Below are 56,962 nucleotides of genomic sequence, written 5' to 3' on the forward strand. Positions count from 1 at the left end.
TCGCCACCCGCTACGACAAACGAGCCCGTCACTACAAAGCCCTCGTCACCCTCGCCTGCCTACGACTCTGGCTCCCACAATGACATTGCGGACAGGCCCTAGTGCTCTGACCGCATAGGTTCACCGGGTTGGCGGTGGCCCGGTCCGGACCGGTTGGACGTGGGCAGACATCCAACCGTGCGGGGAGGCGTGGTGGCGGAGCCGGTCAGAGAGAGACGCGATGGTGACCTACTCCTCCATCTCCCCGGGCGACATACGAGTGATCTTCTGTCCCTCCGCGGTCTCGACCAGGGTCAACGCGCCGATCCAGTTGCCGTCCTCGGGATACTCCCAGTTGGCCGCGTCACAGAGCAGTGCCTGAAGCTGGTCACGAGGCACCAGCTCGCCGGGCTGGAATCCTTCCTGCCCGGCAGGGGAAGTCCACGGCGCGACCCTGCGCACCTCGATCCAGTCGCGGTCGACGAGACCGAGCAAGACCTGCGCCAGTTCGCTGACCGGCGAGGACTGATCGGCTTCTTCGAGATCACCCCAGACGCCGGGCAGGATATCGATCTCATAGGAATTGATCAGGAAGGCCCTCTCCGACTCAGTCAGGGTCTCCCACTTCTGCTTGCTCACGCGGTCATCGTCGCAGAGACCGGGACACAATCAGCCCCACACCGGACCAAACGACCCAGCCAACACGGCCCTCTCCCGGCCTCCCGATCCCGGTGAACCTACCCGGTCACAGCACCAGGGTGCTGAGCGATTTCCGCGTTCGCTCCACGCCCACGGCGTCTCGCCAGGGGCTATGACGCCGTCCTGGTCAGCGACGCCCACACGACGGTGGACCTGACGTCCATGGGTGCGCCCGGGCCGCAGCAGGTCATCGCGCACACGAACCTGTACTGGTCACACCACAACGCGCCCGGACGGACGGCCGGTACGGTCGAGACCAAGGGCGTGGAGTTCGGCGCCACGTCCTGAGTCGGGCAGCACCGGCCGTACGAGGGACCGGCGCATCTCGTCTCCTCCCGGCGGAGAAGCCCGCGCCACGGCTGCCCTTCAGGGATGCGCCGGAAACACAGCCGTAGCGGTCCCGGTCGGAAACACGCGCGCGTTGTTGATGTACAGGTGCAACGACCCGTCGTCCGGGCACCGCAGAGCCAACGAGAGTCCGCAGATCCTGCGGTCGGTGGTGAGGACGACCGCGACGGCGGCTTCGAACACGTTATGTCCGTCCGCGCACCGAACGAGTTCGGGCGGATTCCCCGGACCGCACAGGGATGGGGGAAGCGGGGCTCCCGAAGGCTCGAGCCGCCAGGGGTACTGCCCGGGAAACCCGTCCTCCCAGCCGTTCGGTACGCCCAGGGGCAGGCAGCAACCGAAGCACCAGCACTCCCCGTTCAGCTCGAACTCTTGCGAGCCGCACGTCGGGCACACGAGCATCAGGGCTTCGGCCCGCCCACCACCGGCAGCCCCTCTCACCCGTTGGAGCAGGGCTGCACGCCCCTCGGTCCCCCGCACAGGGCCAACCGTCCACGCATCTCCGACCCTCACGAACCGGCCCCTCCCACCTGTTGGTCCCTGCCCGGCCGCCGGATCGGGTGTGTGGCCCCCCGGTGGGTGGCCACGTACACATCCTCCCACCGGCTCCGCCCGGAGCCGCCCCTTGCGGTCGCGGACCACGGCTGGTCACCGTACTGCTCACCGGCGTCAGGGAGATCGGATGGACCCGCAGTACACACCGACCCGCTCCCCCATGCTCCTTCTGCGACAGGCCGGGCGACGAGGCGATGAAGCGCGCCGAGCCGCCTGGGAACGCTTCTCCGGCGGGGGGAGTGGCCCCGGTGGGTGCCCGAGCCCATGAGAGCGTCCAGGGCATGCCGTTCCCCGTGCGGGTCCGGGCGTCCGGCCCGTGGAAAGGTGGACGAGATCGCATGCGGGGCCGGGTATCCGTTGGTCAACCGATCAGGGCCTCGGTGATCTGACGGGTGGTCTGCGCGGCGACCCGCGGACTGACGGCGGCGTAGGAGGTGTAGGCGTTCAGTCCGGTGGCCAGGGCCCAGCCGCGACCCCGGGTCCAGGTGGCGTCGTCGACTCCGAGCTCGGATCTGAACACGGCGCGGCTCCCGGCGGACATCAGGGTGAACGCGATGGTCAGGTCGCAGGCCGGATCGCCGATCCCGAGCTCGCCGAAGTCGATGACCGCGCTGAGGCGGCCGTCGACGGTCAGCAGGTTGCCGGTGTGGAAGTCGCCGTGGAACCACACCGGAGGGCGGCCCCAACCGGGTGCGCTCAATGCCGCGTCCCACAGCTCGGTCATGGCCGCGGCGTCGAACGTACCGGCGACCTCCGCGATGGCGGCCCTCGTCGCGCGGTTCCGGTGGGCCAGCGGCCGACCCGCGAGGTCCGCGCGAGCGTCCTCGACCGGGAACTCGGGAGCGAATTCCTGAAGGGCCTTGAGGAATCGAGCCAGTTGGACGGCGGCGCGGGACGAGTCCGCCAAGGCCTCGGTGGTCGCCACCTCGCCGTCCAGCCAGCGGGACACCGCCCACGGCCACGGATAGTCGAATGCGGGCTCCCCCACGCCCACCGGCACGGGAACGGCCAGGGGGAGGTGAGGTGCGAGTCGGGGAAGCCACTCGGCTTCCTTCGCGGCCTGCCCGACTGCCCCCGCGTGCCGGGGCAATCGTACGGACAGGTCCTCGCCCAGGCGGTAGATCACGTGGTCCGAACCGGCCGGGTCGACAAGCGTGAGGGGCCGGTCGGCCCACTGCGGGAACTGGGCGTCGACCAGGCGTCCGGCCAGTGCGGCATCGATCGCGGGGCGGCGTTCAGCGGTGTTCCCGGTCGTCAAGGGCACTCCTGCTGTGGGCCCGCTTCGTGCGGCGGGCGATCGGAGCCATCACAGTGCCCCGCGGGGTCGTCTGTCGATCGGTTTTTCGATTGGTCCTTCGATCCGTCGGCCTCCGCCACCTGCTTCCACGGCGACCGAACAGGGCGATCCGCCCGCGGGGCTCCTTCACCCTTCGGACCGGACCCCGGCCTACTCCTCACGTGCCGGACCCAGTACCCGGCGCACGGCGCCGCGCAGCCATTGGTGGGCTCCGTCGGCGTCGTGACGCGGGTGCCAGGCCATGCCGATGGTCAGAGGGGGCAGCGGCAGCGGGATTTCGAGCAGGCGCAGGCCCAGCGCGTGCGCCGTGCCGCTGAGGGGTGATGGGGGCTCACCCGGCAGTGCGGTCGGCACCAGGCAGACCGCGTCGCCGGCCGCGGCCAGCGTCATCGCCGCCAGGTGTCCGGGCAGGACCGCGCTGACCCGCCGGCTGAGCCCTCGCTCGGCCAAGGCCCCGTCCAGCGGGCCGGTGAAGCGGCCCCGGCGGCTGACGGCCACGTGCTCGGCCGCGGCCAGCCCGGCGGCCGTCAGGGGTCCTTCGGCGAGCGGGTGCCCGGCCCTCACCCCGGCCGCCATCCGCAGCGTGACCAGTTCCTCGACCCGGGTCTCCGGGTCGACGTGGTCGATGGCGCCGATCTCCAGGTCGATCCGGCCCTCGCGCAGCGCGGGGCCGGCCTCCCATTCCTCGGCCAGCACCCGCAGCGAGACGCCCGGCGCCCGGCGGCGGGCCAGCGCGAGCAGACCCGGCGTCAGCGCCGCACCGACCAGGTCAGCGGCCTGGACGGTGAACGTGCGCGCCAGCGCCGCGGGGTCGATCCCGCCGCTCGGGGCGAGCAATGTTTCCAGCCGGCGCACCACCGCGGCCGCCTCGTCCCGCAGTTCCTCGGCGCGCGGTGTCGGCACCATCACCTGTCCCGCCCGCACCAGCAGCGGATCCTGGAGCACCCGGCGCAGCCGGGCCAGCGTGCGGCTCATCGCCGCCGGCGAGGTGTGCAGCCGCGCGGCGGCGCGGGTCACGCTCTGTTCGGCCAGCAGGGCGTCGAGGGCGACGGCAAGATTGGCGTCGAGGTTCATGTTCGTGCTGCTCACCGGCATTATTCCGTTTCTGGCAATGATGGGTTGCCGAGGTTCCCATTGTGGCAAGGCGGGGGGCGTCCGCACGATGAGGAGGCCCCATCGATCCGACAAAGACCGCGAGGTTTTCATGATCGTCATTACCGCCCCCACCGGGAACATCGGCCGGCGGCTGCTGTCGCTGCTGGTCGAGGCCGCGCCCGCACGCGGAGAGGAGTTGCGCGTCGTGGTCCGCGATCCGGCCCGGCTCCCCGAGGCCGTGCGCGAACGGGTCGAGGTGGTGACCGGCTCCCACGGCGACGCCGCGACCGTCGAGCGCGCCTTCGCCGGGGCCGACGCCGTCTTCTGGCTGGTTCCGCCGGACGCCTCGACCACGCCCGACGAGGCGTACAGCGGCTTCACCCGCCCTGCCGCGCTAGCGTTCGCGGCCCACGGCGTGGGCCATGTCGTCGGCGTCTCGGCGCTCGGCCGGGGTACCCCGCAGGCCGACCGGGCCGGGCTGGTGACCGCTTCCCTGGCCATGGACGACTTGATCGCCGGTTCCGGCGTCGCCTACCGGGCCCTGGCCAATCCGTCCTTCTTCGAGAACCTGCTGGAGGAGGCCGATTCGATCCGCGAGCACGGCGTCTTCGTCGACACCGGGGCCGCGGACCGCCCGGCCCCGCTGGTGGCCGTCGCCGACATCGCCCGGGCGGCGGCCGGGCTGCTGCTCGACCGCTCCTGGACCGGTGTCGACAGCGTTCCGGTGCTCGGCCCGCAGGACCTGTCGCCGAACGACCTGGCCCGCATCATGACGGAGGAACTGGGCCGCCCGGTCCGCTACCGACGCCAACCGCTCGACGAACTGCGGTCCACCCTCCTCGGGCACGGCCTCAACGAGGCGTTCGTCGACGGCATGGTCGACATGAAGCGCGCCAAGGACCAGGGCCTGGACTCGGGCGTCGACCGCTCCCCGAAGGTGGGTCCGGCCACGGGATTCGCCCAGTGGTGCGCACAGACCCTGGGGCCCGCCGTCCTCACCGCACCGGAGGCAACCGATGCCCACTGACCGAACCCGGCCGCCGGTCACCGCGTTCATCCTGGTCAAGACCACACCGGAGTGGTTGGCGATGACCGTGGCCGAACGCGTGCACGCCTTCACCACCCGGGTCGTCCCGGTGATCGAGGCCCGCACCCGCGGCGTGCGCTCCCGCTTCTACGACACGGAGTTCTACTCGGCGCGCGTCACCGACATCTGGGTCTGGGAGGCGGACGACCACGACGCCTACCGGCTACTGATCGACGCGCTCCGCGAAACTCCTTTCTGGGACCGCTACTTCGAGGTCGTCGACCTGCTCGTGGGCACCGAGAACGGCTACGCCCGTACGTACGACCTGGAGCCCGTGGCCACCCTCGCCACCTGACGCCGCTCCCCTGCCCGGCGGGCGTCAGGAGGTGTGGTCGGGCCAGGGGATGTCGGTGGCCACCGGGGCGCCGTAGTCGATTCCGGGCACGGAGAATCCGTACAGGCGTCGGACCTCGGCGCGGAACCACTCGACGTCGGCGAGCTCGGCGATGGTCGCCGTGGTGGCGCTCTCCCACCGCTCGGCCACGGCCGCCTGGACGTCGTCGGTCAGTTCGAAGGTGTCCAGGCGGATCCGGCCCTCTTCGTCCAGGACGAGCGGGGCGGCGCCGGTGAGCTGGTCCCACAGGGCGGCGAGTTGATCGATCGGCGGGACGAGGCCCTCGCCGAGGACCCCGCGCAGGAGGCCGGTGTAGAGGGCGATGCCGGGGATGGCGGTGGAGGACTGGGTGACGGCGGCGCCGTTGACGGAGGTCACGGCCCGCCCGCCCACCAGTCTGTCGAGCCGCTCGTTCAGGGTGCGGGCGGTGGCCTCCAGGTGGGCCTTGGCCGCGCCGATGGTGCCCTGTCGGTAGAGCGCGGCCGTCAGCGACGAGCCGATGTACGACAACGCGGCGGTGGCGAACCGGTCGGCGAGCAGTCCCCTCCCGGCGAGGTGGTCGATCCAGCGCTCCCAGTCCGCGCCGCCCATCACGGCCACGGTCTGCTGTACGTCGTCGCCCTCGGCCGGCTTCGTCTCGACCTCGCGGACGTCGGGAACGCCCTCGTCGTCGAAGGTGAGGGTTTTGGTCCGGTTGGTCCGGCCGATCGGCTTGAGGACCGAGGCGTAGGCGGCACCGGTGTCCGGGTCCGTCCGTCGGGGCGCGGCCACCGAGTAGATCAGGTAGTCCAGCCGACCGCCGAAGCGCTGCTCGATGAGGTCGGCGACCTGGTCCTTCATCGAGTCGGAGAACGCGTCACCATTGAGGAAGACCAGGTCCCGCCCGGTCGCGCGGGCGATGTCCGCGGTGGCGGCGGTGCGGTACCAGCCGGCCGTCGCGGTCCGGCGCACCGTGGGGGCCTTCTCGAAGGACACCGCGATGCCGCGGATGCCGGCGCGCTTGAGTCCGGCGAGTGTGGCCGCGAGACCGTATCCGGCGGACGAGCCGATGATCAGCGCGACCGGTCCGTCATCCACCTGAACTCCGGCGGGGGCGTTGGATGGGGCGGGGCATGCCTGCCACATGTCGGCCACCAGCTGCCGGCAGCCCGCCGGGTGGGAATCGAGGAAGAGGAAGCCCCGGTTACGGGGGGCGAGAACGCGTTCGCTCACGATGGCAGTCCTTGGGTCGACCGGGACACGGACGCGGCGACCAACCCGGCCGACCGCGTCCTGCCAGTCTGGGACAGGTCCCTCGAGCGGGACTGCCCCACCAGGAACAACGATCATGCTCCGGTCTTGGAGCGTTCCACCACTTGCGGCCGAGTGGGCGGCGGTCGCGACGCGTGGGGACGTCCTCCTCGCTGTCCCCGCCCCAGCAGCGCGACCTCGACGCGCCGGCCGTCACGGCTTCGCCCACCCCGCCCCGGACGACGCTGCGCTCGGCGCGGAAGGCGCGGTGCGGAGGGTGGGCGATGATTCGGACCGTGACTTCTACAACCCCGTCCGAGCCCATCACTGCCGAGAGCGATCGGATCAAGGTCTGGTTCCGGTTCGTGCCGCGTGACGGCTGGCTGCCCCACGACACCGAGGGACTGTGGGCCAAGCGGCTGAGCGGTGATACCGCCCGCGTGGAGAACATCCCCTTCTTGCAGGACGGAGTGGCCGAGGGCGAAGTCGTCCGGTTCGTGACGGACGCCGACGGCCTCCACTGGGCGAAGGAGCGGGTGGAGGCATCGGGGAACTGCACCCTCCGGGTCCTGCCCGTTCCTTCCGGTCCGCTGGGCCGAAGCGCTCGGGCAGTACACGAGCGGTTGTCACCGTTCGGGCTGGGCGGTGAGGTCTACAGCGAGGATTTCCCGCTGGTCGCCTTCACCGTGCCGGCCGACGCGGACCTCGGTCGGATCAAGGCGTTGCTGATCCACGGCCGACAGGAGGGGTGGTGGCACTTCGAGCTCGGCTGCGTCACCGACGCGTGGCGCAACGCCGGCCAAGAACCACAGCCGTAGCCCGGCGCGCGGGCCGACAAGTCCCCTGCCTCCGCGCTCCCGTAGGCGTGCTGAAGTGTGCCCCACTTCACGGTCGTCAGTACCTCCCGGGCCGAGGGCGGGAGTACGCAACTGACAGCGGTGGCATCCAGGTCCGGCCGGCACGACGGACCCGATGCCCACGCCCCGGCCTCGCCGTCATCAGGTGGCCTTGCACCCTTTCAGCCGCAACCCCTCCGAACGAGGCGGGGTTCGTGTGCGGATCATCCGGTCGGCGGCCCCGTCGGCGGGCGACGTCGCCCCGGTCCGCGGCCGGTCCCGGGCAGCAGGCATGATGCCTCCGTGGCAACAAACCTTGAGGTCTTCGCGGACTACTTCCAGATTCACGTCCTGGACGAGAACTCCGAGGGCGACTTCGGCGACGTGTGGAACGTGCAGACGCATCGGGACGGGCTCGGCGTCGTTGAAGACGCCTTGGCCATCGGCACCGCCGCCAACGACACGGTGGCGGTCACTGTCCATGTCCTCACGGGCCGGCCCGTCGATGACAGCGACGACTTCGACCATGTCGTCGAAGCCGGTTTCCACGTGCCCTCAGGATGGCTCGTGGTGATGGGCTGCACCGACAGCCTCGACGACGCGGCCCGCTTCGACGTGCCCGCCGGCTGGACCCGAGCCCGAGTCTCTCGCCGGAACCTCGCCGCAGCCACCCGTTGGCTGGAATCGGACGAGGAACCCGAAGCGACGGAGGAGCTCCGACTGCAAACCTGGCCGGCTCCGTTCTCGGCGCCGCACATCGTCAAGCGGTGGTCCCAGCCGGAGAGCTGACCCCCGCACGCGCACGCCCGAACCGGTCGGCAGACTGCGGGATCCCGACCGCCGGCGCCGCCTCGGCCCCGGGGATGTCAGGGCCGGGTCTGGGGTGGCTCGGGGGAATTCCTGATCACGGGGTCCGACATCCCGAACATGATCGGTACATGATGAATCGACTTCGGGGGACCCACCGCGGCGCGCACTTGGCGGCTCCGCCAGCTCGCCGCGCAGGGCCGGACCAGTGCCTGGTGCCCGGTGCTGGTGTTGCTCGGCACGGGGACGCTGGTCACCAGCCTGGACCTCCTGCCGCTCGCGGCGTTGCTCTTCCTCGCGGCCCTGGTCCCGACGGGGCGCGCAGCGGCGGGCGGCAATGGACAAAGGCCGGATCGGATGGCCGCCGGTACCCCACCCCGGCCGGTGGGCGCGGGCCGGTACGGACGGGGCCCGCGCGGCGGGCCGCCGTCCCCGGCTCGCGGTCGACGCGGCGCGTCAGGCCGGTGTGGTGGCGGGTGGTTCACCACCCGCTACGGGACCCCTCCTTCGTCCGCGACGCCCTCGGCCTCCCAGCGCAGCAGGTCGCCCGGCTGGCACGCGAGCACCTCGCACAGCGCGGCGAGCGTCGCGAAGCGCACTGCCTTGGCGCGGCCGTTCTTGAGAACCGCCAGGTTGGCGGGGGTGATCCCCACGCGGTCCGCGAGGTCGCCCACGGACATCTTCCGCCGGGCCAGCATCACGTCGATGTCCACGACGATCGGCATCAGATCACCTCGTCCAACTCGGCCTGCATCTGCGCCGCTTCGACGTCGCGCGCGACGGCCTGGACGAGCAGCATCCGCAGAACGAGCACGATGAGCGCGACCCCCAGGATCGCCAGGCCGATCCCGCCCATGATGACGGTGACGCCCGGGTCCTCGCGCTGCCCCGGCGCGTTGATGGCCGTGACCGCGAACCAGAGGAGGGCGATCGCCACGATCGCGCCGATCACGGCGTCCACGTACCGGAAGGCGGCGTGGGAGAAGACCGTTCCGCGCCGCACCATGGCCACCAAGCGCCACACGCTGACCAGCGCCACCTGGCCCGCCACCATGCCCAGCACCACGATCACGCGCAGCGGGGTCAGCGGGAGCGACTCGTCCTCCTGACCGGTGAGCAACGTCCACACCATCATCGCCTGCACGAGCACGGTGCCGGCGAGCACCACCACGAGCACGGCGCGGAGCGCACGCACCGCCAACTTTCCCATGACCCCATCCCTCCATCGACTTACGATGTGAATCTATCGAATCTCGATAGGTCGAGCAAGGGGCGGGATGGCCCGCGGGAGCCGGTGCGGCATGACGGCCTTCTGGAGTAATGCGCGGGACTCCCCCACCCCGTTGCCGGGAAATGAGTGGGCCGGCGCCTAATTTGTGAGCGGATCGGCGCGGGGCGAACGGACGGGCTCGTCACCCTCCCGCCCGGTCAGTACGTCGAAGCGACGAACGTCGACCACGGGAGCTCACACATGAATGCCATCGGCGAGACGGACGGCGTGCCCAGGCGTCGATTCGTGGCGCTTTCCGGAGCCCTGGGTGCGGGAGTGCTCCTGACCGGCGCCGGCGGCGGCAATGCGGCCGCCGCGACGTCTCCGGTTCCCACTCCCGACCCCTGTCCCACGGCTCCGAACCCGCCCGGAGGACCGAGCCCCTGCCCTCCGTCCGGTCTCCAGGGCCTCTGCGGCAGTCCCGCCGACAACGACCCGCTGTGGCAGGACGTGCAGTACTGCACGCAGGGAATCGTTCCGCCGAGCGGGATGCGGCCGACGTGCCTCAAGACCACCCCCAACCACGTGGTGCTGCACGGCAGGCCCGAAACCCCGCACAACTATCTGCTCCTGCCCAGTTGCCGGATCACGGGCATCGAGTGCCCGTTCCTCGTGACGTCCACCGTCGCGAACTACTGGCACGAGGCGTGGGAGAACGCCCGTCGCGGCGGCGACGTCCCCGTGCAGTACCCCAACATCGGGCTGGGGATCAACTCGCGGAGCGCCCGGCGTCTGAACCAGTTGCACATCCACATGGCGGGTGTCCGGGACAGCACGCAGCGACGGCTGCAGGCCCTGGAGACGGCGGGACGTATCGCCCCGCAGCCTTCGAACTGGGGAGACCTCCAGTACCAGGCGCTCGTGACGGGCACGCTGGGCTCGGGCGACCGCACCTACCGGATCCTCAGGCTCGACAGCCTCACGCAGAACCTCTTCGCGCTGCTGAACGTCAACGTGGTGCGGCGGTTCGGGCTGAACATGGCGGACCAGACTCTGATCGTCGTGCCGAAGATGGCCGCGACGGGGTTCACCGGAACCTTCTACGTCCTCAACAGCGACAGCTCGCTCCACGACGGGACGGACACCTGCGACCACCTGCTCGTGTACACGTAGCCGAGGCCGGCCGACCCCGGATCGCGCGTGACGTGGGCGACCGCCGCGCGGCCCGCCCCCTCGCCGGCATCAGGGAGATCCCTCGTCCCTGGGGGAACGGTGGCGGGGGGCTTGGTCCCGCGGGCCGGGGGATCTAGCGTGCACCGGGTGAGCGGAACGGCATTCGGGGATCGGGCCCCGCGCATCCCCGGCGGTGACGGGCCGGACGACGGATCCGCGACCGGAACCGATGGTGACGGGTGGGACGCCCTCGTCGACACGACCGGCCGGCTGCTCGGGCTCCACGGCCGGGTCGCCGTCCACGGGGGGTGGGGCGCGGGGAAGTCCACCCTGGTGGCCGCCGTGTGCGGGCGCTGGACGGGGCGGGTGGTGCGCCTGCACAACCGGCCCGGTGACGAGCACCTGCCCGGCTCGGGGCTCATGCAGCTCGATGAGGGGCTCGTGCCGGACGGCGTCGCGGTGACGGTTCCCGCCGATCGGTTGAGGCTCCGTGCGCGGGTGGCGCGGACGCTGCGCGAGATGTCTCCCGTCCTGTTGGCGGTCGATGACGTCCAGTGGCTCGACCCGATCAGCGCCGACGTGCTGGGGTACGCGCTCCGGACGGTGGACCGGCGGCTCCTCGGCGCGGTGACGGCGGAACGGACGGTCCGGTGGCCGGCGCGCTCGGCCGACCTGTTGGGCGGCCATCCGCCGGTCGTGAGCGTGTCTCCCGCAGGGCAGGAGGAGGTTTCCGACCGGCTGGAGGCACTCGGCCTTTCGGCGCGCTGGAGCGGCGCCGTGCTGCGCCACTGCGGCGGCAACCGTGCGCTGCTGGCGGCCTGTTGTGAGGGACTTCCGCAGCTCGTGCGGCATTGGCCCGCCTCCGGGCGGCCGTCGGGTCGGGTCGCCCTCGACGGGCTGCGGCGGGTCGAGGGTCTCGCCGAGGCTTGGCTGGGGACCGTACCGGCCGGCGCGCTACGGACTTTGCGGGTGGCTTCGCTGGCTCACCGGCCCGACACCGACCTGTTGCACCGGGCCGGGTGCCCGGAGGCGTACGAGCACCTCGCGCACGCGGTGCGGGCGGGGGTGCTGGTCTCCCCGGAGAACGAGGCCGACGCCCGGTCCGGCGCCGTCCGGTTCGCGGCGCGGGCGTTGGCCGACGCGGCGGCCCGGACCGGGTCCGCCGCCGAGCGGCGGGGCGATCACGCGGCGCTGGCCGTCGCCGTCACCGACCCGATACGCGCCGCCCGGCACCGGGCCCTGGCGGTGGAGGGGGTGGACCGGCCCACGGCGCAGGAGACGGCGCGGGCGGCCGCGACCGCGCGGGAGGGCGGCGACCGCGCGCTGTCGGCCGAACTCATGCTGCTGGCGGCCCGCCTGACCCCGCCCCACCTGACGGACCTGAGGTCACATCGGCTGGCCGACGCCGCCCAGGAGGCGGCCGCCGCCGGCGATGTCGATGCCGCCCACGGGGCGGCCCTGCGCATCGTCGACGACCACGGCCGTCCCGCCCATCAGGTGCGGGCGCTGCTGGCGGTCGTCGACGCCTGTGGCCAGGACCTCGCCACGACCGAGTCCTTCCTCGCCGAGGCCCGCGGAGCGGCGCGCGACGATCCGCGGCTGAGGGCCGCCGTCGAGTTGCGGGCGTCCGTCAGGGCCAACGTCGCCTCCGCGGACTTCGAGCGTTCCTTCCTGCACGCCACCCGTTCCGCCGCGCTGGCGCGGAGCGCCGGGGACGACGGCCTGCACGCGGCGGCGCTGACGATGGCGGCCCGGATGGCACGCCTCCTCGGCCGGCCGGGCGAGGCCAGGACCACCCTGGAGTCAGCCTTGGCCCTGGGGGTGCCGCCCGGCGCGCTCGGTGTCTCCAACAGTCCCGAGTACCTGGCCGCCCGGCACGCCGTCTTCGACGGGGACCTGCCGCGGGCCCGGGCGGCGCTGCTGGAACTCCTGCCCCTCGCCCAGGCCGCCGGGGGCGCCGAGGGTCTCACGGACCTGTGCCGCAGCCTCGCCGAGGTCGAGGCCGGACTCGGCGCGTGTGCGGGTGCGCTGGCCTGGGCGGACCGCGCCCGAGTCCACACCCGGGAGGCCGACCTCTCGCCGGGACCGGCCTGGTACACCTCCGCGCTCGTGCACGGCTGCGGCGGTTCCTTCGGCCGGGCCCTGGAGTACGCGCGGCGGGCCCTGCACGCGTCCCGCGCCGAGGGGGACGTCCTGCACACGACCCGCAGCCTGTGGATCACAGGAGCCGTGTACCTGCACAGCGGTCGGATCGAGGAGGCCGTGGCGGTCTTCGAGGAGATCGGCTCCATCGAGGGCCCTTCGGGGGCCGGTGATCCGGCGGTCCTGCGGTGGCGGCCCGACGCCGTCGAGGCGTTCGCGACCGCCGGGATGCCGGACCGGGCTTACGGGTTGCTGGCGGAGCTCGACGCATCGGTCACCGGCGACGCCTCGCACGCCATGGTGCGGGTCACCGCCTCCCGGGCCCGCGCCGTGTGCCTCGCGCGGGAGGGAGAACTGGGGCGGGCGGTCGAACTCCTCGATGACGCCGCCGCGGCCTTCGCCGCGATGGGCCGCCCCGTCGAACAGGGTCGTACCCTGCTGGCGCTGGGGCGGATCGAGCGGCGCAGGCGACGGGTGGGCGCCGCCAAGGCCGCGTGGGAAGGGGCGGCCACCCTCTTCGGCGCGGCCGCGGCTCACCCGTGGAGTGCGCTCGCGGACGGTCACCTCGCCCGTCTCTCGGGCACGACGGCCGCCCCGGCGCACGAGGACGGGGGCGCGCTCCGGCAGCATCCGCCGCGTGGCGGCGGGGCGTCGGCGGTCGTGCTGACGGAACGTGAACGCCTCCTCGTCGACCTCGTGACCAGCGGCAGCAGCAATCCGGAGGTCGCCCATCAGCTCTTCGTCTCCCGCAAGACGGTCGAGGCGATGCTCAGCCGCGTCTACCGCAAGGTGGGCGTCCGCAACCGCACCGAGTTGGCGGCCCGCACGGGGTCCTGGGACGCCTGACGGACCGGCCTGCGGCCCCGTCCCCGCGGCCCGCCGTACGGCCGGTCAGTCGGTCGTGTGCCGCACCGTTGCCCCGCCTCCAGGTTCCGGAGGCGGGGCAACGGTGCGGGCCCGCGATCGCGCCCCCACCGCCGGGACCGCGGGCCGCTCACGCCGGTCAGGACCAGATGGTGAAGGTGGCCGTGACCGTCGACTTCTTGCCGGCCGCGTCGGTGACCGTCAGGGTCACGTTGCGAAAGCCCCAGCCGCTCGGGGTACCGGAGATGACGCCGGTGGCCGCGTTGATCGTGAGGCCGGCGGGCAGGTTGGTCGCGGTGAAGGCGTACGGAGTGGTTCCGCCGGTGGCGGTCAGCGGCAGGGTGACGGGGCGGCCGACGTAGAGGGTCTGGTTGCCGGGGCCGGTGAGGGTCGGGCTGCCGGAACCGGTGGAGGTGATGGTCCAGGTGAAGGAGGCGCTGCCCTTCTTGCCGGCGCTGTCGGTGGCCGTGACGGTGACCGCGTGGGTGCCGGCGGCGGTCGGGGTTCCCGAGACCGTGCCGGTCGCCGGGGCGATGGACAGGCCGGCCGGGAGACCGGTCGCCGACCAGGTGTAGGGGGCCGTCCCGCCCTCGGCGCCGTTCTTCAGCTCGACGGGGCTGCCCGTGGGGTGGGACTTCGCGGACACGGCGGCCACGGTGACCCCGCCGGGCTGCGGGGTGGAGGTGGCCAGTGCGGCGCCGAACCTGGCGAGTGCTTCGTTGACGGGCTGGAAGATGGTGAACTTCTCGCCGCTCCCGCTGCTGCAGGTGGCGCTGCCGCCGCCGGAGTGCAGGCCGACTGCCTTGCCGCCGGTCGCGGTCACGTAGCTGCCGCCGGAGTCCCCGCCGGCGGAACAGGCGCTGGAGTAGGAGAGGCCGTTGATGACGACGTTGCCGTAGTCGACGCTCTGGTCGACCTTGGTGACCTCGCCGCACTGGAAGCCGGTGGTCTGGCCGGAGCGGCAGACGGCCGTCCCCACCACGGCTTCGGCCGTACCCGTGAGGGTGACGTCGCCCTTGCCCCAGCCGGACACGGTCGGGGCGAGCTCCCAGCCGGCCTGGTCGACGTCGACGATGCCGAAGTCGCCCTCCGCGGCGTTGACGCTGCCCGTGCCGTTCTTGTTGGAGGTTCCGACGCGGGTGCCGTCCTTGCCGTAGGCGGCTTGGCCCACGTCGTTGGTGCAGTGACCGGCCGTCAGGAAGGCCTTCGCACCGCCGCTGGTACGGGTGACGGGGAAGCCGATCGAGCAGGGGCTCTCGCTGCCGGGCACCCACTTCTCACCGCCGACGACATTGCCGCCCTGCTGGCGGGGGCCGTCCGTGGACTCGGTGACGTCCACCAGGCCTGCGAACGCGGCGAGGCGGGTCCGGAGCACGGCGGTGGCCCGGGTGGGATCGAGGACGACCGCGACCCGGTTGGCGCGGACGTCGGGACCCCAGGAGAGGAGGCCCGGCGCGTTCCGGGCCCAGGCGCCGATCTGCCGTGCGACGGCTTCGAGTTGGTCCGCGGAGTGATCGACCTGCTCGGCGACGGCTCCGGCACGGCGGACCGCGGCGGCGTCGGCGGGGGCGGTGACCGCGGCGTGCAGTCGGCCGTCGGCGGCGTCGAACCAGACGCCGGAAACGCGGTCGCCCACCGTGGCGCGGACGGCCGTCGCGACCCGGTCCGCAGCCTGTTCGGCGGCTATCCGGTCGCGGACGCCGTCGGCGGAGAGGCCGAGGTCGCGGGCCATCGCCGCCCGCACGTCGGCCGGTACGGACGCCGCCGGATCCGGTGATGCCGGGTCCGGGGAGGAGCCGGCGTGGGCGGGCAGCGTGCCGAGTGCCATCAGGGCGGTGGCCGCGACGACTCCCGTGAGGACGTGATGATTTCGTACGGGGCGCATGGGGGTCTTTCCCTTTCACGAAGGGGGCCGGTGTGGAGGGCACCGGGGTGGGGCCGCCGGAGGGACGCATCGCTCGGGTCGACGGGCGACGGCCGCTCCGCGACACCGCACGCCGACCTCGTGGGTCGCGGGCGGTGTCCCGCAGGGCCGTTCGGCGCCGGGTCGGCCGATGGGCCCGTTCGGGACTGGCCACAGCCTCGGGGGTCGGTGACGGCCGTGAACAGCGGGGAGATCCCTTGCAACGCGCCGGGCGGGCGGGGGGAGCCGGCGCGGCCCCGGGGTGCCGGGCCGGATCCATCCGCGGCTGCGGGCGACGCCTACGACCCGCGTGGAGTACCGGTCGGGAGGCCGCGACCGACAGCGGGTAGGGGTGGACGGGTACGGACCCGTACGGCCGGCGAGGTGCCCTCGACCGCTCGCCCCGGGATCCGTTCCCGCGTTCCCCTCGCCCGTCCCCCGACGTCGACAAGGACAAGGACCCCCATGCAGAACGTCACCCTGAACAACGGCGTCGAGATGCCCGTCCTGGGCTTCGGCGTGTACCAGATCCCGCCCGAGGAGACCGAACGGGCCGTCGGCGACGCCCTCGCCGCCGGCTACCGGTCGTTGGACACCGCGGCGGCCTACGGCAACGAGGAGGCCGTCGGCCGGGCCATCGGGGCCGCCGGCATCCCGCGTCAGGACCTGTTCGTCACCACCAAGCTGTGGGTTTCCGACGCCGGTGAGGACCAGGCGCGCCGCGCCTTCGAGACCTCGCTGCGCAAGCTCGGCCTGGACCACCTCGACCTGTACCTGATCCACCAGCCGTACGGGGACGTGTACGGCTCCTGGCGTGCCATGGAGGCCCTGCGGGGTGAGGGGCTCGTGCGGGCCATCGGCGTGTCGAACTTCCACGGGGACCGGCTCGTGGACCTGATCGAGCACAACGAGATCACCCCGGCGGTCAACCAGGTCGAGACCCACCCCTTCCACCAGCGCACCGCCGACCAGGAGCTGATGGAGGAACGCGGGGTGCAGATCGAGTCCTGGGGTCCCTTCGCCGAGGGCCGCAACAACCTCTTCGGCCATCCGGCGCTCAGCGCGATCGCGGCCGCGCACGGCAAGTCGGTGGCGCAGGTGGTGCTGCGCTGGCTCGTCCAGCGCGGGGTCGTGGTCATCCCCAAGTCGGTGCGGCCCGAGCGCATGGCGGAGAACCTGGACGTGTTCGACTTCGAGCTCTCCCCCGACCAGATGGCGGCCGTCGCCGCCCTCGACACCGGCGCGTCGCTGTTCTTCGACCACCGCGATCCGGCCGTGGTCAGCCGGCTCGGCAGCCACGTCCTGGGCAGCTGATCGGCGCCTCCGCGCCCGCCCGCCCACGGGAGCGCCGTGCGGGCGCCGGAGGGGCGGGCCGGGGGGCCGTTGTCAGGCTCTGTCAGGCTCCGGCTCGGATCGGGCCGATGAGGGTGCCGGTGGCCACCTGGAAGTCCCCGTCGGCGACGGAGGTTCCCGGGATCGCGCCGCCCGGGGCGCCGAGCGTGAACGACGCCTCGTCCGCCGGGGTCGTGCGGCCCTGCTGGGGAACCCGGATGTCGAAGTGGACGGGGCGTCCGGGTCCGAAGGTCACCACGGTGTTCTGGTCGCCGTACCGTTCGGTGGTGACGCCGAGAGCGGTGCCCTGCGCGGCGAAGGCCACGTCGGTCGGGGAGCCGACCAGCCGGCACGCCTCGTATCCCGTCGGTGCGGTCAGCGTGACCCGGTAGTGGAGGTGCCCGGATTCGGCGCGGTCCGCGGTGATCCGCGCGAGGTGGTTGGCGGGGCGACAGGCCGAGGGGGCGGACGCGTGGCTCACCGGGGCGGCCTGCGCGATTCCCGCGCCGGCGATGGCGGCCGACATGCAGGCGGCGATGACGACGGACGTGCGGCTGGTGTGCATGCTGAACTCTTCCTGCCTTCCGACTGGTTCCACGAACGCCCTCCACGGAACCACGGGCCGCCGCGAACGCCGCCCCGACGCTCCGTCGGCGCCATCCGCACCCGGGGCTCGGCGGCGCCCGTCGCCGCATGCCGGGCGCGGCGCCCTCACGGCGCTGCGGAAGAATCCTTTTCTCTTCCGACCGGGCATACGGGTGATCTTCGCCGGTCCGTCCATCCGACAGTCCCTAAGATCCACTTCCGTGACAGAAAGTAAGTACGCCCGAGTCGCGCAGGACTCGGCTGATGTGGTGATCGTCGGCGCCGGTCCCGCCGGGCTGGTGCTGGGGAACCTCTTACTCCGGAGCGGGATCGACTGCGTCGTCCTGGAGCGCGCCGAGCGCGAGCACCTCCACCACCGGGCACGGGCCGGCTTCCTCGCCGCCCACACCGTGCGGGTCCTCGCCCGCAACGGCCTGGACGAAGGGCTGCGTCGGCGTGGTCAGGAGCACGGCGTCTGCGAGTTCCGCACCGAGGACGGACGTTTCCGTCTGGAGTACGGCCGACTCGGCCGCGGCGAGCCGCACACCGTCTACCCCCAGCACGAGCTGGTCCCCGATCTGCTGGCGCGGTTCCTCGAAGCCGGCGGGCGGGTCCGGTTCGGCGCCGAGGCCACGGCCATCACCGACGCGGACGGCCCCCGCCCTTCGGTGACGGTGCGCGACCGGGACGGCCGGCCCGCGCGGTGGCGGGCCCGGTACGTCGCCGCCTGCGACGGTCGGCACGGCGCGGGGCGGCGCTCCCTCCCGGCCGGGGCGGTCCGCCGTCACCAGCGGGACCACGGCGTGTCCTGGCTCGGCCTGCTCGCCGAGGCACCGCCGAGCATGGACGCCGTCGGGTACGCCGTCCACCCGCGCGGCTTCGCCGGACACATGGCGCGCTCGACCGAGAACACCCGCTACTACCTCCAGTGCGAACGGGGACACGAGCCCGGAGCGTGGAGCGAGGAGCGGATCTGGGACGAGTTGGCCCTGCGCATGCGCGCGGCCGAGTACGGCCCCCTGCGGCGCGGCCGGATCCTCCAGCGGGGCGTCGTCGATCTCGAATCCGATGTGCTCGAACCGCTGCGGTACGGCTCGCTGTTCCTGGTGGGCGACGCCGCGGCGCTGATCAGTCCCGCGGCCGCCAAGGGGGCCAACCTCGCGGTGCTGGAAGCCGAGATCCTGGCCCGGGCCCTGACCAACGACCTCGTCCGCGGTGACCCCGAGGCGCTCGACCACTACTCGGACCGGTGCCTGGCCCACGTCTGGCGCGCGCAGGAGTTCTCGCACTGGATGATCGGTCTCCTGCACGGTGTGTCCGAGGCGGAGGGGACGGCCGTTCCCTTCCAGGAGCGGCTGCGGTCCTCCCGCATCGCCTCGCTGCGCGACTCACGGTCCACCCAGGACTGGTTCGCCGACCACTACGTCGGCATCTGACCCGCCCCCGCTTCGTTCCCGGACCCGTTACCGCCCCGCCGGGGCCCGTTCGCGTCCGCGCGCACGGCCGCGCCCGCGCCGGCGCTCAGGGCCCGGGCCCCCTCCTCCTCGACAGGGACAGGCATGTACTCCGACGACCGCTCCACCCTGCCCACCACCGCGACCCCGCCGCCCGTCGACGACGACGCGACGCGGTTGGGCGCGGCGGCCGACTTCGTTCGCGAGCAGGACACCTCCGTCCTGTTGGCGCGCGTGCTCCCCGGCCTCGACGGCCCCGAGCTGCGGGCCCTGACCGACCGGTGCCGCTTCGCGCACGCCGCGCTGCTCGTCTTCCCGCCCGACGAGCCGGCCCTGCGCGCGCAGCTCGCGGACCGCGGACTGGCCTGCGAGGACGCGGCCCAGCCGAGCGTCGTCGTCCGCCACCGCCTCGCCGCGCGCCACCACCGCGACCCGGCCGATCTTGACGTAAGGATTCTCCGGCCCGAGGTTCCGGGCCCGAACGGGGAGCGGCGGGCGGTCGAGGTGTTCGCCCTGACCCTTGCGCCGGGGTCCGGATCGGAGCGGATCGCCGAGCGGGAACGCCGCCAGGAGCACGAGGCCCACCTCGCGTTCGAGGTGGTGCGGCCCGATCCGCTGGTGCTGCGCGGCCTGTTGGCGAGTTTCGCCCGGCACGGCGCCGCACCCGACGGCGGCGGGTACAACCCGCACGAGAACGGGACGGTGTTCTACTTCACCGCCCCCGCCGGCACCAAGACGGTGTACCGGCGCGTGGAGTTGTACGCGTGCGGCGATCACCGCGACGTTCTGGACGAGCACCTCGCCGGCGGGCGCGACACCGCGGAGGGGCCCGCGGAATCGCTCCTGCGGATGCTGACCGGCGCCTGGACCACCCAGGCCTTGGCGACGTGCGCGGAGCTGCGGCTCCCGGAGGCCCTCCGCCGACGCCCCGGCGCGGGTACGGCCGAGCTGGCGCGGGAGGTCGGCGCCCGCCCTGGGGGCCTGGCGACCCTGTTGCGGTACCTGACCATGCTGGGCGTGGTCGCGGAGGAGGGGGGCGGGTACCGGCTCACGCCGGTCGGCACGCTGCTGGACGAGCGGGCCCCCTCCTCGATGCGGGCCCTGGCCCTGATGTACGGCGGCCCCTTCTACCGGTCCTTCGGTCACCTGACGCACACCGTGCGGACCGGGCAGCCCGGTTTCGAGCACCTGTACGGCGAGAACCACTTCGACCACTTCGCGCGCAGCCCCGAACTCGCCGCGCTGTTCGACCAGTCCATGGCGGCCTCCGCCGCCATGTTCGTCCCCCTGCCCGATCATCCGGTCCTGGTCGCCGCCGCGACCGCCCACGGCGGCCACCGCACGGTCGTCGACATCGCGGGCGGGACCGGCGAGCTCCTGGACCGGGTCCTGTCGCGCCACCCCGCCCTGCGCGGTGTCCTCCTCGAACGCCCCCAGGTCCTCGCGGCGGCCCGTGCCCGGCTCGCGGCGGGCCCCGTCGGCGCCCGGTGCGACTACCGGGCCGGTGACTTCGCGGACGTGCCGCAGGGGGGTGACGTCTACCTGCTCTCCCGGGTCCTGCACGACTGGGACGACGAGCGGTGCCGCGACATCCTGCGGCACTGCGCCGCGGCGATGCCCCCGGACGCCGATCTCCTGATCGTCGAGCGTCTGTTGCCGGCGGACGGCGCCCCGTCCCTCGCCACCGCGTGGGACCTCCACATGATGTGCAACACGGGCGGCCAGGAGCGCACCGCGGACCACTACGCCCGACTGCTGGCCGACTGCGGTCTGCGGATGGTCGGCCACACCCCCCTCCCCCTGGGCGCGCACACCCTGCACGCCCGCAGGGCGGAACGCCTTCCTGCGGGAGTCCGAAAAGTCTCGCCTGGGGAATTCGTTCCGTTCGGGCTGTGAATATGCCCTGACCGCAGGTCAGGGACTGTTGTGGGATTGCCGGTCGTTCGCGGCGGGCAGGGGTGGAGAGCTTCAGGATCGACACGATCCGGCCTCAAGAAGGGACGTTTCGACCACTTGCGGGCACAAGTAGGACGTCCCGCACCCCTCCGCCGTGCCGCCCGAAGGGCGTGCTTCCCATTCCCAGCAGCCAGGTGAGAACGCCCGGGCGACCCGGCCTGCCCCGGTCGGTCGCCCGTGTGGTGGTCCGCAGAGCGTGCGGGCCGGAGAGAGAAGGAGTCTGGTCCCCATGACCGTGCGTACCGTCGAGCTCCCCCAGCTGTGGATGCCCTATCCGCTGCGAGTGAATCCGCACCTGCCGGCCCTGCACGCGGAGAACGAGTCCTGGGCGCGCGACATGGGCATGTTGGAGGGCCACCTCGGGCCGTCGACCGCTCGCCCGATCTGGAGCAGGCCCAAGTTCCACGCCATGACCGTGGACCAGCTGACCGCCTGGACCCTCCCCGACGCCTCCCTCGCCGACCTGCGCCTCAACCACCGCTTCAACGTGTGGGCCCTGGCCTGGGACGACCACTTCGCCACCACCTTCAAGCAGACGGGCGACCTCGCCGGCGCGGTGGTGTTCACCGCCCGGCTCCACGAGTTCCTGCGACCGGAGCCAGGGACTCGGCTACCGGAACCGACGAACGCCGTCGAGCGCGGCATCGCCGACCTTCAGCGGTGCCTGTTCCCGCCGGGGCTGGCGCACTGGCGGCGCGAGTTCAACCAGCACCTCGTGCGGTACGTCGACGCGGGGGTCGAGGAACTCGCGAACAGTCTCAGCGGCCGTGTTCCCCATCTGATCGACTACCCGGCGTTCCGGCGCGACAGCTTCGCCGCCCACACCGCGCCCTACTCCGTCGAGTTGGCGACCGGAGCGCGAATACCCGAGCAGATCCGGCACAGCCGGACCGTCCGCGCGCTGCTCGACGCCTTCATGGACTTCATGGGACTGGCGAACGACCTCGCGTCCTACGAGCGGGAGGTGCACGAGGAGCGCGACGTCAACAACCTCGTCGTGGTGCTCGGTTCGTCCTTGGGCATCGGTCTCCACGAGGCCGTGCCCGGCGCCCTGAACCTGGTGAACGCCCGCCTGCGGGACTTCGAACACCTCAGGCGGACCGACCTCGTCCAGCTCGTGCAGCGCGCCGGACTGCACCGCGACGAGCGGGCGGAGCTGGACAGGTGGCTCGGGGGTGCCTGCGGCTTCCTCTCCGGTCTGCACGCCTGGTACACGGGGGCGCCCCGGTACGCCTGCGCGGACGAGCCGTTCTCCGAATGACGGCCGCGGGGCCGACGGCGCAGGAGGGGTGCCGATGGACTTCGGCACCCCTCCTCCGCGTTGCTCGCCGGCAGTCGGCCGGCCCGTCTACCGCCCCCTCAACAGGCGGGTGAGGCGCTCCCACCAGGAGGTGCGGGGCTGGAGCCGGTGCGAGACCACGGGCTCGGTCAGGGGTCGCGGCGGCGCCGGACGGGGCGTTCCGTCACTGCGGACGGGAGCGGCCGGCAGCGGGGCCGGGGCGTCCTGCGGCCTCGGGGCACGTGGCGCGAAGGTGACGGGCAGCGCCGTCAGGTGCCGGGCCCAGGTGGAGGAACGCCAGGTGAGGGCCTCCTCCGGGACGGCGAGGGCGATGTCGGGCAGCCGGGTCAGCAGGATGTCGATGCCCGTGTCGGCGATGATGCGGCCGATGTCCTGACCGGGACACTCGTGGGGGCCGGCGCTGAAGGCCAGGTGCGCGCGGTTGTGGTGGACGGGGGTCGAGGGGTCCCTGCGGATCGACTGGTCCACGTTCCCCGCCGCCAGGCCCAGCAGGAGCATGTCCCCCGCCCTGATCTGCCGGCCGCCGAGGACGGTGTCGCCGTTGGCCCAGCGACCCGGGCACACCATCAGGGGCGGCTCGTCCCAGAGGACCTGTTCCACGGCCTCCGGGAGCGTCATCTGGCCGCCCGCGAGCGAGCCGCGGAACCGGGGATCGGTGACGACCATGCGCAGGACGTTCGACATGAGGTTGGCGGTCGTCTCGTACCCGGCGAGCAGGATGAGGCGCAGGTGGTGTTGGACCTCCTCGTCCGTGAGGCGGGCGGGGTGGGCGAGCAGTGCGGAGGCGATGTCCTGTCCCGGCCGGTTCCGCTTGGCGATGACGAGGCGTTCCAGGCTCCGCAGCACGTAGGCGTTGCTGGCCAGCGAGGTCTCGGTGGCCTTGAAGAGGTCGCGGGCGGCGTGCACCAGTCCGGGGCCGTCCTCCTCCGACATGCCGAGCAGGTGGGTGAGGGTCAGCATGGGGACGTGCTCGGTGAACTGGCCGACCAGTTCCGCCTCGCCGCTCTCGCTGAACGTGTCGATCACCTGGTGGGAGAAGCGGGTGATGTGGCGGCGGACCCCGCGGTGGTCGAACTGGCTCAGGCCGGCCGTGACCGCGCCGCGCAGGCGTTGGTGTTCCTCGCCGTCCGCGCAGACGCAGTCGGGTCGCCAGCCGATCATGGGGACGAGGGGGGAGGTGGCGGGGTCGATCTCCCCGCTCCTCCAGCCGTGCCAGACGCGGGGGTCGCGGGAGAACTGGGTGGGGCGGCTGGCCACGTCCCGGTTCTCCTGATAGCCGAGGACGAGCCAGGCGCGTACGTCCCCGTCGAGCAGGACGGGCGCCACGGGGCCGTGCGTGGCCCGGAGTTCCTCGTACAGGCCCATCGGGTCCGTCTCCGCGGCGGGGCCGTAGAGGCGGGTGGCTCCGTCGGGTCCCGTGGCGGTGTGGGCCGGGCATCCGGGGGGCGGGACCGAACCGCCGTACTCGGTGGTGTGTTCAGCGGGTGGGAAGGTCATGCGGTCTCCTGGGCGGCGGCAAGGTTGCACAGGTAGACCATCAGCGAGAGCAGGGCGTCGCGGCAGGACGCCCGGTCCCGTGCGTCACAGGTGACGATGGGTACGGAGTCGCTGAGGGCCAGGGCGGTGCGCAGGTCGGGCAGGGGGTACTGGGGGGCCTCCGGGAAGGTGTTGACGACGACGACGAACGGGACGCGGCGGTCTTCGAGTCGGGTGATGACCTCGAAGCAGACCTCGATCGTGCGGGTGTCGACGAGGACCACGGCGCCGAGGGCGCCTTCGAAGATGCCGTTCCACAGGAACCAGAAGCGCTCCTGTCCGGGGGTGCCGAACAGGTAGAGGATCAGCTCCTGGTTGATGCTGATCCGGCCGAAGTCCAGTGCGACGGTCGTGGTGTTCTTGCCCGAGACGCCGGGGTTGTGGTCGATGCCGACGCCCGCCTGCGTCATGGTCTCCTCGGTGGTCAGGGGCGGGATCTCGCTCACCGCTCCGACCAGGGTCGTCTTGCCCACCCCGAAGCCGCCGACGACCACCACCTTGACTCCCCTGGCGCCGTGCGAGAGCAGCATGCCCGCGTCCCGCCGGGCGGCGCCGAGTGCTTCAGAGTTTGCGTAGTCCATGGATCACCGCCTCCAGCAGGCCGCGTTCGGGGAAGGCAGCCACCGGTACGGGTGCGATGGCTTCGAGCCGCTCTTCTTCGACGAGTTTGGACAGCAGCACGGTGACGACGCTGAACGGGAGGCTGAGGTACGCCGACAGCTCGGCCACCGAGAGCGGGTAGCTGCACAGGGAGAGGATGGCCGCCTGTTCGGGCTGCATCGAGGGGTCGGGCTCGGATCTCGCCGCGATGAGGGTGACCAGGTCGAAGGTCTTCGCCGCGGAAGCCGGGCCGCCGGTGATGACGTACAACGGAACGGGGGTGCCCTCATCCCACGGATTCTGATTCTCTGATGTCACATCGCCTGCCCGACGTCCTCACGGGGCGGGCTGGTCATGTGCTGACCGATGCGGACCACCAGTGTCCGCATGCGGTCACCGAGCAGTCCGGCGTCCACCTCCTCGTCGGCGAGCACCGCGAGAGCGGCTCCGGGGCCGGCCGCCATGAGGGAGAAGTAGCCTCCGTCGGCCTCGATGCCGACCATCCGCGTCGAGCCGTCCCCGTGCGGGAACATCTGCGCGACGGCCCTCGCCAGGCTCTGGATGCCGGAGCAGGCGGCGGCGAGTGCGTCGGCGGTGTCGGGCACCGTGTTCGCCTGCCCGATGCACAGGCCGTCCGACGACAGGACGACCACGTGTCGCACGTAAGGGACACCGCCCACGAGCTCCTTGAGCATCCAGTCCATGTTGGGCAGTGGCTGCATGTTACTCAACCTCATCTGACGGCTCGCTGGGGGAAGTGGAAGGTTCGGCGCCCGAGCGCCTCTCGCCGTTGAACGCCTCCCACATCAGCCCGGGCTGGCGGGCGGTGCCGGAGGTGCCCCAGGAGATGCCCGGGGCGGCGGGGGGCGTGGGGGTGGCCAGTACGACCGGTGTCGGCACCGGTGACTCGCGTCGTCGTTGCGGCAGTCCGCCCATGGACTTCCTGACCTCGGCGGCGTCCGCGGCGGCGTCGCGCACCGGCATCGGGCGGGACGGCGTGGGGCCGCCCTGGCGCTTGCGCACGGGTTCCTGGGGCCGGCGGACGGCGGACGGCGGCACCGTGGTGATCAGCCGCCTGGGCACGAGCACGACGGCGCGTACACCGCCGTACGCGGAGGTGCGCAGGTCGACCTCGCAGCCGTGCTCGTGGGCCAGCCTGCTGACGACGGGCAGGCCGAGCTGCGTGACCTCGCCCAGGCCGGCCAGGTTGATGCCCGAGACGGCCCGTGCCATGACGCCTTCGACGTGCTCCCGGACCTCCTCGGTGAGTCCGACGCCGCGGTCCTCGATCTCGATCGCGATGCCGGAGGGCACCTCGCTCGCGGTGACCTCCACCGGGGTGTGCGGCGGCGAGAACGTCGTCGCGTTGTCGAGGAGTTCGGCGAGCAGGTGGATCAGCGGTTCGGCGCCCGGGCCGATCACCGCGACCTCGGCCACCGCCTGAAGCCGCACGCGGGGGTAGTCCACGATGCGTGACATGGCGCCCCGCAGGACGTCGTAGAGCGGGATCGGCTTGGACCACTGCCGTCCGGGGCGGGCGTCGCCCAGGACCGCGATGCTGGCGGCGAGGCGGCCGATCAGCGCGTTGCGGTGGTCGATGTCCTGCAGGCCCCGGGAGACGATGATGTCCGTGCCGTGCATGATCTGCATGGACCGCAGGTCCCTGGCGAGTTGGTGCACGATCGACTGGACCCTGCGGGCGACCGCGACCAGGGCGCGCTGGGAGGCGTCCCGCGTGTTCTCCTCGGCCTCCACGGCTTCGAGGAGCGTCTGGAGCGCCCCTTCGAGCGCCTCGGTGAACTCGTCGTCGAGATGGTTCCCGAAGCTGACGGCCTGGAGGATCTCCGACGCCGAATCGCCCTTCTGCAGACGGGCGACCGCTGCCGGGAGCAGTTGCTCGGCGAGCCAGACGGTGGTCGCCCGCTGGTCCGCGAGGCGCCCGAGCAGCGCGGCTTCGCGTTGCCCGTAGTGGGCGTCCGCGTCGGCTCGCGCCTGTGCCTGACGGCCCGTTTCGGCGGAGCGCAGGCGGCGCACGGTCTCGGCGGAGGTGATGACCGTCAGGAGGATCGCGGCGACACCGCACCAGGCGACCGTCGTCCATATGTGTGCAGGGGAAAGGAGCAGCGCCATCGCGGTGGCCGCGGCCAGGACTCCGGGCGGAAGCAGCCATTCCCGGACGACTGCGGTGGGCCGGGTTCTGGAAATTGCGCCTGCACGAACCATCAAGGTCCCCTACCGGTCTGATATGAGCGGGCTGAGGTGATGCGATGCGCCGAAGGGGACAACGGACTCCACCCGCGCTCGTACACGCGGGCGATGCGCCCCGACGGGTCGCCCCGGGAGCGTGCCGATGCCACTCCCCCGTGCGGCCACGGTCCTTCCGCAGCACCCACAGCGTCCATGACTCGCTGTGAGCGCTTCGCAACACATCGGGGAGCATAGTCAGTTCGGGTTCGCCATGTGACCTTGCGGTAAGGACAGCCCGCACCGGTTATTACGAGCCCAAAAACGACCAATCACAGACCTAACGTGCTATCAAACGATCACGTTCTGGCGTCCGTTCGGACCGGTCTCGTCCCGGCCCCCGTACGCCTGCCCGGTGGGTGCACTGAGAGCCGATCCGAACCCCCTGCCCCTCACCTCGAACGCCGGCCCGGGCCGCTCCCCGGGCCGGCGGCACGCGTTCAGCTGTGGGACACGGAGGAGAGGGTGGTGGGGTCCACGCCGGAGAGTTCGACGATCCGGTGGGCCGGTACACCGGCGGCCAGCGCGCGGCGCAGCAGGTCGTCCCGGTTGTCCTCGCTGTCGCGGAACGCGACCAGGTCCTCCTCGACGTTCGCCACGGTCTCCGTCGCCGCGGCGCGGCGGACCCGCTCCAGCTCCTCCGCGCCCAGCGGGACCGGGAGCCGCTCGGCGCCCTCGGGGATCAAAGTGGTCTGCTCCGGGGGAACGACGCGGACCTCGGGGGACGCGGGGCTGACGTTCTGGGCGGTGAACCAGGCCTGCACGGCAGGGGTGTCCAGGCACTCCAACGGTCCGACGAGGGCCAAGGGCGTGCCCTGCCATCCGAGGTCGGGGGTCGCGAGGAACAGGTAGGCGTCGTCCGTCATCGGGGGTCACTCTCCTGACACACAGGGGCTCACTGATCGCCCACCGCCTACCCCGCGCCCGCGCCGTCAAGCAGGCGCTTCGCGGATGGAGTACGGCGACCTCACGGACCCGGCGTCGGGGCGGCGGGCGCGGGTCGGGCCTGCGTCGGACCCGTGTCGGACCCCGGTCGTTCGTCGGGACCGCGGGCGTTACGGTGCGTCGTCGGGGGTGTGGAAGGTGACGCGGTCGGCTGCCTCGACGGCCTCCGGGGCGGCGGGCGGCCGGTGCCGGGACGTCGTGTCGGGCAGCACGCTCTCCCCCGCCGGAACCCCGCCCGTCAGCAGGGTGCAGGCGCCGACGACGGTCGCCGCCGCGAGGCCGATGGCGGTCGCGCGCCGGTGGCCGGCGGGCTTCCTCGCCGCCGGGTCGGGACGCCGCGCGTGGGGGCGGACGGCCGTGAGGGCCGCCGTCCGGTGCGGGGCGGTGTTCGCGCGGGCCCCGTTCCGGGCGGGGGTGGAGGAGGCGTGCGCGCCGGCCAGATCCCGCAGGCCGAGATGGACGCGGGCGGCGTCGGGGCGTTCGTGGGGGTCCTGGTCCGTCATCGCCCTCAGCAGCCCGCCCAGGTCGCCCGGGAGCCCCTCGGGGACCCTCGGCGGGTGCAGGAGGTGGGCGGTACCCACCTCCACGGGTGTCCCCTGGTATTCGCGACGTCCGGTGAGGGCTTCGAGGAGGGTCAGTCCGAGGGCGTAGACGTCGCTCGCCGGGGTCGCGCCCTGGCCCAGGAGCTGTTCGGGAGCCATGTAGGCGAGCGTGCCGACGAGTGTTCCCGGCTCGCCGCGGGGCCGTTCGTGCACGGCCCGGGACAGCCCGAAGTCGGCCAGGACGGGTGCCCCGCCCTCGCGGAGCAGGACGTTGGAGGGCGTCACGTCGTGGTGGATGATGCCGCGGGAGTGGACGTGGTCCAGGGCAGAGGCGATTTCGGCACCGACCCGGGTGGCCTGGAAGGTGCTGAGGCCGCCGTCCTCCACGCGGGAGCGCAGGGTGCCGCCGTCGATCAGCTCCGTGACCATGAAGTCACCCCCGCCGTGGCGGCCGGCGTCGTAGACGGTCACGAGCGCGCGGTGGGACAGCCGGGCCATGGTGCGGGCCTCGTCGCGGAAACGGTCGACGGTGACCGTGTCCGTGCCGGCCCGCAGCACCTTGAGGGCCACGTCGCGCCGCAGCACCTCGTCCCTGCCACGGAAGACGTCGGCCGTGCCGCCGGACCCGATGGCTGCTCCGAGCCGGTAGCGACCGGCGAGCAGGGCGTCGTGTGCGGGCCGAACTCCGTACGCGGGGACGAGTCGGGCCGACATGCGGGGTCCTCCTCCACTCGGGGCAGTGTCGCGCGCTTACCCCGCCCCGCGCGCCCAACACCCCGTCGGCCCGGCGGGGATGACGCGCGACCTCCCGAAGCCACGCGTGCGTCGCCCCTCCCGCAGCCACGCGTACGTCGCCGCCTCCGCCTCCCGCAGGCGCGCCTTCGCGTGCCCGCGGGAGGTCGAGGGCGACGGGTGCGGGAAGGGTGGCGCCCGCGTCAGGAGGGCCGGTGGGCCTTGGCTTCCTGCGGCTGCGGCGCGGCGCGGTAGCAGCTGGTCCAGCACATGGGGCGGTGGACGCGCCCCGTCTCCGGGAAGGGGATGAGGGCGATCTCGTACGGGGCGCCCTGTCGCTGCACGGTGGTGTCCATGTCGTCGGCTCCTTCGGTGCTGATGCCCGCTTCCCGCGGCTGCGGGGCGGGCCCGACAGGACGAGCTTCGGTGACCCGGGGAGCCCATGACGTCATGCGATCGGACGAGCGGGAGGGGGAGACTCGGCGGCGGCGCGTGCTCCCTCGCCGCCGGGACGGCGAAGGACCCCGGTCGGGCGACCGGGGTCCTTGAAGTGGGGGCCGTGCGTGCGAGGGGCCGGAACCGATGCCCCGTCACCGGATCAGCCCGTCGGCGCCGGCTCCACCGTCGGCGGCGCGGCTTCGGTCAGTTGCTCGCGCAGGTAGTTCCAGACGACGGCGATGAGCGCGGCCGCCGGCACCGCCAGCAGGCTGCCCACGACGCCGGCCAGGCTGCCGCCCAGCGTGACCGCCAGCAGGACCACCGCCGCGTGGAGACCGAGCCCGCGGCTCTGGATCATGGGCTGGAACACGTTCCCCTCGAGCTGCTGCACCACGATGATGATCGCCAGCACGATCAGCGCGTCCGTCAGCCCGTTCGACACCAGCGCGATGAGCACCGCCACCAGGCCGGCGAACAGGGCGCCGACGATCGGTACGAACGCGGACACGAAGGTCAGTACCGCCAGCGGCAACACCAGGGGAACGCCCACGATCCACAGGCCGAGGCCGATGAACACGGCGTCGAGGAGCCCTACGAACGCCTGGGAGCGCACGAACGATCCCAGCGTCTCCCAACCGCGCGCGGCCACGACCGGGACGTCGGTGGCGAACCGGCCGGGGAGCTGGCGGGTGAGCCACGGCAGGAAGCGGGGGCCGTCCTTGAGGAAGAAGAACATCAGGAAGAGCGCCAGGACGGCGGTGACCAGGCCGTTGAAGACGGTACCGACCCCGGTGGCCACGGTGGAGACCGCGCTGCCGACGCTGTTCTGCAGGCGGGCCATCGCGGCGTCGAAGGCGCCGCTGAGCTGATCGTCACCGATGTTCAGCGGCGGACCGGCGGCCCACTCGCGCAGTTGCTGGATCCCCTGGCGCACGCCCTCGACCAGTTCGCCCGACTGGGAGGCGACGGGAACGGCGATCAGCGCGACGATGCCGGCGGCCACGAGGAGGAACAGGAGGGTCACCACGCTCGCGGCGAGCGCCGGCGGCCATCCCCGCCGCCTCAGGAAGGCGGCCAGGGGCCAGGTCAAGGTGGTGAGGAACAGGGCGACTATGAGGGGCCAGACCACCGACCACATCCGGCCGAGGATCCAGAGGGCGACCGCCGCCATCGCCAACACCACCAACGACTCGGCACTGACGCGTGCCGACGTACGAAGAGCGGCGGCGGCTCTTCCCGAGCTCGAAGTGACAGACATGGGGGCCACCTTAAGCACCATGACGGAATGCCGGGCATGGTGGCCCCGCGGCCGGGGCGCGGTACGGAAGGAATCGGTGGTGGTCGGGCGCCGAACACCGGCGGGCCCCGCGGCTCCGCCGGCGGTCGGACGTCCTGGGCGTCCTGGCTGTCCTGGGCGTCAGATCACCAGCGGTGCCTCCGACCAGCGGCGGACCCGGTAGGGGGCCCACCACAGGTGGTCGCCGAGCCGCAGGACGAGGGTCTCGCCCATCAGGTCGTCCAGGACCGGCCCCGGGACGGCGTCCACGTGGGCGCCGTCGGTGAGGGCCGTGATGGCCTCGTGGTAGTCCGGTTCGTCGATGGTGAAGCGGCGCAGTTCGCCGTAGCGCCGGTCGCGGACCTGGATGAAACCGGGGCCGTACCGGAAGACGCATTTGCAGATGTAGTACGCGGTGCGCCAGGCGAGCGCCGTCGCCGCCGGGTCGGCGGTGCCGAGGACGGCGGTCGGCGGGTGGAGGTGACCGAAGTGGCGCCAGGCGTCGGGGTCCGGGCCGGTGTGCAGCTGCCAGTCGACCGAGATGGCCAGGCTGGACAGGTCGCCCACGAAGCTGAGCGCCCGGACGGACCAGGCCGCGTCGGCGGCGTCCGTCACGTCGACCGGGCGCGGGAGCGTGACGTGCCGGGCCCCGGCGGCGAAGAGCCTGCGGGCGGCCTCGCCGCCGGTGAGGTCTATCTCGTAGCGGCCCAGGGACATGCTGGGCAGCGCGCCCACCTCGGGGTCGTAGTCCCGTGAGGCGGTCACCGTGAAGGGCGCGGTGCCGGTGAGTGCTGGAGTCATCGTCGTCCTCGTGTCCGGCGGGTGTCAGGCGGTCGTCGTGGCGAGTTCGGTGTCGCGGGCCGAGGCGTGCCGCATGAAGTCGATCCGCAGGAACTCCTCGTTGAGCGCGGGCGGCGCGATCTGCACGAACTGCCCGCTGTCCTCGAAAACGACCCCGAGCGCCCGCCACCGCGCCAGTACCTGCCTCAGGGCGTCCTCGCCCACGGGGTGGGCCTCGTGCAGCTTGCGCGCGGCGGCCTTGACCGTGTGCGGCTGGTCGAGCAGTCGGAACAGGGCCAGTTCGAAGGGGTCGGTCAGTTCCAGGTGCGTCCAGTCGAAGGCGCGGCGCTTGCTGACGAGGACGATCCGGTCCTCCAGGTCGCAGTGGGTGAGTCGGCTGCCCGCGTAGTTGCGCCTCCAGTACGAGATGGCTTCGTCGAGCCGGTCGACGACGTCCTCACCGATCCCGCGCGGTGGCACGTCGAAGACGTACGCCAGGTCGAACATCTCGGCGTCGGGGAGGTCGTAGGTGAGCCGGTACGGTTCGGCGGCGCGCAGTTCGGAGAAGCCGAGACCGGGGTTGTTGAAGTAGGGGCTGAACCGCTCGATGGCGATCCGGGAGGACGGGCCCACGGGCGGGTTGAGGTGTTCCAGCGCGGCCATCTGGGCCACCACGTCGGTGTAGTCCTCGACGTCCTCGCCGGGGAAGCCGTGCAGGTAGTTCCAGGCGACCGAGAGACCGACGGTGGCGGCGTCGCGGAGCATCCGGACGTTCTGGCCGCCGGTCACGCCCTTGTCCATCAGGGTCAGTACCCGGCTGTTGAGGCTCTCGATGCCAGGTTGGACGAAGATGAGGCCGGCGTCCGCGAGGGTCTGGAGCTGGCCCTGGCGCATGTTGGACTTGATCTCGATGTGCATGCGCAGGTCGAACCCGCTGTCGATGATGCGCGGCAGCACCGTCTTCACGTACCCCATGTCCAGGATGTTGTCGACGACGTACATGTCCAGGACCCGGTGCTTGCGGGCGAGTTCGATGATCTCCTCGTAGAACACGTCCGGGCTCTTGCTGCGGAACTGCATGAACGATCCGTTGAGCCCGCAGAAGGTGCAGTGGTGCTTCTCGCCCCACCAGCAGCCCCGCGCGCCCTCGACCACCAGCTTGGGCTCGACCCAGTGCCGGGCGTGGGAGGAGGCGAGCCGTTCGAAGTAGCCGGCGTAGTCGGGCGGCAGGATCGAGGCGGGCGGCAGCGGTTTGGTGCTCATGGCGTTGACCACGGAGGCTCCGTCGGCGTCGCGCCAGCAGAGCCCGGGCACCTCCGACAGCGGCTCCCCGGCGTCGAGCGCCCGGAGCAGCGCGGGGAACGACACCTCGCCCTCGCCGCGCAGGACGTGGTCCACGAAGGGGAAGTTGCGGTGGACGCTCTCGCCCTGCTTGCCGTCGCAGTTGGCGCCGCCCATGGCCGTCACGATGTGCGGGGCGAGTCGTTTCACGTACTTCGCGGCAGCCAGGGCGGCCGTGTTCTGCTGGAAGGTCGAGGTGAATCCGACCACGTCCGGCGCCAGTTCGACGATGCGCTCGGCGATGTGCCGGACGAAATCGGGCGCGGTCACGTGCAGCGCCTTCGTCATCTCCATCCGGGGCCCGCGCACACGGGTCCGCATCGCCTCGGTGAATTCGGCCACCCGCCACTGGGGGTCTTCGTAAAGAGCGGAGGAGAACACCCAGTCGCCGCATCCCAGGAAATAGGATCCGAGCGCGTAATAGGAGTAGTCCTCCAGGGTGAATTCCGTGTTCTTGGTGATCCAGTCCACATATTCGATATTGGCGTGGAGAACGTCCGCCGTGGCGTTCGGAACGCGCTCGTCCACGCTGCGCTTGAGAATTCCGAGAGCCAGCGACGGGAGATCGATCGGGGCCCAGGGCATGTTCACCAGGAGTACGCGCATGGCCGGCCTCTTCTCATGTGAGCAGTACGCGGAAATGGTCATCGGCAAGGCACCGTGCCGGGAGCCCTCGGGCGTCCGGCCGGGCCGGTGGGGGCCGGTCCCGCACGGATCGCGGGACCGGCCCCTTGGCGCTGCGCGGCCGGATGGCCGCCGAACCGCTCGGCTGCTACTTGTCCTCGTCCTCCATCTCCTCCGCGGAGCGGAGGTAGACGACGACACCGACGCCCGGCTTGCGGCTCTCCTCGTCGCCCTCCAGCGGGTCGCCGTGGATGATGTCCTTCTGCATGCTGTTCACCTCCTCTCCGGGTGCGGGGACGGCTCGGCCCGCACGGGCGCGCAAGGCAGCCCGCGACCGAGAAATCTGAGGGACCGCGTGATCACGGCCAGGTGGTCGGCGCCGTCGTAGCCGTCGTGGCCCGAGTCCAGCCACATCAGCTCGTGGGCCACACCGGCCGCACGCAGCACGTCCAGGTACGCCTCGACCTGTTCCGGCGGGCACTTGGCGTCCCGCCGCGCGGCGACGACCAGCAGCGGGGAGCGGATGGCGGCCGCGTAGGTGGACGGGGAGGCGTGGGCATAGGCGTCGGGCACCTGGTCGGGGGTGCCGCCGAACAGCGCGCTGTCCAGCGCCTGGAGGGCGGGCGTGGAGTGCCGGAAGGCGGTGGCGCAGTCGGCGAGCGGTTTGACGGCGACCCCGACGTCCCAGAGGTCCGGACGGGTTCCCATGGCGAGCAGCGTGAGGTAGCCGCCCCACGAGGTGCCGCACAGGCCCACGGCTCCCTCGCGTCCGATGCCCCTGTCCAGCAGTTCGGCGCGGGCCCGCACGAGGTCGGCGACCTGGGTGTGGCCGACGCCCTCGGAGTGGGCGGAGCGCCAGCGCGGCCCGTAGCCGGTCGAGCCGCGGTAGTTGACGCGGGCCACGGCGTAACCCGATCCGACGAGGGCCTGCACCATGGGGTCGTAGGCGTCACGGTCGTGGTCGGCGGGGCCGCCGTGGACGAGGAGGACCAGCGGGTGCGGCGCGGGACGGTCGGCGGGTGTGGTGACCAGGGTGTGCACCGGGCCGTCGGGGCCGGGCGTCCACAGGTCCCGGCGACGGCCGAACCGGGGAAGGCGCCACTGGCTCTGCCCCGGTAGCGGCGTGCCCGACAGGGACAGCGCGCGCGGCACGTTCACCGCGTCGGTCCAGAGGAAGTGCACGTCACCGTCGGCGGCCGGGGCGGCGTCCAGGATGCTGCCCTCCGGTGTGGGCACCGGGGTCAGTTCGCGGCGGTCCAGGTCGGCGGTGAACAGCCGGCTGCGGCCGTGGCGGTCCTGCCGGACCAGGATCCGTGCGCCACCCGGTCCGGGGTACCAGCGGGCGGTCGTCTCGGTGTCGAACGAGCACCAGGGCAGCAGCTCCAGCCCACGGCCGGGGGTCCAGGTGCCGAGGTGGTAGCGACCGGCCCGCTCGCGCAGCACGAGCAGCGGGCTGCTGCCGGGCGTCGGGTCGGGGCCGGGTAAGGGCGGCGTGGCGGGTAACGGCGGCGCGCCGGGTAACGGCGACGCTCCGGCCGTCGGGGCGCCCGCGGGTGCGAAGCCGAGCGCCCAAGTGCGTTCCTCGGCGCCCGAGAGCACCGCGACGGTGGTCCCGTCCGGCGCCAGCAGGGTGACGGCGCGGGCGGAGTGCGCGGGTCCGGAGATGGCCAACAGCCCGCCGTCCGGCGCCAGGTCGCACAGCGTCCCGGACTCCGTCATGCTCAGGACCCGTGTGGCGGCGCCGCCGCGCCGCCCCGTGTGCACGCCGAATCCCTCGGGGCTCCGGATGCCGATGGCGACCGCGCCCCCGGCGGCCAACGCCAGCCCCGCGGGCCGCCCGACCGGAACGCCCTCCAGGGCGGGACGGTCGGGGCCGTCGTCGAAGCCCTGGGTGCGCCAGCCGCCGCTGCCGTCCCGGTCCTCGTCGAACCACCACACGGCCTCGTCGCCGTCGATGGCGCACAGCAGCGTGCCGTGCGGACGGTCCGTCAGTTGTCTTCCGGCGCCGCTGGAGCGGTCCCACGTGAAGATCTCGCACCGGCCGTCGGCGTCCCCCGTGTACACCATCCGGTCCGGGTTCCGGGGGCTGGTGACCGGCAGCACCGGGCGGTAGACGCCGTACGTTCGCGCGGCCTGCGGCGGCCGGGTCCGGGTCACAGTGCCTCCCGTACGACGAGGCCGGCTCTGGAGGTCGCGTACAGCGCCAGCCCGGCGAACGCGCCCGCGCATCCCAGGGCGACGGCGCGCCCCCCGTACGCCGCGACCAGGACCCCGGCCGCCACCGGGGCGAGCACCGCGACGCCCTGGCCGGCGGTGCCCAGGACCGTCCCCATGCGGGCCAGCAGCCGGTCGGGGGTGACCAGTACCGCCCGGGTCTGCAGCACCACCGCCACGGACGGCACGATCAGCGACACCCCGCCGAGCAGCAGGCCGTAGGCCCAGGTCCGCGACGCGAACGCGAGCCCGGCCGCCGTCGGCACCATGATCCACGACGCGGCCGTCACGATCCGGGCGGCCGGGACCCGTCGGACCAGCCACGGGGCGCAGAGTGCGCCCGACAGCCCGCCGACGCCGGCCAGGGTGAGGATGAGCCCGATCGAGGAGGGGCCGGCGCCCTGGGCGTGGGAGGCGAACACCGCGTGGAAGTAGAGCGCGCCCAGGAGCGCGTTGATCCCGGCCGTCCAGACCACGACGAAGCGCAGGAAGGGTTCGGCGCACACGAAGCGCAGTCCTTCGGCGAGTTCACGGGTGAACGGCGCCGCCGGGCCCTCCCGCTCGGGTGTCAGGTCGGTGCGGATCGCCTTGCTCAGTACCGCCACCAGCAGGAACGACACGGCGTCCGCGAGGAGCGGCACCCACCGCGAGAGTTGGTACAGCACGCCGCCCAGCGTCGGCCCGACGATCTGCACCGCCTGGTCGCGCGCCTGGAGGAGGCCGATCGCCCGCGGGTACCCCTCGGGCGGCACCAGCCGTCGGATCGTCCCGGATGCCGCGGCGCCGTAGGCGGCGCTGGCCGCCTGCTCGAGGGCGGCGGCGACGAGGACGTGGGCGAGGACGACGTGGCCGAGGGCCACGGCCACGAACACCGAGCCCATGGCGGCCGCCGCGACCAGGGCCGCCGTGTACATCATCGGCTTGCGGGGCCACCGGTCGGCGAACACGCCCGCGACGGGCGAGACCACCAGTGCGGCGGCGAGTGCCACCGACCCGACGAGTCCGGCGAGGCCGGCCGAATATCCGGCGCCCAGCAGGATCAGCGGAAGGAAGAGCGAGGATGCGCAGGTGCCGAGTCCGTCGACGGCTCCCGCGATCCAGAAGAACAGGAAATCCCGGCTGCGCAACGGGGAGCCGGCACCGTCATGAACTCCGGGTAATAAAGGGCCGGAGGGCTCTAATTTCTCCTCGGCCTCCCCCATCAGGAATACCGCCCGGAGGGTATTGCTGACGCGAACGAACCCACAATACCCCCCGTTGATATGTGGACGTACGGCCGTTGAGGGTTGCGATCGTATCGAACGGAGACACGCGTCACAACACCCGCGTTCGAATGGAATTCTTGATCAAGGAACGGGGTTTTCCGGGGTGTCGGGCCCCACCGGACACCGGGCCCGCCGGGGGCCGTTGGCGCGCCACGCGGTAGCGGAGGGGGACGACTTTCGCACCGAAGGTGCGGGTCCCGAGGAGTTCGGGATCAACCCGGTTCCCGTGCCGGGGGAAGAACGGGATGCCACCGCCGACCAGCACCGGGCAGACCCCGACGCGATGCGCGGCGATCAGACCCGGCGCGGCCGCCCCGGCGGCGAGGGATGGACGGCGGCCGGGGCCGCCCGAACGGTGGGCCCGTGCTCGGGCGGCCCCGGCCGGGTCGGGTCGTCATTCATGACGGGTCGGGTCGTCATTTATGATTCATGGCGGCCGCGGGACGGTGGCTCGTCGATCCGGACGACAGACCCGTGACACCGGTCATGAAGATCTTGGGGAATCGAGTGACCGCCGGCATGCCTCCCGGTGACGTGGTGCGACCGAGCAACCCGCCCGCCGGCGAACCGAAGACCCCCGGGAGAAGTGAGGTATGCCAGTGATCTGCGTCGGAGGCATGATCGGCATCGGCAAGACCAGCGTGGCGGAGCTGCTCGCCAAGGAGCTGGGCAGCCAGGTCTTCTACGAGAGCGTGGAGGACAACCCGATCCTCCCGCTCTTCTACACGGCGAGCCCCGAGGAGATCCAGGCCAAGCGCTACCCCTTCCTCCTCCAGCTCCACTTCCTGCGGACCCGGTTCGCCTCGATCAAGGAGGCGTACAAGCGGGGCGACAACGTCCTCGACCGTTCCATTTACGAGGACTGGTACTTCGCCAAGGTCAACCACGATCTGGGTCGCATCAGCTCCCTCGAGATGCAGGTGTACGAGGGGCTGCTCGACGAGATGATGCGCGAGATCGACGGCCTGCCGTACCGCAAGGCACCCGACCTCATGGTCTACCTCAAGGCGGACTTCGAGACGGTGTTGCACCGCATCGGGTTGCGGGGCCGCGACTTCGAGCAGGACGCGGGGCTCGTCGAGTACTACCGGACGCTGTGGTCCGGCTACGACGAATGGGTGCACCAGCACTACTCGGCGAGCGACGTCCTCGTCGTCGACATGAGCCGCACGGACGTGGTGAACAACCCCGAGGACGCGGCGCGCGTGGCGCAGCAGGTCAAGGACGCCCTGGAGGCGGGCCGGCGCGGCGCCTGAGGCCACCGACCGCGACCATCGCACGTACGTTCCATTCGACCCGAGGTGAGGGCGGCCGGCGGGGCGGACCCGGTTCGCGCCTCCCCGCCCCGGCGCCGGCTCCACCGGAGGCCGCAGCACCACCCCGCACCTATGGTGGGGAGTGTGATCGAGTCTGGACGGCCGCGGCTCCGTCGGCGTTACGGCCGGGGGACCCTCGTGCGGCTGTCGCCGATCATGCTGACCGTCGTGATCGCGAGCCTGGCCTACGCCACTCCGCCGGAGATGGCCTTCAGCCGCCTCCTGCCGGCGGCGCCCGCCCTGGCCGCCGCCATGTGGCCGGTCCTGCCCACCGTCCTGCTCGGGACGGTCTGCCTGTGCCTGATGATCGGCCTGGGCATGGTCTTCCCCGACCTGGGCACGTGGTGGACGGCCGCCGGGATCGTCGCGGTGACCGTGGCCGCCGCGTACGGAAGCCATCTGCGGCTCCAGCGGGAGCGCACCCTCTTCCAGGTGCGGCTCGTCGCCGAAGCGGCGCAGCAGGTGGTGCTGAGCCCCATGCCGCGCCGCTTCCGGAACATCGAGATCGAGTCGCTGTACCTCGCCGCCGCGGCCGAGGCCCGCATCGGCGGGGACTTCTACGAGGTCGTCGACACCCCGTACGGGGTGCGGCTGCTCATCGGTGACGTCCGGGGCAAGGGGCTGCCGGCGGTGGGGGCGGCCGCCGCGATCGTCAACGCGTTCCGGGAGGCCGCCTACGACGAGGCCGACATGGTCGACGTCGCCCGCAGGATGGACGCCAGCAGCACCCGTTACAACGCGGCGTTCCCCCCGGAGGGGCCGATGGAGCGCTTCGCCACCGCCCTCCTCGTCGAGATCCCCCAGGAGGGCGGCCACATCGGCATCCTCAACTGCGGACACCCCCCGCCACTGCTCCTGAACGGCAGCAGGCTCCGCGTCCTGGAGTCGGCCACTCCCTCGCCCCTGCTCAGCCTCGCGGAGCTGATCGGCGACCACTACACCGTGGACACGTTCGACGTCACCCCCGGCGACCTGCTGCTCCTCTACACCGACGGCATCGCCGAGGCCCGCGCCCGTGACGGCGAGTTCTTCCCGTTGACGGCCTGGATGCGCGAGCAGCCCCCGGCGCCGCCCCGCGACCTGCTCACGGCGCTGCACCGCGACCTCCTGCACTACAGCAGGGGGCGCCTCGACGACGACGTCGCCGCACTCGCCGTACGACTGCGGCAGCCCTGAGACAGGCGGCCCGTCCCGAAGGGTTACCAGGCCTCCAGTCGGTCGCCCGCGACGAGCTCCGAAGTGAACCCGTCGGGGCCGGTGGCGGGCTCGCCGAGGACGGTGACGCGGTGCATGACGCGGTCGACGTCGAGGTGGCCGAAGTCGGTGGGGGCGAAGTGGCAGGTGCTCCGGTTGTCCCAGAAGGCGATGCTGCCCGGCTCCCAGCGGAAGCGCACCGTGTACTCGGTGCTGGTCATGTGCTGGAAGAGCAGGTCCAGCAGGTGGCGGCTCTCGATCTCGCTGAACCCCACGATCCGGGTGGTGGAGCCGGGGCTGACGAACAGCGCCCGCTCCCCCGTCTCCGGGTGCACGCGCACCACGGGGTGGACGGCGACCTGGGGGTCCTGGCAGTAGATGTCGAGGATCTCCCGGTCACGGGCGTCGGAGTGGCGCAGGTGGACGCCGGTGAAGAAGGCGTGCTCGGCCCTGAGGGTGTCCACGAGGTCGCGCAGCTGCGGCGAGAGGGCCTCGTAGGCGGCGACGGTGTTGGTCCACTGGGTGTCGCCGCCGAACGGCGGGGTGGTCTCGGCGCGCAGGATGGACAGGTCGGGCGGATTGACCGCCTGGGTGAGGTCGCTGTGCCAGCCGGCGATGGGCGAGACCCACTTGCGCCGGTAGTGCTCCTCGAAGTTCTTCCCGTACCGCTCGACGTCCGCCTTGGCGTCCACCGTGAGGATCTCGGGGAATCCGTCGGGCGAGACGCCGTGCTTCTTGCCGGGGCGGCGGGTGAGGGCACCGAACCGACGGCCGAAGGCGACGTGGCGGGCGTGGTCGATGTGCTGGCCGCGGAAGAAGACGACGCGGTGCGTGAGCACGGCCAGGCGGATCTCGGCGACGGTGGCGTCGTCGAGATCCTCCCGCAGGTCCACGCCGGAGATCTCGGCGCCTATGTGTCCGGCGATCTGCCGGACGGTGATCCGGCTGGTCTGTGCTGTCTGGGTCACGGTCGGGCCCACCTTTCGGATGGCGATGAAGATGAAGGGGAGGGTGTAGGGGGGTGCGGGACGGGCCGCCGCGGCCTCAGCCGAAGTGGACGGTCCACTGCACCCACAGGGGCAGCACGAGCAGCGACGCGAGGGAACTCTTGACGACGAGCTCCGCCGACAGGGCCACGTCGACGTCGTAGCGCTGCGCGAAGATGAAGAGGTTCTGCGGGGCCGGCATCGCGGCGATCAGCACCAGGTAGGCGAGCCAGTCGCCCTCGACGCCGAAGACGTAGCGGCACACCGCCCACGCCATCAGGGGGAAGACCAGGCACTTGAAGGCGACGAGCCACACCTCCTCCAGCGTGGTCCCGCGCAGCGTGAGGCCGGCGCCGCCCAGGTGCAGGCCGAGCGCGAACAGCGCCACCGGGGAGGCGCTGTCGCCCACGAACGCGAAGCTGTCCAGGACCGCCTGCGGCAGGTGCACCGACAGCAGGTTCAGCAGGATCCCCGCGTTGCAGGCGAGGACGACGGGCGTCACCAGCGAGGCGCCCACGGCCCGGGCCAGGCGCGCGCCGGGCCCACCGGTGCGCTCCGGCCGGCCCAACTCCATGATCGAGATGACGACGAGGGACAGCACGCAGACCTGGAACAGCAGCACCGGAAAGATGGGCGCCGCGTTCCCGAAGAGCATGATGAACACCGGTACGGCGAAGTACGCGGTGTTCACCTGGACGCCCGCCATGATGCGCAGGGCGACGCCCCGGGGGTCCAGTACGCCGAACAGTCGGGCCGCGGTGCCCACGACGACCACCGCGCAGGCGGCGGTGGCCGCATAGCCGCCGATCGCCCGCCAGTCGAAGAGGGCGGCCAGGTCGCTCGCGTAGATGTTGCCGAACAGGTAGCAGGGCACCGCGAAGAGGAAGGCGTAGTCGGCGAAGACCTTGGAGCTCTCGGCCGGTACGACCTTGCGTCGTGCGAGGAGGACGCCGCAGCCGAAGGCGAGGACCACCGGCAGCAGCTTCTCCAGGGCGGTCACCGCCCCCATGCGTTCGGCACCTTCACCGGGCTCCGGCCTGCGATCAGGTCGTGGTAGCCGGTGATGAGCCGTCCGATCACGTCGTTTCCGGTCAGGTCGTAGTGGTGGTCGTCGATGCGGGCGACCGGGAGGATCTCGCAGGCGGTGCCGCAGATGAAGGCACCGTCGGCCTCCGCGGGGAAGCCGGCGTCCAGGTCTCCGATCTCGTACGGGATGCCCTCGTGGTCGGCGATCGCCAGGACGCAGGCCCGGGTGATGCCGTCGATGGTGCACCGCGTGGTCGGGGTGAGGAGGGTGCCGCCCCGGGTGAAGAAGACGTGGGCGCCGGTCGCCTCGACGATGTTGTCCTCGTCGTCGAGGAGCAGGGCGTCGTCGAAGCCGGCCCGCAGGGCGTGGTTCTTGCTGATCGTGCCGATCATGTAGTTGCCGGCGGCCTTGCTCTTGACCGGGGCGTAGCGCGGGGAGGGCCTGCGGTACTCGGCGGTGGCCAGGGAGATGCCCGTACGGAGGGCGTCGGCCGCCGCGTAGTAGCCCGCGGGGATCTCCCACGCGGCCACGGAGGTGTGTACGGAGGTTCGCAGCGCGGCCGTCTGGATGACCTCGGAGCCGCGCCAGGCGTTGACGCGTACGTAGCCCTCGGTGATGCCGGCCTTGGCGATGACGTCGAGGGCGGCCCGGTGGAGGGTCTCCTCGTCGTGTTCGAGGTCGAAGTCGAGGATCCGCGCCGAGGTCCGCAGGCGCGCGAGGTGTTCGCGGAGCATGAAGGGGGCGCCGCCGTAGACGCGGACGCCTTCGAAGACGCTGCTGGCGTAGTGCAGGCCGTGGGTGAGGACGTGGAGCTTGGCGTCGGCCCAGTCCACGAGGCGGCCGTCGAGCCAGATGTGACCGGTTCGCTGGTCGAAGGGAAGCAAGGGGGGCACCTCAGAGCGCAAGGTCGAAGAGCGGGTTCTGGAGATCACCGACGAGGGCGACGAAGCGCCGCTGGTGCGGGGTGAGGCTGCGCACCGACACACCGTGCAGGGCCAGCGGGTTGATGGGGTACATCACGAGCGTGTTGCTCCGGTACGGGACGGTGGCGACCTCCTCGACGTAGCGCGGATCGATGTCGAACCGGTTGTCGCCGTACTCGGAGGCGCTGGTGGTGAACTTGTGGGCGCCCTCACGGTACTTGTAGAGGACGAGGTCGCCGCCGATGGCGTCGTCCTCGGCGAGGCGCATGTAGAAGAGTCCGCCGAACAGCTTGTACGGCTTGTCGACGTGGGGACCGCGGTAGGCGGAGGGCCGGCCGGTGACGGCCGAGTTGATGACGGCGGTGCAGTCCATGAGGATGTCGTGGGTGTCGAAGCCGTCCCGGTTGCGGCGGCCGACGCGCAGGTCGCGCAGGGGGCCGCACTGCTTCTCGGCGTCGGGCAGGTTGGCGAGCAGGTCGTCCTGGAACAGGTCGAGGAACTCGGCGTAGAACTCGGGCGACGCGTGGTAGGTGACGAAGTCCTTCCACACCTGGGCCATGGCCGCGTCCCGGAGGATGGGTTCGGACATGTAGTTGTAGCGTTCGTTCGACGTGATCTCCTTGCCGATCCGCGTGCCGATGTACTCGACGTCGGGCATCGAGGAGGCCAGCGCGTCGTACAGGGGCTGGGGCAGCGCGTCGCTGATCACGATGTGCGGGAACGGGTCGCGGCGGATGTCGTCCTTGGTGACGCCGGCCAGAAGCGAGCGGATGGGCGGGGTGGACTGTGACATGTCTGTCTCCTACGGGGTGAGGTTCCTGGCGGACAGCCAGGTTTCGAGCATCAGCAAGGACCAGAGGACTTCCGCGGTGTGCGAGCCCGGGTTCTCGGACTGCATGCGGAACAGGTCCCGGACGACGTCCTGACGGACGTGGTCGCGGTAGCGGGCGCCGGGTGCGAGGAGGGTGTCGCCGATCAGCTCGTGCAGCGCCTCGCCGGGCTTGATCATCGCCGCGATGGGGAGGGTGAACGGCTGCTTGGGCCGATCGATGACGCTCCGCGGCACCCAGCGTCGGGCGGCTTCGGACACCGGCGCCTTGACGGTGTCGCCGACGACCTTGAGCGCGGTGGGCAGGGCGTGGGCGAGGCGCATCACGGACGGTTGGAGGAAGGGGATCCTGGCTTCCACGGAGTGGGCCATGCTCAGGTGGTCGACGCGGCGCAGGATGTAGTACGGGAAGCGTTCGAACTGGTCGTAGCGCAGCAGCGTTTCCAGCTTGTCGAGTTCTCCGCCGCGCACCCGGCGGTCGAGTTCGTCGCCGGTGCGGTCGCCGAAGAGGCCGCCGTTCGCGGCGAGGAGGGCCCGGTGGTCGGGGGTGTAGAGGCGCTCCAGGGTGCTGGTGCCGATGGCGGCCATGGTGTCCTGGTAGCCGCGGTGCCAGGTCGTCGAGTCGTCGCGGGCGGCCTTGACGAAGCGGGCGTACCCGCCGAAGAGTTCGTCGGCCCCGTCACCGGTGAGGGCGACCTTGAACCCGGCCTCGTGGATGGCTTCGAACAGGGCGAAGGTGCTGAGGCTGTGCGGGGCGTTGTTCGGCTGGTCCAGGTGACGGACGAAGCGGTCGACGAGGGCGGGGAAGTCGGCGGGGTCGAGCAGGACCTGGTGGTGGCGGGTGCCGCTGTGGCGGGCGGCCTCCGCGGCGAAGTGGCGTTCGTCGGCGGGCCAGTCGCCGCGGTAGGCGACGTTGAAGGAGGCCAGGTCGGGCACGAGGGAGGCGGCGATCGCCGAGGTGTAGCTGGAGTCGAGTCCGCCGCTGGTGATGACGCAGACGGGGACGTCGGCGTCGAGCATGCGGGCCAGTTCGTGGCGCAGTGTCGCGTCGAGCATCTCGGCGGCCGCGCCGAGATCGGGCCCCGCGTCCGGCCAGTCGGGTTCGGCGGGCGACAGCGGGGTGCGGGTGAGGGTGAGCCGTCCGTCGGCGAACCGCAGGGTCGTGCCGGGGACCATGGTGTGGACCTTGGCGTGAACGGTGTCGGGGCCCCAGACGGCCCGGCCGCCGAGGTAGCGGTCGATCGCGAGGGGATCGAGTGCGTCGGGGAAGTCGGGGAAGCGGGAGAGGGCCTGGAGTTCGGAGGCGAAGCAGAGTCGGCGGCCGTCGGCGGAGAGGTAGTAGAACAGGGACTTCATGCCGGCGTGGTCGTTGAAGAGCTTCAGGCAGGGCTCGGCGCGGCGGTCGACGACGGCGATCGCGAACATGCCCTCCAGCCGGGAGACGAAGGCGTCCCCGTAGCGCTCGTACAGGGGCAGCAGGACGTCGCCGTCGCAGTCGCCCTCGAACGTGTGGCCGGTCGCGGCGAGTTCGGCGCGCAGTTCGCGATGGTTGTAGATCTCTCCGTTGAACACGCACGTCATGTCGCCCAGGACGAAGGGCTGGCGTCCGTGCTCGATGCCCTGGACGGCGAGCCGGTTGTTGCCCAGGGCCCAGGTGGCGGCGGTGTGGACGGTCCGGTCGTCGGGACCGCCGTGGTGCATCGCCCGTGCGACGGCGCGCAGGACGTCGCGGTCGACGGGCTCCCCGCCGAAGTGGCCGTATATGCGGCACATGCTGGTGACCTCTGTCTGTGTGCTGAGGGGTCGGGTTCAGGGGCCGACGGGCGTCAGGTGGTGGCCGGAGGGGCTCTGGCGGGCCTCGGGGTGGTGCCGGCCGAGGAACTCGGTGACGATCTCGACCTGGCGCAGGATGTCGTCGAGTTGGTTGAGGGTGGGGCTGACGCCGTGCCCCTCCAGGGCGCTGTTGCCGGTCTTGAGGTAGATCGGGGCGGCCACCCGAACGAACTCCGGTGCCTCGTAGGTACGGACGAAGCCGCCGGACATCCGGGGGTTGTCGACGTGACAGTCGAGCGGGATGGACACCGCCTGGCGCAGCGCCGCGATCATGGGCAGGGTCAGGTCGCGGACCGGGTTGAAGCTGTCGGCGCCGAGCATCTCCAGCATCTGGGCGGAGGCCGCGTTGCCGTGGCCGCAGTGGGCGGAGACCTTGAGGTGGATGTCCGGGGGGAGTTCGCCGGCGGTGCGCAGCCGGTTCAGCACCCACAGCAGGCCCTCGTCGTAGATCACGAAGCCGCGTACGCCGAGTTCGAGACCGCGTTTGACGTCCTCGACGGCCCGCACCATCTGTTCCTGGCCGCGCAGCCGGTAGCCGATCCGGACGCCTTCGGGGGTCTGGACGCTGCCACCGGTGTCGTAGCTGGCGCGGGGGCCGACCGACATCAGGATCTCGGCCCCGTACTCGCGGCCGAGGGCGACGTACTCGCCGATCTCCCGGGCGGTGTGGCGGTACATGCCGCGGGTCTCGGTGATCCGGTTGATGGTGAAGCCCCGGCGGCGACTCTGCGACAGGAGCGTCTCGGCGGCCTGTACGGAGTTGACGGTGGGCACCTCGACGCGGAAGTGGCAGCCGTCGTCGAAGGTCTTGCCCGAGCTCTCCGTGGCGGCGGGGTCGGCGTCCGGGAGTCCGAGGCCGGCGAGCTGCGCCCGGGTCTCGGCGAAGAAGGGCCGGGTGGGCGCGGCCTGTGCGGGGGCCGCGGCAGGGGCCGTGGTGGGTGTCGTCATCGTCATCCCGTCACCTCGATGCCGAGCAGGGCCGCCGTCCGTCCGACGATCTGCTCCGCGATCCCGATCGATGTCGCGTGGTCGGCGTGGACCACCTGTACCTCGCCGAAGTTGCCGAGGTTGCCCCGGCAGGCGGGCAGCACGTCGCCGTCCGGGAAGCGGACCGTCAGCGCGTGCAGGGAGTCCCCGTAGTCGGTGGCGGCCCAGTCCAGGGCGGGCACGCGGTCGGGGCGGGGGGCCGGATCCGCGGCGCCGAACCAGCGGACGGTCGCGTACCGGGTGAAGGTGGGGGTGCGGGGTTCGATCTCCTCGTCGAGGTGGACGCGGACCAGCAGGTCGAAGATGTCGCCGCCACCGGCGAGCCGGTACAGGTTCGGCAGGCAGGAACCCATGATGCGCGGGTTGAGTTCGATGAGGCGGGGGCGGCCGTCGGCGCCCAGCATGATCTCCACGTGGAAGATGCCGAGGCGCAGGTCCAGGGCTGCGACGACGGTCTCGGCGAAGTCCATGACGGCCGCGTGGTCCTCGGCGCCGATGGCGGCGGGGATGGTGGTGCCGGTCTCCAGGGCCTCGTGGCGGCTCCAGGTCGAGCGTTCGCTGACGGCCAGCGGGAGGAAGCGGCCGCGGGCGAGTCCGATCTCGGCGGAGACGAAGCGGCCGGTCAGGTACTCCTCGACGAGGATGCCCGCCTCGTACGTGGCGTCGTCGGCGACGGCCCGGGCCACGGCCGCGCGCAGCGCCGCCTCGTCGGGGACCACGTGGGCGCCCTCGCTGGCGGAGCCGCGGGCGGGTTTGACGACGACGGGGTAGCCGGTGGTGGTGGCGAAGGCGGCGGCCTCGTCGAAGTCGGTGACGAGGGCGTGCCGGGTGGTGTCGATGCCGGCGGCGGCGAGGACCTCCCGGCAGCGGTGCTTCAGTTTGGCCGCCCGGGCGCCGCGGGCCGCGGTGAAGGGAACGCCGATCTCCTCGGCGATCTCGGCGACGGGCACGACGAGGGCGTCGACGGTGGCGACGAACCCGTCGACGGGCCGGCGGCGGTGGACGTCGAGGACGCAGGCGCGCAGGGCCTCGTACTCGGTGGCGTCGTCGAGGACGTGCACGGAGTCGACGAACGCGCCGTACGGCGAGGCGTCGAAGTCGATGTTCTGGGACTTCTCCATGCGCAGCGAGCGGATGAGGGTGACCTCGTGGCCGAGCCGTTTGGCCGCTTCGAACGCGGGTGCGTTGCCGGTCTTCCAGGTGACGAACAGGACGTGTTTGCGGGTGACTTGTTCCTGAGTGACGGGTGTGCCGGTCACGTTTTCGCGGGTTGCGCGGGGCGTTGTCATCGGACCTTCCTGGCGAACCTCTGGCCGATCCGCACGAATGCCGGGAGGCGGGTTCCGGGTGCGGGGATGAAGGAGATGGAACCGGCGAGGACGTTCTTCTTCGACATGGAGCTGAAGCCGCCGGCGCCGGAGAGGACGAGGTCGCCCTCGTCGAGGCGTTGCCACTGACCGTCGCGGCCGCGCTCGGAGTACTCGTAGCCGAGGTGTTCGCGGCCGCGCAGGACGTTCAGCCGGTAGCCGTCGGAGTCGTACCGGCCGGCGCAGGCGTCGAGGTCCATGTCGAAGGGGCGGCCGGTGCGGATGAGGCCCTCGCCGGTCAGGGCGCGCAGGAGGTCCTCGTAGAGACCGAACGCGGGGTAGGCGTTGGCCAGCAGGATCAGGAAGGTGCGCTGCTCGGGGAAGATCTGGACGAAGTTGTGGTGGCCGCTGCCGTTGGAGTTGAAGCCGAAGGCGGTCGGTCCGAACATCAGCCAGCCCAGGCCCCAGGCGTGCATGAAGTGGTGGCCGGGGACGTCGATCTGCGGGGTGCGCATCTGTGCGGCGAGCTCGGCGGACAGCAGCCGCTCCCCGCTCGGGGCGACGCCGTCGTCGAGGGCGAGGAGGGCGATCCTGGCGAGTTCGTCGAGGGTGAGGCAGACGGAGAAGGAGCCGGCCGCGTCGTCGGCGATGGTCTGGGGCGGCGGGTCGTGGCGGACGTAGCGTTGTCCGGCCTCGCTCCACAGGTAGCCGGCGGAGACGGTGTCCCCGTAGTGGCCGCCCTCGGTGAAGGTCTCGGGGATCTCCTTGATGCCGAGGGGGGTCAGCATCAGCTCGTTGACGGCGCGCCGCCAGGGGACGCCGAGGAGCTTCTCGATGAGCGCGGCGACGATGGAGGTGCCGCAGGCCGAGTACGCGAAGACCTCGCCCGGCTCGAAGAGCTGTCCGTACCCGGAGAAGGTGTCGAGGTAGCGGTCGAGGTCGGGGAGGTCGGTGTCGTGCCAGACCTCGTAGGAGTCGTCGATCCCGCTGGTGTGCGACAGGAGTTGACGTAGCGTCACGTCGACCGTGCGGCCGTCGCCGCGCCGGAACGCCTGCGGCAGCAGGGTGGTGAGGGACTCGTCCAGGCCGACCAGGCCGCGGTCGACGAGGCGCAGGGCGGTGAAGGCCAGCATCGGCTTGGTGATGCAGGTGACCCGCTGGCGGGAGGCCTCGCCCCGGGGGGCTCCCGTCTCGACGTCGTCGACGCCGTGGTGGACGAAGCGGATCGTGCCGTCGACGTACACGGCGGCGGCGGCTCCGGGAACGCCGTGGCCGCGGCCGGAGGCGTGCAGGGTCTCGGCGACGGCGGCGAGCCGGGCGTCGACCCCCTGCTCGGCGGTGGCGGCCGGGGCCTGTTCGCGCTTGCGGCGCAGCAACCGGGCCTGGGCGGTCAAGGTGCGGTGCTCGTAGATCTCGGCGACGCCCACGGTGCGACCGGCGGCGTCGCCGAGCCGGGCGGCGAGCAGGTTGGCCAACAGCGAGTGGCCGCCGACGGAGAAGAAGTCGCGGTCGGGGCCGAGTTGGGCGACGCCGAGCAGGTCGGTCCAGACGGCGGCGACGGCGGCCTCGTCCGGGTCGTCGGTGGTGAAGGCGCGGTCGGCGGCCCCGGACGCGCTCCAGTCGACGTCGCGGGCGGCGAGGGCCTTGCGGTCGACCTTGCCGTTGGGCAGCTGCGGGAGCCGCTCCTCGACCAGGATCCTGGCGGGCTGCATGTAGTGCGGGAGCTTGCGGCGCAGGTGGTCGGCCATCGCGTCGACGGGGACGTCGGCGCCTTCGAGGCCTACCCAGCACACCAAACGGGTGTCGTCGTCCGTGCGGACGGCGAGGGCCGCGACGTCCCTCAGGCCCACGACCTCACGGAGCACGGACTCGATCTCGCCGAGTTCGACGCGGAAGCCGCGGACCTTGACCTGATTGTCCCTGCGGCCCATGAACCGCAGTTCGCCGTCCTCGGTCCAGCAGGCCAGGTCGCCGGTGCGGTAGAGGGTGCCGGCCGGCAGGTGCGGCGGGGCGGGAACGAACACGGCGGCGGTGCGCTCGGGGTCGTTGATGTAGCCGCCGGCGACGCCGTCCCCGCCGAGGTGGAGTTCACCGACCACGCCGCGGGGCACCAGTTGTCCGCGCGCGTCGAGCAGGTGGGCCACCGTGTTGTGGACGGGTACGCCGATGGTCGGGCTGCCGGTGACGGGGCCGGTGAAGCACTTCCAGGTGGAGTAGGTGGTGTCCTCGGACGGCCCGTAGAGGTTGTAGAGCCGCTCGACGCCGGTGGTCGCGAAGGCGGCGTTGACGAGTTCCTTCGCGAGGGGTTCGCCGGCCACGTTGAGGACCGTCGTGCAGGCGGGTACGGCAGACCGCTGGAGCAGCACGTTCAGGGCGCTGGGCACGGTGTTGACCAGGCTCGGGCCCAGGGTGTCGTCCTCGGTGAGGGCGAGCACGTTGTCGGCGACGACGACCTGGCCGCCCGTCGTGAGCGGGGCCCACAGCTCGAACACCGAGAGGTCGAAGTTGAGCGAGGTGGCGAACAGGACACGGGACAGGTCCGCCGGGTGATAGGTGTCGCGGGCCCAGGCGAGCAGCGCGGCCACGTTGCGGTGGCTGATGACGACGCCCTTGGGCAGTCCGGTCGAGCCGGAGGTGTGGATCAGATGGGTGGTGGCGGCCGGGTCCACCTCGACCGCCGGCGGGTCGGGGCGTTCGGCGCCGGCCTTCTCCCACAGTTCGTCCCAGGGCAGGGCGGTCGCGGGCAGGGCGTCGAGCCAGGACGCGGGTCCGGAGGCGACCGCGGGCGCGGTGCCGGGCGCGGTGCCGGGCGCGTCCTCGAAGACCACGGCGGCCATGTCGGCGGTCGCGGCGATGCCGCGGAGTCGGTCCGCCGGGTAGGCAGGGTCCAGGGGGACGTAGGCGCAACCGGCCTTGTGGACGGCGAGGAGGAGGCAGACGGTGCGGTGGGTGCGGGCGACGGAGACGCCGACGCGCGAGCCGGGGGTGACGCCGTGGGCCAGCAGGGCGCGGGCGAGCCGGTTGGCCTGCTCGTCGAGCTCGCGGTAGGTGAGGGTGACGCCGCGCCACTCCACGGCCGGGGCCTGCGGGGTGCGGGCGACCTGGGCCTCGACGTGCGCGTGGAGCGTCGTGTCGCGGGGGTAGGGGCGGGCGGTGGCGTTGAGGTCCGTGAGCAGGTGGTGCGTCTCCGCCTCCGAGAGCACGGCGAGTTCGCCCACGGGGGCCGCGGGGCGGCGGCAGGCATCGAGGAGGAGCGTCCGGTAGTTGGCGGCCATCCGGGAGACGAACGCCTCCGTGAACAGGGCGCCGTCGTAGGTCAGCGCGAAGCGGACCGTGTCGTGGGCGTGCTCGACCTCCAGGAGGAGGTCGAGGCCGTCGGGGCGCGGGGCCGCCGGCCCGGTCCGGGCCGTGGCGTCGCGGCTGACGAAGCCGACGCGCAGTCCGGTGCCGAGGTCGGCGGGGACGTCGGCGCGCTCGGGGTCGCGCGTCGCGGCGCGGTGGCGGGCGGAGAGGGCGGCGGTCAGGGTCACGAAGGTGACGTCGTCCCCGATCCGGGAGCGGACGGCGACGGGATGGACCCGGTCGGGGTCGGCCGGTCCGCCGCCGCGGGCCAGGACCAGGTCGTCCTGGCCGCTGTAGCGGTGCAGCAGCACGGTGAACGCCGCGTTGAACAGGTCTGCGGCATCGAGTCCCCTGGCCTCGACGAACTCGCTCAGCGGCTGGAAGGCGTGGTCGGTCCAGGAGTGCGTGACCGGGGATCGCGACGCGTCGGCTCCGGCGTCCCGGACGGGGAGCTGGAGGGCCGGAGCGGCGTGCGTCGTCTCTTCGGGCGCGGCGGATGTGGCGGCAGGCATTTCGCCCACGGACGTGATTCCCCTCGTTCGATGGCGCTTTTCAGGTCTACGGGCACGACGGAGCGGCCTTCCGTGCGGTGCGGTGCACGAAATGGCGTCCCGCTAAGTGCGCAGACCTTCCGGAATGCGCGCACGCCGACGGAACCCGGGGCCCGGGAGGGCGTGCACAGCGTGGAATGTCGAATTGACCAAAAGTGGGAATGGAGAACTGGTACCCGAAAGGGCTGGAAAAGCAGGTGGGATTTAAGGGGCGGCGGGCTCGCGGGTGGGTGCGGCTCGTCCGCTACGGTCGGCCCAGCGCGCGACCGGCGGCATCAAGGCCCCGACCGCGGCGAATCCGACGGCCATGACCAGCCACCCGACGGCGCCGTGCTCGATGGCCAGCCAGGTGAGCAGGGCGGGCGCGATCATCTTGCCGAGGTCGGCGCCCATCGCGGCCGTGCCCTGGTACTGGCCTTGGGCGTGCTCCGGCGCGAGGCCGAAGGACATGCCCCAGCTGCCGGCCGACTGCCGGACCTCGCCGAGGACGTGCACCAGCGCCCCGGCGACGAGGAGGCCGCAGGCGACGACCGAGGAGGCGCCCTCGGTGAGGGCGAAGATCACGCAGGCGATGCCGAGGCACAGCGATCCGGCCCGGGACGCCCGCGCCGCGGCCGCCGGCTCATCGGTTCCGCGCGCGGCTCTGACCTGGAGCAGGACGACCGCGACGGTGTTCGTGATGAGGATGACGGCGATCATCCAGCGGGGCGCGCCGGTGTGGTGGAGCACCCACAGGGGGAGCACCACGTCCAGCAGCAGGTTGTGCATGGAGAGCAGGCCGTCCAGCACGACGAAGGTGAGGAAGGGCCGGTCCCGCAGGACGACCAGGGCGGGCCCGGGTCGGGCCGGTTGTGGCGGCACGGCCGGGAGCAGCAGCGTGAGCAGACCGGTGGCCAGGTACGTGCCGGCGTTGAGCACGACGGCGGCCCGGTAGACGGCGGGCGTGTCGGCCACGAGCGCCAGACCGGCGAGGGCGGCCCCGACGGAGACGCTGACGTTGCTGGTGGCCCGAAGGTAGGCGCGGACGGAGACCCGGTCCTCGGGTGGGACCAGTCCGGCGACCATGGCCATCCGGGCGCTGCGGCTGGCGCTGTACGCGATGGCCTGTAGGGACAGGACCAGCAGGTACTGGCGGAACCCGTCGACGAACAGCAGGGCGGCGGTGAGCGGTCCGAGGGCGAGGAAGGACCAGATCTGCACGGCCCGCGGGCCGATGCGGTCGGCCAGGTGGCCGCTGGGAGTGCTCAATGCCAGCGCGACACCCGCGGCGACACCGACTCCGATGCCGAACTGTCCGGGCGTGAGCTTCAGGACGGACGTGGCGTAGATGGCGTTCAGCGCCATCCACATCCCTTGTCCGAGGGTGTGCACCAGCGTGATGCCGGTGAGCGTGCGGGCAGGGCCGCGCTTCGGGAGCAACCGGTTCAGCATTGCCGTACCACGTCACTCGATTTGAATTGTCCGGACCATTTCTCGACCGTCAGGATCACTGACACCGCTCCGACCTCTCGTTCAGCACCATTGCCAACGACAAGATTCGGGAATTTCCCCCGTCACACATCCGGCCAAGATCGTCGGCCGGACACGAAGACCTATTAGAGACAGTGCCGACGTGGCGCGTCCAGAGAATGCCTTGTGGCGCTCGTCACATACGAATACCGCCCCGCGAGGGCAGTAAATTCTTGGTGAAATCCTCCGGAGCAATGTCGCGAACGTCCGCACTACTCGCCGGTAACGGCGCGGCCGGAACGGCATGAGGACACCGGCTCGGGTCGAGCACGCGTCGACCACGGATGTACCGAGCGTCCACCGCGCGTCCGCCGGGCGTCCCGGTCGACGAACGGAACGCTGTCTCTCGGGTATACCGGGCCGCGAGCGGGGCAGGCGGTGATCGGTTCGATCCATGACGAGACGGGCGGTCGTATGCGAAGCGTAGGTGTGGAAGAGGAACTGCTGCTGGTCGACGCCGACAGCGGTGAAGCCCTGGCACTCTCGGGGGCGGTGCTCGCCGCCGCCGACCGCGCGTGCGCGCCCGCCGGCCGGGAGGGCGGCACGGGTGGGAACGGGGACGGGGCGGAGGGCCACACCTTCGAGGCGGAGCTCCAGAAGGAGCAGGTCGAGTTCGCGACCAAGCCGGTGACGGAGATGGGCGAACTCCAGGAGGAGATCGTCCGTTGGCGCGGGGAGGCGGCGCGGCACGCCGCCACCGCCGGCGGCCTCGTCGTGGCGGTCGGCACCTCGCCGCTGGCCGTGCGGCCGTCCATCAGTACCGGACCGCGCTACGAATGGGTGGCGCGGCAGTTCGGCCTGACAGCGCAGGAGCAACTGACCTGCGGCTGCCACGTGCACGTGTCGGTCGAGTCGGACGAGGAGGGGGTGGCCGTCCTCGACCGGATCCGGCCGTGGCTGCCCGTCCTCACCGCGATGAGCGCGAACTCGCCGTTCTGGCAGGGCGAGGACAGCCTCTACGCGAGCTACCGCAGCCGGGTGTGGAACCGGCTGCCCTCCGCGGGTCCGGTGGACGTGTTCGGCTCCGCGGACCGCTATCACGAGCAGGTGGCCGCCATGGTGGGCACGGGCGTCCTCCACGACACCGCGATGATCTACTTCGACGCCCGCCTGTCGGCCTCGTACCCCACCGTGGAGATCAGGGTCGCGGACGTCGCCCTCCACGCCACCACCCCCGTCCTCCTGGCCGCGCTGGCACGGGGACTGGTGGAAACCGCCGCCCGCGCCTGGCGGGCCGGGGACCCTCCCGCGAGGATCAGCACCAGCCTGCTGCGGCTGGCCTCCTGGCAGGCCGGCCGATCCGGACTCGACGGGCCCCTGCTCCACCCGCAGAACATGCGGGAGGCCGCGCCGGAGGCCGTGGTCGAGGCCCTGTACCAGCATGTCCGCGACGCACTCGTCGACCTCGGTGACGACGACCTCGTCCGGACGGGCATCGCCGAGCTCCTGGAACGGGGCAACGGGGCGCGCGTCCAGCGCTCCCTGCTGCGCTCGGAGGGCAGCCTGGCAGCGGTGGTCCGGCAGTGCGCGCGCATCACGGGGGACGGCGGCTGAGTTGGTGCCCCCGGGCTCGGTGGGTCCGCCGCGCGCGTCCACCGCGCCCCGTAGGGTTCGTCCGACGGGCCTCGGCTCACACCGTCCGGCGCGGTGCAGGAGGCCGACCGATCGAAGGAGGCCGCGTGCCCACCGCACATGACTGGATCAAGGCCCTCGGCCTGGAACCGCACGTGGAGGGCGGGTACTTCCGGCGGACCTTCCAGGCGGACCACCGCCCCCGGACCAGGACGCCGCGCGGTGAGCGCCACACCCTGACCTCGATCCACTATCTGCTGACCAGTTGGTCACCCGTCGGGCACTGGCACCTCAACGAGTCCGACATCCTGCACTTCCACCACCATGGTGAACCGGTCACCTACCACCTGATCCACCCGGACGGCCGGCACACCACCGAGGTCCTCGGCCAGGACCCGGGCCGGGGGCAGTCCCTCACCCTCGCGGTGCTCGGGGGCGTGTGGAAGGCGTCGCACCTGACCGACGGGGACCACGCCCTGATCAGCGAGGCCGTGGCCCCCGGGTTCGACTACGCCGACATGACCCTCGGCCGGACCGCCGACATGCTGCGTCACTTCCCGCAACACGCCGAACTCGTACGCCGGTACTGCCGCCCGCCGTCGGAGCAGTGAGGGCGGCGGGTGGGGCGGGCACGCCCCGCAGGTCTAGAGGTAGGGGTCGAAGGGGATGCCGGCCGGTTTGGCCTCGGCCAGGTGCGAGGTGAAGGAGCCGTCCTTCAGGCCGAAGTGCGCACTGCCGAAGTCGGCCTGGCTCAACTTGTCGCGCAGGCCGGGCGGATAGCCGTTCCATCCGACGAGCGCCGGGAACTGCCAGGTGCGCTTGTGGTTCTCGGCCGGTTCGTCGTTGGTGTTCGCCGCGCGGAAGCAGTGGGTTCCGAGGCCGTCCTTGTGGTAGACGACCTTGGGGTGGTTCCCGTCCCAGCGGATCCGGTCCCGCGCGTGGACGACGAAGTCCCCGTGGGCCGAAGTGGCCACGTATTTGGCCTCGTTGCCCTGGATCCACACCACCACGTGTTCCCAGTCGTGGCGGTGCCCTCCGAGGCTGATGCCGGGAATCGCCTGGTCCTTCTCGAAGTACAGCGCGTACACCACGGCGCACCAGCCGTTGTTGCAGGTCGCCCGGGAGTAGCTGTTGGTGTTGTCGAGGTCCGAGGCGTCCCGGCAGTTTCCGTTGAGGGCGCCCGTGGGGTTGAGGCCGCCGTTCAGCACGCCGGTCGAGCCCATGGCCGGCGTCGGGTAGCAGCCGTCGGTGTCGTAGTCGAAGGCCGGCTGGTACGTCAGCTCGAGCGCGTCGGCGCTGACCGGCAGGGCCGGCGGCGGTGCGGCGAAGGCCGGCTGGGAAACGCCGACGACGAGCGCGAGGGCCGCGCCGGCGACCACGAACGATTTCCGCGTACGACGGTACGTCCGCAAGGGTGAGCCTCCTGGCCGGCCGGGTGCGGGCGCGATATCGGGGTCCGGCCCGAGCCGAAATCCGAACGCCCGGAGCATCATTGGCCACGCCACTCCATCCGGCAAGGGTTCGGATCCGATGAACTACCCCCGCAGGGTGCTGAGTTGCGGGCCTCGCACTCGCCCGGTCCCCCGACGGCCCGTCGGGCGCAGCCGTCCAGGCGCGCCGCGACCGGGCCTTCGGTCCGCGCCCTAGCGGTCCACGGGGTTGTTGCCGGTGATCGTGCCGTCCGTGCCGGACACCGTGACGGCGTGTCGGACGCCGTCCGGACCGAGGACCACCGCCAGCCAGGCGCTGCCCCCGCCTTCCTGCGCGACCACGCGCAGGCTCTCCACCTTGCCGCCGTTCACCGCTGCCGCCGCCTTGCCGGCCGCATCGCCGATGGCCAGGGAGGGCAGCGGCGCCGGGGCCGCCTGGGCGGATCCGCCCCGCGCACCCCGGCCCGCCGGGCCCCCGAGCGCCCCGTGCTCCCCGGGGCCCGCCTGATCGCCGCGACCGGGGCCCGCCTGGTCAACGCGACCGGGGGCCGCTTCGGCCCGGCGCTCCCCCGGACCGTCGGGGCCCGGCGCGGTCCGGATCAGGCGCGGCCCGCCCTGTCGATCGTGGTGGTGCTCGGCCGCCGCCAGGGCCGCCACTCCCCCTCCGACGACCACCACGGCGATGCCGACCGCGGCCCATCGGGCGCCGTTGCCCCGGGGCACCAGACGGCCCACGGCCGCACGACCCCGGGAGCCCGCGGCCGGCGCCCCGCTCTGCGTCGGCGCGGGCGGGCCGGGCTTCCCGGCCGGTTCGGGCTGTGCGGACGGCGGGATCGACGAGTCGGACATACCGTTGCTCCTCAGGACGACCGGGCGCTTCACCCGGCGGGGTCCCCGAGCATGCCGAGCCGATGCTGAAGCCCTGCTGAAGCCGGCTGAAGACCTCTTCAGCCTCCGGTGGCCCCGGCCTGAGACCCTGTTCGACATGCGCGTACTGGTGGTGGAGGACGAACGGCGACTGGCCGTGGCCCTGCAACGGGGACTTCGGTCCGAGGGATTCACGGTCGACGTGGCCCACGACGGGCTCCAGGGACTGTGGATGGCCACCGAGCACGACTACGAGCTGATCGTGCTCGACATCATGCTGCCCGGCCTGAACGGCTACCGCGTCTGCGCGAAGCTGCGCGCCGCCGGCAACGAGTCCGGCATCCTGATGCTCACCGCGAAGGACGGCGAGTACGACGAGGCGGAGGCGCTGGACACCGGTGCCGACGACTTCCTGTCCAAACCGTTCTCCTACCTGGTCCTCGTCGCCCGGCTCCGCGCGCTCGCCCGGCGCACGGGCCGCCGCACCCCACAGGTGCTGCGGTGCGGCGACCTGGTGATCGACCCCGCCCGGCGGTCGTGCTCCCGCGACGGCACCGACATACGCC

At 72.0% G+C, this 56,962-nt stretch carries 47 protein-coding genes and 3 pseudogenes (1 of these 50 cut by a window edge); 17 read left to right on the forward strand and 33 right to left on the reverse strand.

Annotation, left to right across the window (positions count from 1 at the left end):
• A pseudogene (locus ACFY0I_RS38050) lies at positions 1-83 on the forward strand (IS5/IS1182 family transposase); the annotation flags it as partial.
• 145 nt (positions 84-228) lie between these two features.
• On the opposite strand, the gene ACFY0I_RS38055 reads toward ACFY0I_RS38050, so the two are convergent.
• Positions 229-618 (reverse strand): hypothetical protein, encoded by a 390-nt coding sequence (locus tag ACFY0I_RS38055; RefSeq protein ID WP_388904265.1) that lies wholly within the window; start codon positions 616-618, stop codon positions 229-231.
• Between the two features lie 165 nt (positions 619-783).
• Here ACFY0I_RS38055 and ACFY0I_RS38060 point away from each other — a divergent pair.
• A pseudogene (locus tag ACFY0I_RS38060) lies at positions 784-966 on the forward strand (cysteine hydrolase); the annotation flags it as partial.
• A 976-nt stretch (positions 967-1,942) separates the two neighbouring features.
• Here the strand turns inward: ACFY0I_RS38060 and ACFY0I_RS38065 are convergent.
• Together ACFY0I_RS38065 and ACFY0I_RS38070 are read right to left on the reverse strand one after the other, a co-directional pair.
• A complete protein-coding gene (locus ACFY0I_RS38065) occupies positions 1,943-2,839 on the reverse strand; it encodes an aminoglycoside phosphotransferase family protein (protein ID WP_388904267.1) in 897 nt (298 codons plus the stop codon).
• A 189-nt stretch (positions 2,840-3,028) separates the two neighbouring features.
• Positions 3,029-3,952: a LysR family transcriptional regulator gene (locus ACFY0I_RS38070; RefSeq protein WP_388904323.1), complete on the reverse strand. Its 924-nt coding sequence runs from the start codon at positions 3,950-3,952 to the stop codon at positions 3,029-3,031.
• A 130-nt stretch (positions 3,953-4,082) separates the two neighbouring features.
• Here ACFY0I_RS38070 and ACFY0I_RS38075 point away from each other — a divergent pair, with 130 nt between their 5' ends.
• Both ACFY0I_RS38075 and ACFY0I_RS38080 read left to right on the forward strand, forming a co-directional pair.
• Positions 4,083-5,000 (forward strand): NAD(P)H-binding protein, encoded by a 918-nt coding sequence (locus ACFY0I_RS38075; protein WP_388904268.1) that lies wholly within the window; start codon positions 4,083-4,085, stop codon positions 4,998-5,000.
• Positions 4,990-5,355 (forward strand): darcynin family protein, encoded by a 366-nt coding sequence (locus ACFY0I_RS38080; RefSeq protein ID WP_388904270.1) that lies wholly within the window; start codon positions 4,990-4,992, stop codon positions 5,353-5,355. Before ACFY0I_RS38075 ends, ACFY0I_RS38080 begins: the two co-directional genes overlap by 11 nt.
• A gap of 24 nt (positions 5,356-5,379) precedes the next feature.
• Here the strand turns inward: ACFY0I_RS38080 and fabV are convergent, their stop codons facing one another.
• A complete protein-coding gene (gene fabV, locus ACFY0I_RS38085; RefSeq protein ID WP_388904271.1) occupies positions 5,380-6,606 on the reverse strand; it encodes an enoyl-[acyl-carrier-protein] reductase FabV in 1,227 nt (408 codons plus the stop codon).
• A 314-nt stretch (positions 6,607-6,920) separates the two neighbouring features.
• On the opposite strand from fabV, the gene ACFY0I_RS38090 reads away from it, so the two are divergent.
• Positions 6,921-7,442, forward strand: a complete 522-nt coding sequence (locus ACFY0I_RS38090) for a DUF4265 domain-containing protein (protein WP_388904272.1) — start codon at positions 6,921-6,923, stop codon at positions 7,440-7,442.
• 321 nt (positions 7,443-7,763) lie between these two features.
• Positions 7,764-8,249, forward strand: coding sequence for a hypothetical protein (locus tag ACFY0I_RS38095; protein ID WP_388904273.1), 486 nt, complete (start codon positions 7,764-7,766; stop codon positions 8,247-8,249).
• 509 nt (positions 8,250-8,758) lie between these two features.
• Here the strand turns inward: ACFY0I_RS38095 and ACFY0I_RS38100 are convergent.
• Both ACFY0I_RS38100 and ACFY0I_RS38105 read right to left on the reverse strand, forming a co-directional pair.
• Complete coding sequence (locus ACFY0I_RS38100; RefSeq protein WP_388904275.1) at positions 8,759-8,992, reverse strand: helix-turn-helix domain-containing protein; 234 nt, start codon at positions 8,990-8,992, stop codon at positions 8,759-8,761.
• Positions 8,992-9,477, reverse strand: coding sequence for a DUF2975 domain-containing protein (locus ACFY0I_RS38105; protein ID WP_388904276.1), 486 nt, complete (start codon positions 9,475-9,477; stop codon positions 8,992-8,994). The genes ACFY0I_RS38100 and ACFY0I_RS38105 overlap by 1 nt, the downstream gene beginning before the upstream one ends.
• Positions 9,478-9,738: 261 nt before the next feature.
• On the opposite strand from ACFY0I_RS38105, the gene ACFY0I_RS38110 reads away from it, so the two are divergent.
• On the forward strand, positions 9,739-10,650 hold the full coding sequence (locus ACFY0I_RS38110) for a CDP-diacylglycerol diphosphatase (RefSeq protein WP_388904277.1): 912 nt from the start codon (positions 9,739-9,741) through the stop codon (positions 10,648-10,650).
• A 147-nt stretch (positions 10,651-10,797) separates the two neighbouring features.
• Entirely contained in the window at positions 10,798-13,638 is a 2,841-nt protein-coding gene (locus tag ACFY0I_RS38115; protein WP_388904278.1) for a LuxR C-terminal-related transcriptional regulator, read from the forward strand.
• Between the two features lie 157 nt (positions 13,639-13,795).
• Here the strand turns inward: ACFY0I_RS38115 and ACFY0I_RS38120 are convergent, their stop codons facing one another.
• Positions 13,796-15,541 carry a putative Ig domain-containing protein gene (locus tag ACFY0I_RS38120; RefSeq protein WP_388904279.1) on the reverse strand — a complete coding sequence of 582 codons (1,746 nt, stop codon included), beginning with the start codon at positions 15,539-15,541 and terminating at the stop codon, positions 13,796-13,798.
• Between the two features lie 483 nt (positions 15,542-16,024).
• Here ACFY0I_RS38120 and ACFY0I_RS38125 point away from each other — a divergent pair, with 483 nt between their 5' ends.
• Complete coding sequence (locus ACFY0I_RS38125) at positions 16,025-16,873, forward strand: aldo/keto reductase (protein ID WP_388904280.1); 849 nt, start codon at positions 16,025-16,027, stop codon at positions 16,871-16,873.
• Positions 16,874-16,955: 82 nt separating this feature from the next.
• Here the strand turns inward: ACFY0I_RS38125 and ACFY0I_RS38130 are convergent, their stop codons facing one another.
• Positions 16,956-17,456, reverse strand: coding sequence for a DUF4232 domain-containing protein (locus ACFY0I_RS38130; protein ID WP_388904282.1), 501 nt, complete (start codon positions 17,454-17,456; stop codon positions 16,956-16,958).
• 286 nt (positions 17,457-17,742) lie between these two features.
• Here ACFY0I_RS38130 and ACFY0I_RS38135 point away from each other — a divergent pair, with 286 nt between their 5' ends.
• The 3 genes from ACFY0I_RS38135 to ACFY0I_RS38145 all read left to right on the forward strand — a co-directional run bounded on the left by ACFY0I_RS38135 (position 17,743) and on the right by ACFY0I_RS38145 (position 22,147).
• On the forward strand, positions 17,743-18,912 hold the full coding sequence (locus ACFY0I_RS38135) for a 4-hydroxybenzoate 3-monooxygenase (protein WP_388904325.1): 1,170 nt from the start codon (positions 17,743-17,745) through the stop codon (positions 18,910-18,912).
• A gap of 123 nt (positions 18,913-19,035) precedes the next feature.
• Positions 19,036-20,826, forward strand: coding sequence for a methyltransferase (locus ACFY0I_RS38140; RefSeq protein WP_388904283.1), 1,791 nt, complete (start codon positions 19,036-19,038; stop codon positions 20,824-20,826).
• Positions 20,827-21,115: 289 nt separating this feature from the next.
• Positions 21,116-22,147: a hypothetical protein gene (locus ACFY0I_RS38145; protein ID WP_388904284.1), complete on the forward strand. Its 1,032-nt coding sequence runs from the start codon at positions 21,116-21,118 to the stop codon at positions 22,145-22,147.
• An 87-nt stretch (positions 22,148-22,234) separates the two neighbouring features.
• On the opposite strand, the gene ACFY0I_RS38150 is transcribed toward ACFY0I_RS38145, so the two are convergent.
• The 14 genes and pseudogenes from ACFY0I_RS38150 to ACFY0I_RS38215 all read right to left on the reverse strand — a co-directional run.
• Positions 22,235-23,683: a cytochrome P450 gene (locus ACFY0I_RS38150; RefSeq protein WP_388904286.1), complete on the reverse strand. Its 1,449-nt coding sequence runs from the start codon at positions 23,681-23,683 to the stop codon at positions 22,235-22,237.
• Entirely contained in the window at positions 23,680-24,303 is a 624-nt protein-coding gene (locus ACFY0I_RS38155) for an ATP/GTP-binding protein (RefSeq protein ID WP_388904287.1), read from the reverse strand. Before ACFY0I_RS38155 ends, ACFY0I_RS38150 begins: the two co-directional genes overlap by 4 nt.
• Positions 24,284-24,592: a DUF742 domain-containing protein gene (locus ACFY0I_RS38160; protein ID WP_388904288.1), complete on the reverse strand. Its 309-nt coding sequence runs from the start codon at positions 24,590-24,592 to the stop codon at positions 24,284-24,286. Before ACFY0I_RS38160 ends, ACFY0I_RS38155 begins: the two co-directional genes overlap by 20 nt.
• A 44-nt stretch (positions 24,593-24,636) precedes the next feature.
• Positions 24,637-25,044 carry a roadblock/LC7 domain-containing protein gene (locus ACFY0I_RS38165; protein ID WP_362875483.1) on the reverse strand — a complete coding sequence of 136 codons (408 nt, stop codon included), beginning with the start codon at positions 25,042-25,044 and terminating at the stop codon, positions 24,637-24,639.
• A 1-nt stretch (position 25,045) separates the two neighbouring features.
• On the reverse strand, positions 25,046-26,452 hold the full coding sequence (locus ACFY0I_RS38170; RefSeq protein WP_388904290.1) for a sensor histidine kinase: 1,407 nt from the start codon (positions 26,450-26,452) through the stop codon (positions 25,046-25,048).
• A gap of 554 nt (positions 26,453-27,006) precedes the next feature.
• Positions 27,007-27,432 (reverse strand): DUF6003 family protein, encoded by a 426-nt coding sequence (locus ACFY0I_RS38175; protein ID WP_388904291.1) that lies wholly within the window; start codon positions 27,430-27,432, stop codon positions 27,007-27,009.
• A 189-nt stretch (positions 27,433-27,621) separates the two neighbouring features.
• Positions 27,622-28,767, reverse strand: coding sequence for a serine/threonine-protein kinase (locus ACFY0I_RS38180; RefSeq protein ID WP_388904292.1), 1,146 nt, complete (start codon positions 28,765-28,767; stop codon positions 27,622-27,624).
• Positions 28,768-28,988: 221 nt separating this feature from the next.
• Positions 28,989-29,141, reverse strand: coding sequence for a hypothetical protein (locus ACFY0I_RS38185; RefSeq protein WP_388904293.1), 153 nt, complete (start codon positions 29,139-29,141; stop codon positions 28,989-28,991).
• Positions 29,142-29,383: 242 nt separating this feature from the next.
• Complete coding sequence (locus tag ACFY0I_RS38190) at positions 29,384-30,481, reverse strand: AI-2E family transporter (RefSeq protein WP_388904294.1); 1,098 nt, start codon at positions 30,479-30,481, stop codon at positions 29,384-29,386.
• A gap of 159 nt (positions 30,482-30,640) precedes the next feature.
• Entirely contained in the window at positions 30,641-31,300 is a 660-nt protein-coding gene (locus ACFY0I_RS38195) for a DUF5825 family protein (RefSeq protein WP_388904296.1), read from the reverse strand.
• A gap of 24 nt (positions 31,301-31,324) precedes the next feature.
• Entirely contained in the window at positions 31,325-33,226 is a 1,902-nt protein-coding gene (locus tag ACFY0I_RS38200) for a RiPP maturation radical SAM C-methyltransferase (RefSeq protein ID WP_388904297.1), read from the reverse strand.
• A gap of 291 nt (positions 33,227-33,517) precedes the next feature.
• The gene (locus ACFY0I_RS38205; protein WP_388904298.1) at positions 33,518-35,401 is read right to left on the reverse strand and encodes an alpha/beta hydrolase family protein; all 1,884 of its coding nucleotides are present in this window, start codon (positions 35,399-35,401) and stop codon (positions 33,518-33,520) included.
• A complete protein-coding gene (locus ACFY0I_RS38210) occupies positions 35,398-36,660 on the reverse strand; it encodes an MFS transporter (RefSeq protein WP_388904299.1) in 1,263 nt (420 codons plus the stop codon). Before ACFY0I_RS38210 ends, ACFY0I_RS38205 begins: the two co-directional genes overlap by 4 nt.
• Before the next feature lie 112 nt (positions 36,661-36,772).
• Positions 36,773-37,051 (reverse strand): annotated as a pseudogene (locus ACFY0I_RS38215) (hypothetical protein); the annotation flags it as partial.
• Positions 37,052-37,316: 265 nt separating this feature from the next.
• Here ACFY0I_RS38215 and ACFY0I_RS38220 point away from each other — a divergent pair.
• Positions 37,317-37,979, forward strand: a complete 663-nt coding sequence (locus ACFY0I_RS38220; RefSeq protein ID WP_388904300.1) for a deoxynucleoside kinase — start codon at positions 37,317-37,319, stop codon at positions 37,977-37,979.
• Positions 37,980-38,123: 144 nt separating this feature from the next.
• The gene (locus ACFY0I_RS38225) at positions 38,124-39,215 is read left to right on the forward strand and encodes a PP2C family protein-serine/threonine phosphatase (RefSeq protein WP_388904301.1); all 1,092 of its coding nucleotides are present in this window, start codon (positions 38,124-38,126) and stop codon (positions 39,213-39,215) included.
• 23 nt (positions 39,216-39,238) lie between these two features.
• Here the strand turns inward: ACFY0I_RS38225 and ACFY0I_RS38230 are convergent, their stop codons facing one another.
• The 9 genes from ACFY0I_RS38230 to ACFY0I_RS38270 all read right to left on the reverse strand — a co-directional run bounded on the left by ACFY0I_RS38230 (position 39,239) and on the right by ACFY0I_RS38270 (position 52,449).
• Positions 39,239-40,201: a TauD/TfdA dioxygenase family protein gene (locus ACFY0I_RS38230; protein ID WP_388904302.1), complete on the reverse strand. Its 963-nt coding sequence runs from the start codon at positions 40,199-40,201 to the stop codon at positions 39,239-39,241.
• Positions 40,202-40,277: 76 nt separating this feature from the next.
• On the reverse strand, positions 40,278-41,228 hold the full coding sequence (locus tag ACFY0I_RS38235) for an AEC family transporter (RefSeq protein ID WP_388904303.1): 951 nt from the start codon (positions 41,226-41,228) through the stop codon (positions 40,278-40,280).
• Entirely contained in the window at positions 41,216-42,130 is a 915-nt protein-coding gene (locus ACFY0I_RS38240) for an aminotransferase class IV (RefSeq protein WP_388904304.1), read from the reverse strand. The genes ACFY0I_RS38235 and ACFY0I_RS38240 overlap by 13 nt, the downstream gene beginning before the upstream one ends.
• A 10-nt stretch (positions 42,131-42,140) precedes the next feature.
• On the reverse strand, positions 42,141-42,962 hold the full coding sequence (locus ACFY0I_RS38245) for a hypothetical protein (protein ID WP_388904306.1): 822 nt from the start codon (positions 42,960-42,962) through the stop codon (positions 42,141-42,143).
• A gap of 9 nt (positions 42,963-42,971) precedes the next feature.
• Positions 42,972-44,771, reverse strand: a complete 1,800-nt coding sequence (gene asnB, locus ACFY0I_RS38250) for an asparagine synthase (glutamine-hydrolyzing) (RefSeq protein ID WP_388904307.1) — start codon at positions 44,769-44,771, stop codon at positions 42,972-42,974.
• A 36-nt stretch (positions 44,772-44,807) separates the two neighbouring features.
• Positions 44,808-45,785, reverse strand: a complete 978-nt coding sequence (locus ACFY0I_RS38255; protein WP_388904309.1) for a peptidase — start codon at positions 45,783-45,785, stop codon at positions 44,808-44,810.
• Positions 45,782-47,107 carry an ATP-grasp domain-containing protein gene (locus ACFY0I_RS38260; protein WP_388904310.1) on the reverse strand — a complete coding sequence of 442 codons (1,326 nt, stop codon included), beginning with the start codon at positions 47,105-47,107 and terminating at the stop codon, positions 45,782-45,784. Before ACFY0I_RS38260 ends, ACFY0I_RS38255 begins: the two co-directional genes overlap by 4 nt.
• Positions 47,104-50,979: an amino acid adenylation domain-containing protein gene (locus tag ACFY0I_RS38265; protein WP_388904326.1), complete on the reverse strand. Its 3,876-nt coding sequence runs from the start codon at positions 50,977-50,979 to the stop codon at positions 47,104-47,106. The genes ACFY0I_RS38260 and ACFY0I_RS38265 overlap by 4 nt, the downstream gene beginning before the upstream one ends.
• Before the next feature lie 243 nt (positions 50,980-51,222).
• Positions 51,223-52,449: an MFS transporter gene (locus ACFY0I_RS38270; RefSeq protein ID WP_388904312.1), complete on the reverse strand. Its 1,227-nt coding sequence runs from the start codon at positions 52,447-52,449 to the stop codon at positions 51,223-51,225.
• 492 nt (positions 52,450-52,941) lie between these two features.
• Here ACFY0I_RS38270 and ACFY0I_RS38275 point away from each other — a divergent pair, with 492 nt between their 5' ends.
• Complete coding sequence (locus ACFY0I_RS38275; protein ID WP_388904314.1) at positions 52,942-54,081, forward strand: glutamate--cysteine ligase; 1,140 nt, start codon at positions 52,942-52,944, stop codon at positions 54,079-54,081.
• A gap of 125 nt (positions 54,082-54,206) precedes the next feature.
• Complete coding sequence (locus tag ACFY0I_RS38280) at positions 54,207-54,710, forward strand: cupin domain-containing protein (protein ID WP_388904315.1); 504 nt, start codon at positions 54,207-54,209, stop codon at positions 54,708-54,710.
• A 33-nt stretch (positions 54,711-54,743) separates the two neighbouring features.
• Here the strand turns inward: ACFY0I_RS38280 and ACFY0I_RS38285 are convergent, their stop codons facing one another.
• Together ACFY0I_RS38285 and ACFY0I_RS38290 are read right to left on the reverse strand one after the other, a co-directional pair.
• Positions 54,744-55,511, reverse strand: coding sequence for an NPP1 family protein (locus tag ACFY0I_RS38285; RefSeq protein ID WP_388904317.1), 768 nt, complete (start codon positions 55,509-55,511; stop codon positions 54,744-54,746).
• A 231-nt stretch (positions 55,512-55,742) separates the two neighbouring features.
• The gene (locus ACFY0I_RS38290) at positions 55,743-56,378 is read right to left on the reverse strand and encodes a hypothetical protein (RefSeq protein ID WP_388904319.1); all 636 of its coding nucleotides are present in this window, start codon (positions 56,376-56,378) and stop codon (positions 55,743-55,745) included.
• A gap of 136 nt (positions 56,379-56,514) precedes the next feature.
• On the opposite strand from ACFY0I_RS38290, the gene ACFY0I_RS38295 reads away from it, so the two are divergent.
• Positions 56,515-56,962, forward strand: partial view of a response regulator transcription factor gene (locus ACFY0I_RS38295; RefSeq protein WP_388904320.1) — the 5' portion only. 230 nt of this gene lie beyond the right edge of the window; 448 of the gene's 678 nt are visible here — the first part of the coding sequence; the start codon lies at positions 56,515-56,517; the stop codon falls past the right edge of the window.

The organism is Streptomyces sp. NPDC001568 (assembly GCF_042893755.1).
Lineage (GTDB): Bacteria > Actinomycetota > Actinomycetes > Streptomycetales > Streptomycetaceae > Streptomyces.

What these genes read in the sequence shown, in the direction of transcription:
- ACFY0I_RS38070 (WP_388904323.1), bottom strand. Translation starts at nt 3,952, where the DNA reads ATGAACCTCGACGCCAATCTTGCCGTCGCCCTCGACGCCCTGCTGGCC.
- ACFY0I_RS38075 (WP_388904268.1), top strand. Translation starts at nt 4,083, where the DNA reads ATGATCGTCATTACCGCCCCCACCGGGAACATCGGCCGGCGGCTGCTG.
- ACFY0I_RS38080 (WP_388904270.1), top strand. Translation starts at nt 4,990, where the DNA reads ATGCCCACTGACCGAACCCGGCCGCCGGTCACCGCGTTCATCCTGGTC.
- ACFY0I_RS38100 (WP_388904275.1), bottom strand. Translation starts at nt 8,992, where the DNA reads ATGCCGATCGTCGTGGACATCGACGTGATGCTGGCCCGGCGGAAGATG.
- ACFY0I_RS38105 (WP_388904276.1), bottom strand. Translation starts at nt 9,477, where the DNA reads ATGGGAAAGTTGGCGGTGCGTGCGCTCCGCGCCGTGCTCGTGGTGGTG.
- ACFY0I_RS38110 (WP_388904277.1), top strand. Translation starts at nt 9,739, where the DNA reads ATGAATGCCATCGGCGAGACGGACGGCGTGCCCAGGCGTCGATTCGTG.
- ACFY0I_RS38120 (WP_388904279.1), bottom strand. Translation starts at nt 15,541, where the DNA reads ATGCGCCCCGTACGAAATCATCACGTCCTCACGGGAGTCGTCGCGGCC.
- ACFY0I_RS38125 (WP_388904280.1), top strand. Translation starts at nt 16,025, where the DNA reads ATGCAGAACGTCACCCTGAACAACGGCGTCGAGATGCCCGTCCTGGGC.
- ACFY0I_RS38130 (WP_388904282.1), bottom strand. Translation starts at nt 17,456, where the DNA reads ATGCACACCAGCCGCACGTCCGTCGTCATCGCCGCCTGCATGTCGGCC.
- ACFY0I_RS38140 (WP_388904283.1), top strand. Translation starts at nt 19,036, where the DNA reads ATGTACTCCGACGACCGCTCCACCCTGCCCACCACCGCGACCCCGCCG.
- ACFY0I_RS38145 (WP_388904284.1), top strand. Translation starts at nt 21,116, where the DNA reads ATGACCGTGCGTACCGTCGAGCTCCCCCAGCTGTGGATGCCCTATCCG.
- ACFY0I_RS38150 (WP_388904286.1), bottom strand. Translation starts at nt 23,683, where the DNA reads ATGACCTTCCCACCCGCTGAACACACCACCGAGTACGGCGGTTCGGTC.
- ACFY0I_RS38155 (WP_388904287.1), bottom strand. Translation starts at nt 24,303, where the DNA reads ATGGACTACGCAAACTCTGAAGCACTCGGCGCCGCCCGGCGGGACGCG.
- ACFY0I_RS38165 (WP_362875483.1), bottom strand. Translation starts at nt 25,044, where the DNA reads ATGCAGCCACTGCCCAACATGGACTGGATGCTCAAGGAGCTCGTGGGC.
- ACFY0I_RS38170 (WP_388904290.1), bottom strand. Translation starts at nt 26,452, where the DNA reads ATGGCGCTGCTCCTTTCCCCTGCACACATATGGACGACGGTCGCCTGG.
- ACFY0I_RS38175 (WP_388904291.1), bottom strand. Translation starts at nt 27,432, where the DNA reads ATGACGGACGACGCCTACCTGTTCCTCGCGACCCCCGACCTCGGATGG.
- ACFY0I_RS38180 (WP_388904292.1), bottom strand. Translation starts at nt 28,767, where the DNA reads ATGTCGGCCCGACTCGTCCCCGCGTACGGAGTTCGGCCCGCACACGAC.
- ACFY0I_RS38185 (WP_388904293.1), bottom strand. Translation starts at nt 29,141, where the DNA reads ATGGACACCACCGTGCAGCGACAGGGCGCCCCGTACGAGATCGCCCTC.
- ACFY0I_RS38190 (WP_388904294.1), bottom strand. Translation starts at nt 30,481, where the DNA reads ATGTCTGTCACTTCGAGCTCGGGAAGAGCCGCCGCCGCTCTTCGTACG.
- ACFY0I_RS38195 (WP_388904296.1), bottom strand. Translation starts at nt 31,300, where the DNA reads ATGACTCCAGCACTCACCGGCACCGCGCCCTTCACGGTGACCGCCTCA.
- ACFY0I_RS38200 (WP_388904297.1), bottom strand. Translation starts at nt 33,226, where the DNA reads ATGCGCGTACTCCTGGTGAACATGCCCTGGGCCCCGATCGATCTCCCG.
- ACFY0I_RS38210 (WP_388904299.1), bottom strand. Translation starts at nt 36,660, where the DNA reads ATGGGGGAGGCCGAGGAGAAATTAGAGCCCTCCGGCCCTTTATTACCC.
- ACFY0I_RS38220 (WP_388904300.1), top strand. Translation starts at nt 37,317, where the DNA reads ATGCCAGTGATCTGCGTCGGAGGCATGATCGGCATCGGCAAGACCAGC.
- ACFY0I_RS38235 (WP_388904303.1), bottom strand. Translation starts at nt 41,228, where the DNA reads ATGGGGGCGGTGACCGCCCTGGAGAAGCTGCTGCCGGTGGTCCTCGCC.
- ACFY0I_RS38245 (WP_388904306.1), bottom strand. Translation starts at nt 42,962, where the DNA reads ATGTCACAGTCCACCCCGCCCATCCGCTCGCTTCTGGCCGGCGTCACC.
- asnB (WP_388904307.1), bottom strand. Translation starts at nt 44,771, where the DNA reads ATGTGCCGCATATACGGCCACTTCGGCGGGGAGCCCGTCGACCGCGAC.
- ACFY0I_RS38255 (WP_388904309.1), bottom strand. Translation starts at nt 45,785, where the DNA reads ATGACGATGACGACACCCACCACGGCCCCTGCCGCGGCCCCCGCACAG.
- ACFY0I_RS38260 (WP_388904310.1), bottom strand. Translation starts at nt 47,107, where the DNA reads ATGACAACGCCCCGCGCAACCCGCGAAAACGTGACCGGCACACCCGTC.
- ACFY0I_RS38265 (WP_388904326.1), bottom strand. Translation starts at nt 50,979, where the DNA reads ATGCCTGCCGCCACATCCGCCGCGCCCGAAGAGACGACGCACGCCGCT.
- ACFY0I_RS38270 (WP_388904312.1), bottom strand. Translation starts at nt 52,449, where the DNA reads ATGCTGAACCGGTTGCTCCCGAAGCGCGGCCCTGCCCGCACGCTCACC.
- ACFY0I_RS38275 (WP_388904314.1), top strand. Translation starts at nt 52,942, where the DNA reads ATGCGAAGCGTAGGTGTGGAAGAGGAACTGCTGCTGGTCGACGCCGAC.
- ACFY0I_RS38290 (WP_388904319.1), bottom strand. Translation starts at nt 56,378, where the DNA reads ATGTCCGACTCGTCGATCCCGCCGTCCGCACAGCCCGAACCGGCCGGG.